The organism is Pseudomonas sp. P4795 (assembly GCF_048822895.1).
GTDB lineage: Bacteria > Pseudomonadota > Gammaproteobacteria > Pseudomonadales > Pseudomonadaceae > Aquipseudomonas.
On the sequence record NZ_JBMFBT010000003.1, the window covers coordinates 627,191 to 682,958 of the forward strand.

Sequence of the window (55,768 nt, forward strand, 5' to 3'; positions counted from 1 at the left end):
AAAGAGGGGTTGGTGGCTGTGGTTGAGCCAGAGGTTGCAGCGGTGACTGCTTGAGATCAAAAGATCGTCCGATCGCGGCCCGAGCCTTCGGCAGCTCCTACATTGACCGCGTGTAAACCCGATCGTGTAGGAGCTGCCGAAGGCTGCGATCTTTTGCTTTTGCTTCTGAAATAACAAAAAGGCCCGCATCGCTGCGGGCCTTTTTTTTTGTCGCGATGGAGCAGGGCGGTTTAGCCCGCCACCAACACCCGAATCGCTTCCAGTCGCAACGCCGCTTTATCCAGCATCGCCAGACCTTGCTCACGCTGGTTGCGCAGGGCAACCAGTTCACTGTCACGCACGGTCGGGTTGACCGCTTGCAACGCGGTCAGGCGCGCCAGTTCTTCGTCGGTGTCGGCCGCCAGACGACGGCGGGCCTCGGCCACGCGCTCGGCGTGACGCGGGGCGATCTTCTCTTCACCGGCATTGATCCGTGGCGTCAGCTGATCGCGCTGGGCCTGGATGAACTTGTTGGCGCTGGCACGCGGCACGCTTTCCAGCTGATCGTTGAGCGTTTCGAATGCCACTCGCGACGACAGGTCGTTGCCATTGGCATCGAGCAGGCAGCGTAGGGCGGCCGGTGGCAGGTAACGGCCCAGTTGCAGCGAGCGCGGAGCAACCACTTCGCTGACGTAGAGCAATTCCAGGAGCACGGTGCCCGGCTTGAGCGCCTTGTTCTTGATCAGCGCGACGGCGGTGTTGCCCATCGAACCGGACAGCACCAGATCCATGCCGCCCTGCACCATCGGGTGTTCCCAGGTGATGAACTGCATGTCTTCACGCGACAGCGCCTGGTTGCGGTCGTAAGTGATGGTCACGCCTTCGTCGTCGCCCAGCGGGAAACTGGAGTCGAGCATCTTCTCGCTCGGCTTGAGGATCAGGGCGTTTTCCGAATGGTCTTCGCTGTCGATGCCGAACGCGTCGAACAGGGTTTCCATGTAGATCGGCAGCGCGAACTGGTCGTCCTGCTCAAGAATGTCTTCGACCAGCGCATCACCTTCACCCGCGCCGCCGGAGTTGAGCTCCAGCAGACGGTCGCGGCCGGTGTGCAGCTCTTGCTCCAGACGCTCGCGCTCGGTGCGCGCTTCGTCGATCAGCGCTTGCCACTCGCTGTCGTCGGCTGCTTCGAGCAGCGGCAGCAGGCGCGGGCCGAACTGATGCTGCAAGGCGTTGCCGGTCGGGCAGGTATTGAGGAATGCGTTCAACGCTTCGTGATACCACTGGAACAGCCGCGCTTGCGGGCTGGTTTCCAGGTACGGCACGTGTACTTCGATGATGTGCTTCTGGCCGATCCGGTCGAGACGACCGATACGCTGTTCGAGCAAATCCGGGTGCGACGGCAGATCGAACAGCACCAAGTGATGGGCGAACTGGAAGTTGCGACCTTCACTGCCGATTTCCGAGCAGATCAGCACCTGCGCGCCAAACTCTTCATCAGCGAAGTAAGCGGCGGCGCGGTCACGCTCGAGGATGTTCATGCCTTCGTGGAACACCGTAGCCGGGATGCCGGAGCGCACGCGCAGCGCGTCTTCCAGGTCCATCGCGGTTTCGGCGTGGGCGCAGATCACCAGCACTTTGGTGCGCTTGAGCATTTTCAACTGATCGATCAGCCACTCGACGCGCGGGTCGAATTTCCACCAGCGCTCTTCTTCGCTGGCATCCGGCTGGGCCTGGAAGCTGACTTCCGGGTACAGCTCGGCGTGATCGCCCAGTGGCAGCTCGAGGTATTCGTCCGGGCACGGCAGCGGGTACGGATGCAGTTTGCGCTCGGGGAAACCCTGCACGGCGGCGCGGGTGTTACGGAACAGCACGCGGCCGGTGCCGTGACGGTCAAGCAGCTCACGCACGAGGCGTGCGCTGGCTTCGGCATCGCCATCGTTGACGGCGGTCAGCAAGGCTTCGCCTTCGTTGCCGAGGAAACCGTGAATGGTTTTGTGCGCGGCGGGCGACAGGCGACCTTTGTCCATAAGTTCCTGAACGGCTTCAGCCACCGGGCGATAGTTTTCGCTCTCGGCGCGGAATGCGGCCAGGTCATGGAAGCGGTTCGGGTCGAGCAGGCGCAGACGCGCGAAGTGGCTGTCCTGACCGAGCTGTTCCGGGGTCGCAGTGAGTAGCAGCACGCCCGGGATCGTTTCAGCAAGCTGCTCGACCAGGGTGTATTCCGGGCTGGCTTTCTCTTCGTGCCAGACCAGGTGATGCGCTTCGTCGACCACCAGCAAATCCCAACCGGCGGCGAACAGCGCGTCTTGCGCTTTCTCGTCGTCGACCAGCCACTCCAAGGCTACCAGGGCAAGCTGTGTATCTTCGAACGGGTTGGAGGCATCGCTTTCGATGAAGCGTTCTTCGTCGAACAGCGCCACTTGCAAGTTGAAGCGGCGGCGCATTTCCACCAGCCACTGGTGCTGGAGGTTTTCCGGAACCAGGATCAACACGCGGTTGGCGCGACCGGAGAGCAGTTGGCGATGGATCACCAGACCGGCTTCGATGGTTTTACCCAGACCCACTTCGTCAGCCAGCAATACGCGCGGCGCGATACGGTCAGCGACTTCACGGGCGATGTGCAACTGGTGCGCGATGGGCTGCGCGCGCACGCCACCCAGACCCCAGAGTGCCGATTGCAACTGGCGGCTGGTGTGTTCGAGGGTGTGGTAACGCAGGGAGAACCAGGCCAGCGGGTCAATCTGCCCGGCGAACAGGCGGTCGCTGGCCAGACGGAACTGGATGAAGTTCGACAGCTGGGTTTCCGGCAGGGTGACCACTTCGTTTTGCGCATTGAGGCCGTGGTAAACCAGCAGGCCATCGACGTCGTCGACTTCCTGAACCGTCAGCTTCCAGCCTTCGAAGTGAGTGATCGAGTCGCCCGGCGAGAATCGCACGCGGGTGAGGGGCGCATTCCGTAGCGCGTACTGGCGGGTTTCGCCAGTGGCCGGATAGAGCACGGTCAACAAGCGGCCGTCCTGTGCCAGAACGGTGCCTAAACCCAGCTCGGCTTCGCTGTCACTGATCCAGCGTTGCCCCGGTTGATACTGCTGCGCCATGCTGCCTGTCTCCCACCTTGAAAAAGCGGGCTATCTTAACGGAATGAGGGGCTCAGGGCCAAAGGATTAGGTGTTGCAACGTGCTTTAGCTGCGAGCTGCAAGCCTGAAGAAATACGGCCATCTGTCAGTTTTACGTGGGGGCAGGGCACCCGTGAGTGCCAACCCGGTCACAAGTTTGCGACCGATGGCTCAAGGCACCCCCGCCGCAGCCGATAGCCTGCCGACAGGAGAACCTTCTATATGCTGCCACCGATGCTCCCCCTGAGTGCCGTGCCGGTCACTTCCCAGCAGGATCCGGTTCGACCACGGCCGGAGATCCCGCCGGTGGTGCCGGTGCAGGAAAGCTCCAACGAAAGCACGATCGACCTGCAAAAACGCGACCCGGAAGAGGCGGGATTCCAGCTGCGCGAGGAACAGCGACGTCAGCAGGAACGGGAACGCCGGCGCCGCGAAGCTGACGACGATCCTGAAGAACATCTTGCCGTGCCTGGTGACGAGCTGAATGCCGATAATACCGTGCCGGTGGTGCCGCTGATGGAAGATCAACCGCGTCAGGGTTTGTGGGTCGATATTCAGATCTGAGTCCGCTCATTTACATGAATTGTTGTAGAGCGTTTATCTCGATGGCTGGTCAGCGCTTGCGTCAGGCGGCATGATTGGCGCAGTCCTGCCTGTGAAGCGGCAGTTGTGATTCTGACCTGTGATGTATCGAACGCCATGAGCCAAGACGACAAACTGATCGACCTCAATTCCGAACGTGCCAAGCGTGTGCACGACCTCAACGACAAGCGCCTGAATGAAGTGCGTCAGGCATTCGAGCAGGCGATGCCGTTGGGCAAAACCAAGAAAAAGTCGAAGAAACCGAAAAAGCGTTGATCCCCCTCCCTGCATCCCTTGATGCAGGTCAGTTGTATTCCCTCCTTCTTCCCTCGCTTATCGTCCGGCATTGATCCTGGTCAATTGCTGTGCCTGCGTGATTGGTTAACTTAGCTCCATCGCAGCAGAGCAGGGGCCAGGAGGCCAGTCATGTTTTTCGATAACGTGGTGTTTGCCGGGGTGCTGACAGTCGGCCTCATGGTTCTGTTTTTTGCAGGGTTTGGATTTTTTATCTGGAAGGATGCGAATAAGCGCAAGAAGTAGTTCTTCTGGATTTTATGAGCACGCAAGGCATTTTGGGGCGACTTCGGTTGCCCCTTTTTTTTGCCTTGGCGGCCTGTGGGCCGACCAGGCTTTGGGTGGTTTTTGTGCATATCCGTTGCTTCGGGTGTTGCTGCTGTCGGTTCCGCCCTGACGGTCGGGTCACTTTGGCAAACGCCCCAAAGTAACCAAAGGTCTGTGCCCTGACGTCCGGCCCGCTCGCTGGGGCTCGGGGTTCCTTCGCTTCGGGGTCCATCCGGGGCATCGCCTCCGGTTTGCTTCGCTGCACCTCCTCTCGATGCTTCCCCCGGATGAACCCCTCCACTCAGCCTGCCGACGGGCGCTTGAGATCAAGAGCTGTACTCGAGCTAGCGCTCATTGTGTTGAGTGGTGAGGGGCGGGTGTTCGGCTTTGGTTTTGTGGTGGATTTACCCCTTACCCCAGCCCTCTCCCCCAGGAGAGGGAGCCGATTTGTGGTCTTTTCATAGCCTGAGTTCGACTCGGTATTTCACGTCGGCGCACCTCTGCCAAACCACTCGGTCAGTTCCCTCTCCCTCTGGGAGAGGGCTAGGGTGAGGGGCTCTTGATCCGGCTTTTGATGTGGCTTTTGATCTCCAGCCCATCGGCAGGCCGAGCGTAGGCGCTCATCAGGGGTAGGCGCGCAGCGCCGTGCGGCGAAGCCGCATACATCGAGAGGAGGTGCAGCGAAGCAAACCGGAGGCGATGCCCCCTGATGGGCGCCGTAGCGAGGGAACACTGAGCCTAAGCGAAGTGCCGTACGTCAGGGAGAAGCCTTTTTGGTTACTTTTTCGGCGTCTGGAAAAAGTGACCCGCCGTCAGGGCGGAACCCTAAGAAGCCATCACCGCAGCAACGGATATGCCCCCAATCCCAGCCCCCCTCAAAAAAATCCCAACAAAAAAGGCGCGATCCTCTCGAATCACGCCTTCTTCAACACAACTATCTATCAGCTACCCAACGCCTTCGACGCCAGCCAGAACAACCCCGCCGACAGACCAACCGTAGCCGGCAGGGTCAGCACCCAAGCCAACAGGATGGTCTTCACCGTGCCACCTTGCAGGCCGCTTTTGTTCGCGACCATGGTGCCCGCCACGCCCGAGGACAGGACGTGGGTGGTGGATACCGGCAGGCTGAAGATGTTGGCCATGCCGATCAGAGTGGCTGTGGTGATCTGCGCGGACATGCCTTGGGAGTAGGTCATGCCTTGCTTGCCGATCTTCTCGCCGATGGTCAGCACCACGCGTTTCCAGCCAACCATGGTGCCCAGGCCCAAGGCCAGTGCCACTGCCAGAATCACCCAGAACGGGGCGTATTCGGTGGTGGTGGTCAGGTCTTTGCGCAGTTTGTCCAGGTCAGCCTTTTCACGGGCAGCCAGGCCAGGCAACTTGCTGACTTTCTTCGCGGTGTCGTCAAGGCAAAGCAGATAGCGACGCACTTCTATACGGCTTTCCGAGGACAGCGAGTGGTAATCCGCTACACCTTTAAGTGTATCGAGGAGGGCGGAGATAGTCGGTTCGGTCTGTTGCGGGTTGCAACGGAATTTCTCCGGCAGATCGCCTTCGACGCTTTTGCCCAGCGCGAGGAACTCACCCAGCGTGTCGCCGTTGCGCTTGTAGAACTGGCTCAGGTGCAGGGTCGCGTCGCGGGTGCGTTCGATCTGGTAAGTGGTGCTGCCGAGATCGAGTACGAATTGCGCCGGGACGATACCGATCAACACGAGCATGATCAGGCCGATGCCTTTCTGGCCATCGTTGGAGCCGTGCACGAAGCTCACGGCCATGGCCGATATCACCAGTACCAGACGATTCCAGAACGGTGGGTGCTTCTTGTCGTCGATCTTGCGGCGCTGTTCCGGGGTCTTGTGCATCTTGGACAGCGGACGCCACCATTTCAGACCGATCAGGATCAGTGCGGCAATCAGGAAACCGGCCATCGGCGAGAACACCAGCGAGGCGCCGATATCGATCGCTTTCTGCCAGTTGACCCCGTCAGCCAACGGAATGTCGTTGATCAGCGCGTTGGCCAGGCCGACGCCGAGGATCGAACCGATCAGCGTGTGCGAACTGGAAGCCGGGATACCGAAGTACCAGGTGCCCAGGTTCCAGGTGATCGCGGCGGCGAGCAACGAGAACACCATCGCCAGACCGTGGCCGGTGTTGACGTTGATCAGCAGTTCCACCGGCAGCAGGTGAACGATGGCATACGCCACGCCAACCCCGCCCAGCAGCACGCCGAGGAAATTGAAGACACCGGAGAAGAACACCGCCAGGTGGGGCGGCATCGCTTTGGTGTAGATAACAGTGGCTACCGCGTTAGCGGTGTCATGAAATCCATTGATGAACTCGAAGGCGAGGACAAACGCCAGGGCGAGCAAGAGGCTCACAAGCACCCAAGCATCCAGTCCGCTGAATAAATCGATCATGAAGGTTTTCTGACCCGGTCATAAGGGGGCGCGATTATGCCAGAAAAGACTGGAAATCGATGCCCTACCTGCTCATCGGTAACAATCTTCATCGAATTAATTTGTGGCAAAGCGTAACCCCCGAGTCTTTTACCCGGTTTTACAAGTCTTTGATTGGCTTGAAAAAATAGCCACGTCGCAAGCGCAACACCCCGTGCTGCGGGGGCTTGAACGCCTGTGCCAAAAATCTCGGAAACGGGTCACAACTCAGCGCCAGAAGCTCACGGCTCTTCTGGTTTGAGTTCCTCTTCCATTTTTTTCAGTTCCTGCTGGAAGACCTGATCCTGAACGGTAGGGCGTTTACGCCAGGCTTTGCGTTCAGGTTCTGGCTGGGCGGCGTAGGTGGTGACTTCCCCGCCGTAAACATCCTTGTAACGTTGTTCCTGGCGCTCAAGTTCCGCGCGCAGTTCGTCTTTCGTCACAGTGCTACCTGTTTGAGTTGAGTTGAAGGTCTGGTGAACACACTGCAACGAATCAATTGAACCGATTCACCGACACGACGCAACCTGAACAGGCAGCGGGGCAATCGGCAGGGTCAAGACTTCCATGTTGCAGGCGGCTACGGCACCAGATTAAAACTGACGCAGCATCAGCTTCCTGTTTCAGCGAGCGCGCTGGCGGTGCATGAATAATGAGCATCAGGCGCTGGCTGGGGCTGACAACAATGGACATCGCGTCAGCCGGCGGCACTCTCGGCAAGTAATTGCGCAGCGCCACTGAAGTGCATTATAGCGGCCGATTCGGGAATGACTATCTTTGCCAAGTTAAAAACGGTTCGGGATGTGTGATTGTTTTGTGACCCGCAACTTTTAGCGGTAGTTACATCGACGTTGTGAAGTGGTGTGTTTCTGGCGCCATTTAGTCGAACAACTTAAATAGCGCAGCTCAAGTTCAGATGCAGGCTCGGCGAGCGGCACCGGGCGGTTGCGATAATCGGTCGACGGTTCGATAATCGCCCAATCTTGGTGGCCCGATGCTTGTGCATTGCGCCGTGAGCAGCTTGTATAGCCGCAGATCCGCACAGGACAAAGGACCCGAAATGAACGATCAGATGCGCAACTCCTTCACCTCAGTGGCGCCGCCGATCGTGGCCTCGCCGGCCAAACGCATTCAGGCGCTGACCGGTGATCCTGATTTCATGACGTCGCTGGCCCGTGGTCTGGCGGTGGTGCAGGCGTTTCAGGAGCGCAAGCGCCACCTGACCATCGCGCAGATCAGCCACCGCACGGAAATTCCCCGCGCCGCCGTGCGCCGTTGTCTGCATACACTGATCAAACTCGGCTACGCCACCACCGACGGCCGCACTTACTCGCTGCTGCCGAAAGTCCTGACCCTCGGCCACGCCTATCTGTCTTCGACACCACTGGCCGTTTCCGCCCAGCCGTATCTCGACCGCATGAGCGAGCAACTCCACGAAGCCTGCAACATGGCCACGCTGGAAGGCGACGACATTCTGTATATCGCGCGTTCCGCTACCACCCAACGGCTGATCTCGGTCGATCTGTCGGTCGGTGGACGCCTGCCGGCCTATTGCACGTCGATGGGGCGGATTTTGCTGGCGGCGCTGGACGACACCTCGCTGCGCGAATACCTCGATCACGCCGAACTGGTGGCCAAGACCAGCCGCACCATTCACACCGCTGACACGTTGCTCGAATGTTTGCAGGAAGTTCGGCAGCAGGGCTGGTGCATCGTCGATCAGGAATTGGAGCAAGGCCTGCGCTCAATTGCCGTGCCGGTCTACGACGCGTCCGGCCAGGTGGTCGCGGCGCTCAACGTCAGCACCCACGCCGGGCGCGTCAGCCGCACCGAGCTGGAACAACGCTTCTTGCCCGGCTTGCTCAGCGCCAGCCGCGACCTCAGCGCGCAACTTTTCGCCTGAGGAAGCTGTTCGATAAACGCACAGAGTTGCGTTTATCGAATTGACGCTAAAACCTCCGGATCATTAATGTCGCGGCAGCGTCATCCGGTACATGCTCCTTTCGGCAACCGGATGCTGGCGCTCCAATAATAAAGACAAGAGGCAACTCCCGATGCGCACGTTCCCCTCTGGCCCGCCCAGCAACGCCTGATTTCAAACTTCTATTCTTGTGTCCGTGCCTGAATTGGGCCGGCCGCCGTTCGACTGCGTTTTTTGCGTGGAATAAAAATAATGAACCAGCCCCAGTCCGCTGTCGGTAACTGCCTCGACGTGCAGTCCTTCATCAATGCCCAACCGATCTCGCGCTATCAGTGGCGCGTGGTGATCCTGTGTTTTCTGATTGTCTTTCTCGACGGCCTCGACACCGCAGCCATGGGTTTCATCGCCCCGGCGCTGTCGCAGGACTGGGGGATCGACCGCGCCAGTCTCGGCCCGGTGATGAGCGCCGCACTGATCGGTATGGTTTTCGGCGCCCTCGGCTCCGGACCACTGGCTGACCGCTTCGGGCGCAAAGTCGTACTGGTCGGCGCGGTGTTTCTGTTCGGCGCTTTCAGCCTGGCCTCGGCTTACGCCACCAACGTAGACCAACTGTTGGTGCTGCGCTTCCTCACCGGATTAGGTCTCGGCGCCGGCATGCCCAACGCCACCACGCTGCTCTCGGAGTACACCCCGGAGCGCAAGAAGTCGCTGCTGGTAACCAGCATGTTCTGCGGTTTCAACCTCGGCATGGCCGGTGGCGGGTTTATCTCGGCCAAGTTGATTCCGGCGTTCGGCTGGCACAGCTTGCTGCTGATTGGCGGGGTTCTGCCGCTGATCCTCACCGTGGTGCTGCTGTTTTGGCTGCCGGAGTCGGCGCGCTACCTGGTAGTGCGTAACCGTGGCACCGACAAAGTGCGCAAGACTCTCGCACCGATTGAACCAAGCATCGTTGCCCAGGCCTCGAGCTTCAGCGTGCCGGAGCAGCAAACCGTCAAGGCGCGCAATGTGTTCGCGGTGATCTTCTCCGGCACCTACAGCACCGGCACGTTGTTGCTGTGGCTGACCTATTTCATGGGCCTGGTGATCGTTTACCTGCTGACCAGTTGGCTGCCGACCTTGATGCGAGACAGCGGCGCGAGCATGGAACAAGCGGCGTTCATCGGCGCGTTGTTCCAGTTTGGCGGGGTGTTGAGCGCGGTCGGCGTAGGCTGGGCGATGGACCGCTTCAATCCGCACAAAGTCATCGGCATTTTCTACCTGCTGGCCGGGGTGTTTGCCTACGCAGTCGGTCAGAGCCTGGGCAACATCACCTTGCTCGCCACGCTGGTTTTGGTCGCCGGCATGTGCGTCAACGGTGCGCAATCGGCCATGCCGTCGCTGGCGGCGCGGTTCTATCCGACTCAGGGCCGCGCGACCGGGGTGTCGTGGATGCTCGGGATTGGCCGCTTCGGCGCGATTCTCGGTGCGTGGATGGGGGCGACGTTGCTTGGCTTGGGCTGGAATTTCGAGCAAGTGCTGACCGCGTTGGTAATCCCGGCCGGATTGGCGGCAACGGCGGTGGTAATCAAGGGCTTGGTCAGTCACGCGGATGCGACCTGAGTAGGTCGATAGGCAGACAACAATCTGTTCGATAAACGAACACTCAGTCGATTATCGGATTGCTTGGCAAATTTCAGCGGCTTAATCTGCAGTGACTCCGGCGCTGAACCTCGCGCCTTTTTATCACTGGCGATTCATTACAAAAACGGGAGCCCGCTCCATGGCTGAGATCCTTTCGCTGCACGACGCGGTGAAGCAATTCGTCAACGACGGTGACACCGTTGCGCTCGAAGGCTTCACGCACCTGATCCCTACGGCGGCAGGTCATGAAATCATTCGGCAGGGCAAGAAAGATCTGACCCTGGTGCGGATGACGCCTGACCTGATCTACGACCAACTGATCGGTGCCGGTTGTGCACGCAAGCTGATTTTCTCTTGGGGCGGCAACCCTGGCGTGGGTTCGCTGCACCGTCTGCGTGATGCGGTCGAAAAGCAGTGGCCACAGCCACTGGAGATCGAAGAACACAGCCACGCCGACCTGGCGAATGCCTACGTCGCCGGCGCTTCCGGCCTACCGTTCGCGGTGCTGCGGGCCTACGCCGGTTCTGACTTGCCGAAGGTCAACCCGCTGATCAAAACCGTCACCTGTCCATTTACTGGTGAAGTGCTCGCGGCAGTGCCGTCGGTGCGTCCGGACGTGACCGTGATCCACGCGCAGAAGGCTGACCGCAAAGGCAACGTATTGCTGTGGGGCATTCTCGGCGTGCAGAAAGAAGCCGCGCTGGCCGCCAAACGCTGCATCGTCACCGTCGAGGAAATCGTCGATGACCTCAAAGCGCCGATGAACTCCTGCGTCCTGCCGACCTGGGCCTTGAGCGCGATCTGCCATGTGCCCGGCGGCGCGCATCCGTCCTACGCCCACGGTTACAACCAGCGCGACAACCGTTTCTACCAAGCGTGGGACGCGATCGCTCGCGACCGTCAGACGTTTACTGCGTGGATCGACGAATACATCCATTGCTGCGCTGATTTCAGCGAGTTTCAGGCCAAGCTGGCCGCTGCTTCGGAGGCCAAGTAATGACCTACACCACCAATGAAATGATGACCGTCGCCGCCGCCCGCCGTTTGCAAAACGGTTCGGTGTGCTTCGTCGGCATCGGCCTGCCCTCCAAAGCCGCCAACCTCGCGCGTCTGACCTCGTCGCCGGACGTGGTGCTGATCTACGAATCCGGCCCGATTGGCGCCAAGCCGAGCGTGTTGCCACTGTCGATTGGTGACGGCGAACTGGCGGAAACCGCTGACACTGTGGTGCCGACCGGTGAGATTTTTCGCTATTGGTTGCAGGGCGGGCGCATCGACGTCGGTTTTCTCGGTGCGGCGCAGGTTGATCGTTTCGGCAACATCAACACCACCGTGGTCGGCGATTACCACGCGCCGAAAGTGCGTCTGCCGGGTGCCGGTGGCGCGCCGGAGATTGCCGGTTCGGCGAAAAGCGTGTTGATCATCCTTAAACAGTCGGCACGTTCGTTTGTCGACAAGCTCGATTTCATCACTTCGGTCGGGCATGGCGAGGGCGGCGATTCACGCAAACGTCTGGGCCTGCCGGGGGCCGGTCCGGTCGGCATCATCACCGACTTGTGCATCATGGAACCGGAGGAGGGCACCCACGAATTCGTGGTCACCGCACTGCATCCGGGCGTGACTCGCGAGCAGGTGATTGCTGCCACCGGCTGGGCAGTGCGCTTTGCCGACAATGTTGAAAGCACTGCCGAGCCGACCGAGATCGAGCTGACTGCACTGCGCGACCTCGAAGCCCGCACCGCAGCCGCCCACGGCCAGGCACCGGGAGAAGCATGATGCGTGACGTGTATATCTGTGACGCGATTCGCACGCCGATTGGCCGTTTCGGCGGTGGACTCGCCAATGTGCGCGCCGACGATCTGGCCGCCGTGCCGATCAAGGCGCTCATGCAGCGCAACCCATCGGTGGACTGGACCGCAGTCGACGAAGTATTCCTCGGCTGCGCCAACCAGGCCGGCGAAGACAACCGCAACGTCGCGCGCATGGCGCTGTTGCTGGCCGGGCTGCCGGAAACGGTGCCGGGCGTAACCCTCAATCGCCTGTGCGCTTCCGGAATGGACGCCATCGGCACCGCGTTCCGGGCCATCGCCAGCGGCGAGATGGAGCTGGCGATTGCCGGCGGCGTCGAGTCGATGTCGCGCGCGCCATTCGTAATGGGCAAGGCCGACGCGGCGTTTTCGCGCAACATGAAACTCGAAGACACCACCATCGGCTGGCGTTTCATCAACCCGTTGATGAAGGCGCAGTACGGCGTTGATGCGATGCCGCAGACCGCCGACAACGTGGCCGACGACTACGAAATTTCCCGCGAGGATCAGGACGCTTTTGCTCTGCGCAGTCAGCAACGGACTGCCGCCGCGCAAGCCGCCGGCTACTTCGCTGAAGAAATCGTCGAAGTGCGCATCGCGCACAAGAAGGGCGAAACCGTGGTCAGTCAGGACGAACATCCGCGTGCCGACACCACGCTTGAAGCCTTGACCAAACTCAAGCCAGTCAACGGCCCGGACAAAACCGTCACCGCCGGCAATGCCTCGGGCGTTAACGACGGTGCCGCTGCGCTGATTCTGGCCTCGGCCGAAGCGGTGAAAAAACACGGTCTGACTGCCCGCGCCAAAGTGCTGGGCATGGCCAGCGCCGGTGTTGCGCCACGGGTGATGGGCATCGGCCCGGTGCCGGCAGTGCGCAAACTCATCGAGCGCCTCGGTGTGGCGATCAACGATTTCGATGTGATCGAACTCAATGAAGCGTTCGCCAGCCAGGGTTTGGCAGTGTTGCGCGAACTGGGTCTGGCCGACGACGCAGCGCAGGTCAATCCGAACGGCGGTGCGATTGCCTTGGGTCACCCATTGGGCATGAGCGGTGCACGGTTGGTGCTGACTGCGCTGCACCAGCTTGAAAAAATTCAAGGCAAGAAAGCGCTGGCGACCATGTGCGTCGGGGTCGGCCAGGGTCTGGCGCTGGCCATCGAACGCGTCTGACGCACCGCTGCGAATATAAGAACCGAGGAAAGCGAAATGACTGACAAGCCTGGTTACCGCCGCCCACAGGAAGGCACCCAACCGCCTTACCTGCACCCGAATTATCAATCGACCAATCTGCGCTCGCCGTCCAAGCCGTTGGTGTTTCTGCCGCATTCGCTGTCGGAAATCACCGGGCCGACCATCGGCGCCGAACGTGTGGCCGACACCGATAACGATTTGACTGCCCAGCACCCAGGCGAGCCTTTGGGTGAGCGGATCATCATCCACGGCCGTGTACTCGATGAAGACGGTTTGCCGGTGCCGGGGATTCTGGTGGAGATCTGGCAGGCCAACGCCGCCGGTCGCTACAACCATGCCCGCGACCTGCACGACGCGCCCCTCGACCCGAATTTCACTGGCACTGGCCGCACCGTCACCGATGCTGACGGCTGGTATCAGTTCCAGACGATCAAGCCCGGCGCTTATCCGTGGGGCAATCATCACAATGCCTGGCGCCCTGCGCACGTGCACTTTTCGCTGTTCGGTCCGAGCATCCTCACGCGCTTGGTCACGCAGATGTACTTCCCGGGTGATCCGCTGCTGCCGTACGACCCGATCTACAACTGCGTGCCGGACGCCTCGGCCAAGGAACGCCTGATCGCCGCGTTCGATCTGGAAAAAACCATTCCGTCCTACGCCCTCGCGTATCGCTGGGACATCGTGCTGCGCGGGCGTGAAGCCACGCCGATGGAGAAATAAGATGAGCCTGACCGCAACCACGTCCCACACCGTCGGGCCGTATTACCACATCGGCCTGACCTGGCTGAATCGCGAAAACCTCGCCAATGAACTGACCCTTGGCGAGCGCGTGGCGATCACCGGGCAGGTGATTGATGGCAACGGCGATGTCGTCAACGACGCGATGCTCGAAGTCTGGCAAGCGAATGCCGCCGGCAAGTACGACCATCCGGAAGATGAGCAAGCCAAACCGTTGGATCCGAACTTTGCAGGTTTTGGCCGGGTGCCGGTGGATGCTGAAGGGCGTTTCCGCTTTACCACGATCAAACCGGGTACGGTTGAAGGCTTGAAGGGGTCGACTCAAGCGCCGCATCTGGTGGTGTTGGTGTTTGCTCGTGGCTTGGTCAAGCACTTGCTGACGCGGATTTACTTCGAAGGCGATCCGGCCAACGTCGACGATCCATTGCTGGAATGCGTGCCGGCCGAGCGTCGCGCGACTTTGTTGGCGAAGCAGGATGCATCCGGTGTTTATCAGTGGAATGTGATCTTGCAGGGCACTGAAGCCGAGACGGTGTTCTTCGATTATTAAGATCAAAAGATCGTCCGATCGCGGCCCGAGCCTGCGGCAGCTTCTACATTAATCCCTCTGTAGGAGCTGCCGAAGGCTGCGATCTTTTGATGTTTCGCCTTGTGGAACGGGACTGTTACTAAGTGTGTCCAGACTCTCACTGTCCCCACAGAGTAAAAAACGATGACAACCCTGACCTCCCATTACACCGGTGAAGACCGCAGCAAGCGCATCTTCGCGATTGTCGGCGCCTCGTCCGGCAACCTGGTCGAATGGTTCGACTTCTACGTCTACGCCTTTTGCGCGATCTATTTCGCCCCGGCGTTTTTCCCCTCCGACAACCCCACGGTGCAGTTGGTCAACACGGCTGGCGTGTTCGCCGCCGGGTTCCTGATGCGGCCGATTGGCGGCTGGATTTTTGGCCGGGTGGCGGACAAGCACGGGCGCAAGAATTCGATGCTGATTTCGATTCTGATGATGTGCTTCGGCTCGTTGCTCATCGCCTGTCTGCCGACTTACAAGGACATTGGCGTCTGGGCGCCGGTATTGTTGCTGTTCGCGCGTCTGTTGCAAGGTTTGTCGGTGGGCGGCGAGTACGGCACCACCGCAACTTACATGAGCGAAGTTGCACTGAAAGGCCAGCGCGGCTTCTTCGCCTCTTTCCAGTACGTCACGTTAATTGGCGGGCAACTGCTGGCGGTGCTGCTGGTGGTGATTCTGCAGCAGTTTCTCAGTGAGGAAGAGTTGCGTGCCTACGGCTGGCGGATTCCGTTTGTGGTCGGCGCGGCTGCGGCGTTGATCTCACTGTTCCTGCGTCGCACGCTGAAAGAAACCACCAGCAAGGTAATGCGCGACAACAAGGACGCCGGCAGCATCCGCGCGCTGTTCCGCGATCACAAAGCAGCGTTCATCACCGTGCTCGGCTACACCGCTGGCGGCTCGCTGATTTTCTACACCTTTACTACGTATATGCAGAAATACCTGGTGAACACCGCCGGCATGCACGCCAAGACCGCCAGCTACATCATGACTGGCGCGCTGTTCTTATATATGTGCATGCAACCGTTGTTCGGCATGCTCGCCGACAAGATCGGCCGGTGTAATTCGATGTTGTGGTTCGGCGCACTGGGTACGCTGTTCACCGTGCCGATTTTGCTGACCCTGAAAAGCGTCAGCAGTCCGTTTCTGGCCTTGGTGCTGATCACCGTGGCGCTGGCGATTGTCAGTTTCTACACCTCGATCAGCGGCCTGGTGAAAGCCGAGATGTTCCCGCCGGAAGTCCGCGCGCTTGGCGTCGGTCTGGCCTATGCGGTGGCCAACGCGATCTTCGGTGGTTCGGCGGAATATGTAGCGTTGAGCCTGAAGGCCGGCGGCATGGAAAACTCGTTCTATTGGTACGTCACGGTGATGATGGCGGTGGCGTTCCTCTTTAGTCTGCGCCTGCCCAAACAAGCCAAGTATTTGCACCACGACCTTTAAACCGATGGGCGCGGGCCACCACGACCCGCGCCCGCAAGGACTTTTATGACTCAGCGACCGGGCAACCAGTTGTTCGATGCCTATTTCACTGCCCGCGATATGCGTGAGGTGTTCTGCGATCAGGGCCGCGTGCAAGCGATGCTCGATTTCGAAGCGGCGCTGGCTCGGGCGGAGGCGCGGGTTGGATTGATTCCGGCGTCTGCGGTCGCGCCGATTGCCGACGCTTGCCGCGCCGATCTGTACGATTTCGCAGCGTTGGGCGAAGCGATCGCCAGCGCTGGCAACTCGGCGATTCCGCTGGTCAAGGCGTTGGGCAAGCAGATCGCGGCGGCGGATGCCGAAGCCGAGCGCTATGTGCATTTGGGTGCGACCAGTCAGGACGTGATGGATTCCGGGCTGGTGCTGCAATTGCGTCAGGCGCTGGATCTGATCGAAAGCGAGTTGGCGCACTTGGCTAACTCACTGGCGACCCAGGCACAGCGATACGCCGCGACGCCGCTGGCCGGACGCACCTGGCTGCAACACGCGACGCCGGTGACGCTGGGTATGAAGATCGCCGGATGGCTCGGCGCCGTCACGCGTAGCCGTCAGCGTCTGCGCGAACTCAAGCCGCGTCTGCTGGTGCTGCAATTCGGCGGTGCCTCCGGGACGCTCGCGGCGCTGGGCGAACAGGCATTGCCGATTGCCGAAGCGTTGGCGGAAGAACTGCAACTGACCTTGCCCGAACAACCGTGGCACACCCAGCGTGACCGCATCGTCGAGTTCGGCGCGGTACTGGGTTTGATCGCCGGCAGCCTCGGCAAATTTGGCCGCGACATCAGCCTGTTGATGCAGACCGAAGCCGCCGAAGTCTTCGAACCTTCGGCGCCGGGCAAGGGCGGTTCTTCGACCATGCCGCACAAGCGCAATCCGGTCGGTGCGGCCGTATTGATTGGTGCTGCGACGCGAGTGCCGGGGCTGGTATCGACCCTGTTCAGCGCCATGCCGCAAGAACATGAACGCAGCCTCGGCTTGTGGCATGCGGAATGGGAAACCCTGCCGGAGATTTGCTGTTTGGTTTCGGGTGCCTTGCAGCAGGCGCGGCTGCTGGCTGATGGTCTTGAAGTCGACGCCGCACGCATGGCGCGCAATCTGCAATTGACCCAAGGTCTGGTGCTCGCCGAAGCGGTGAGCATCGTCCTTGCGCAACGGGTCGGGCGCGACACCGCCCATCATCTGCTCGAACAATGCTGCAAACGCGCGGTGGCCGAACAACGCTATTTACGTGCGGTACTTGGCGACGAGCCGCAAGTTACCGCCGAGCTGAGCGCTGCTGAACTGGATCATCTACTCGATCCCGCTCACTACCTTGGCCAGGCGCAAGTCTGGGTCGAGCGAGCGGTGGCCGAACACAACGCATTGTCTGACTGAAAGGAGAGGGCTGTGGCTTTCGTTCAACTCGCCGACGGCGAACTGCACTATGAAATAGACGGCCCGGCTGAAGCGCCGGTGCTGGTGCTGTCCAACTCGCTGGGCACCGACCTGCACATGTGGGACGCGCAGATGCCTGCATTCACCGAGCACTTTCGCGTGCTGCGTTTCGACACCCGTGGTCACGGTCAATCGCTGGTGACGTCGGGGCCTTACAGCATCGATCAACTGGGCCACGACGTGCTCGCGTTGCTGGATGCGCTGCACATCGAGCGCGCGCACTTTTGCGGGTTGTCGATGGGTGGCTTGATCGGTCAGTGGCTGGGGATCAATGCCGGGCAGCGGCTGCACAAGTTGATCGTGTGTAATACGGCGGCAAAGATCGGCGATCCGTCGGTGTGGAATCCGCGCATTGAAATGGTCCTGCGTGACGGCGCTGCGGCGATGGTTGCGTTGCGCGATGCATCGATTGCGCGTTGGTTTACCGCTGACTTTTCCGCTGCCAATCCGGCGGCGGCCAAGCAGATCACCGACATGCTCGTCGCTACTTCGCCTGAAGGTTACGCGGCCAATTGCGCGGCAGTGCGGGATGCGGATTTCCGTGAGCAGTTGTCTTCGATCAAGGCGCCGTTGCTGGTGATCGCTGGTAGCGAAGATGCGGTCACGCCACCCTCCGGCGGGCATTTCATTCAGGAACATGTACGCAGTGCCGAGTACGCCGAGTTCTATGCGGCGCATTTGTCCAACGTGCAGGCCGGCAGCGCGTTCAGCGACCGGGTGCTGACGTTCTTGCAGGCTGATTGAGAGGAAAGATTGTGGACGAGAAACAACGTTACGACGACGGTATGCAAGTGCGTCGCGCGGTACTCGGCGATGCGCATGTTGATCGCAGCCTGACTGCCCTGACCGAATTCAACTCGGAGTTTCAGGAGATGATCACCCGGCATGCCTGGGGCGATATCTGGACGCGTCCGGGCCTGCCGCGCCACACCCGCAGCCTGATCACCATCGCCATGCTGATCGGCATGAACCGCGAAGGTGAACTCAAATTGCACCTGCGTGCAGCGGCCAACAATGGCGTGAGCCGTGGGGAGATCAAGGAAGTGATCATGCAGAGCGCGATTTACTGCGGGATCCCGGCGGCCAATGCGACGTTCCATCTGGCGGAATCTGTTTGGGATGAATTGGGCGTCGAATCGCGGGAGTGATGGCGCCTGAACTGGCCCCATCGCTGGCAAGCCAGCTCCCACAGTGTTCTCGGGTGTACCCCAAATTTGTGAACAACGCAAAAACCTGTGGGAGCTGCGGTGCGACGATTCGACTTGCCAGCGATGGCGCCGCCGCGATCAATCATTTCTTGGCAACAATGAAAACCCGCTTGAACGGAAACAACGTACGCCCGTCACGCTGCTGCGGATACTCCGCCTGCACCCGCATCACAAAGTGATAAATGAATCGCGCCTGCTCGCCAGCATCCAGCCCCTGCATCACCTCACGCAGCGCTGACACCTTGATCCAGTCGTAAACCGGCGACTTGCCGTCCACCACTTGCATCTGCTCGGTCTCCCAGATGTCCACCGTCGCGCATAGCGGGGCGAGCAAATGGTAGTAATCGGCTAATGGCAACAACGGGCGTCTGCGCATTCTTTCGCGCAATTGCGGCGTGCCCAGTGGCTTGTCGTTCTGGCCACTGTCCTCAAGCGTATCGAGCATCAATTGGTACCAGCGCGCATCCCGCCAGTCGGGCATGTGCGCAGCCAGGCAGCCGCCCGGGTCGAGGTGCCCGAGCAATCCCGGAAGCAGATTCTGATGGTCATCGATGAAGTGCAGCACGGCGGCGGCGAACAGCAGGTCGGCGGGTTTTTCAGGCTTCCAGCCTTGCAGGTCGCAATGTTGCCACTGGGCTTTGATCGACAGACATTGCGCCTGCTCGAGCATTTGCCTTGAGCTGTCGACGCCTGTCAGTTGTGCGCGCGGCCAGCGTTTGGCCAGAGCTTGAGTGCCAATGCCGGTGCCGCAGCCCAGATCATAGATGAGGTTGGGATTTACCAAGTCGATACGTTCAAGCAATTCGCACACCGGACGTTGTCGCAGACGTGAGAATTGCTGGTACGCAGTGGCGTCCCAGTCAGGCACAGATTTGAGGCGAGCGATCATGAGGTGGTCCTCCATTGATCAGCAGTGTCTTCCGATGACAGCTTGGCTTGAGTCGCGGGGACCAACATCCACAGATAACGGAAGCGGGTAGGTGCAGCGCCTGAGTCCTTCAGGTTTTTCTTACTCTAATGGATGGCTGGCGCTATGCCAGCCATCCCGACGGATGGCCTATAGCAAGCTGATCGGATAGCTGACGATCAAGCGGTTCTCATCGAATTCGTTGTTGCTGAAGTCGCGGCGCATGGTCGAGTTGCGCCATCTGACGTTGAGATCCTTGAGCGTACCGCTCTGCACGGTGTAACCGAGTTCCGATTCGCGGCCCCACTCCTTGCCGTCGCTGGTGGTGGCGGTGTGTACGTTGTCGCCGCTGATGTAGCGGTTCATCAGGGTCAGGCCGGGGACGCCGAAGGCGACGAAGTTGTAGTCGTGGCGGATCTGCCAGGAGCGCTCTTGCGCGTTGTCGTAACTGGCGTTGTAGCTGTCGTTGGCCAGGGTACCGCCGCTGGTGCCGTTGACGCGCATCCACGCGCTGTCGCCGGTGAGTTTTTGCAGGCCGACGTAGAAAGTGTGGCCGGCGTAGCGCGCCGAGAGTATGCCCGACCAGGTCTTGTTGTCCAGCTCGCCGGCGCGGGCACTGCCGTCATCCTTGCCGTAGAAAAAACCGAGGTTGGCGCCGAGGGTCCAGTCGCCCAGCGGCTGGCTGTGGGTCAGGTTCAGGTATTGCTGGCTGTAGATGTCTTTCAGCTCGGCGTTCCACAAACCGATCTGCGTGCGTTTTTCGTTGAACACATATTCGCCGCCCTGAAAGTTGAAACGATCTGAGGTGAAGCCTGCTTTGCCGGTCATCGACATGTCGCTCATGCTGCTGTCGTCGCGCGGGCTGTTGGCGCGGAACTGCCCGCCGTAGAGCGTCAGGCCGTCGATTTCTTTCGAGGTGACCTGGCCGCCGCGAAAGGTTTGCGGCAGCGAGCGGCCGTCGTCAGAGCGCAGGATCGGCAGCACCGGCATCCATTCGCCGACCTTGACCTCGGTCTGCGAGAATCTGGCCTTGAACGCGACGTTAGTGCGGCCGAAGTTGTCCGCCGGGCGTCCGTCATGATCCAGCGGCAACAGCTGTGTGCCGCCAGTGCCTTTGCCGCCATCAAGCTTGAGCGAGTACAGGCCGAGGATGTCCATGCCGAAGCCCACGGTGCCCTGGGTGAAACCGGATTTGGCGTCGAGGATGAAGTTCTGCGTCCACTCTTCAGCCTTGCCCTGTGCCTTGGTCGGGTTGGTGAAGTTGCGGTTGATGTAGAAGTTGCGCAGGTTCAGGTTGACCTTGGCGCCCTCGACAAAGCCTGCTTCCTCGGCGGCTGCGGGGAGGGCGATGCCCACCAGGACCAGAGCGATCAAACCGGGGAATCCGTAATTGGAAGGCGTCATGACTTGGGTCTCTCTAGTTTTTATGGGGCAAAACGAATTTGTTGCCGCCACTTTCGGGGCAGACATGGGGTTGCAGATCTGGGGATGGAGCGGTGGCGATCAGCCTGACGGGGCAGGGCGTGGGAGCATGGTGGTGAACCTGTTGTTATTGGTTTTGTGGTTTGAATGGTGCGGGGCGCTGATGTCTGTGTTCAATCAGTAAAAGCGGGTTTCGGGCGATTATCGAACGCAAGATTGATCTTTGTTTTTGTAGTGGCTGTCAGGGCCTAATCGCTGGCAAGCCAGCTCCCACAGTATTCTCGGGTGTACCCAAAACTTGTGAACAACACAAAAACCTGTGGGAGCTGGCTTGCCAGCGATGGCTATCTGTGAGGCGATGGGGTTGTTTCTGGCTGGGTACATATCTGTTGCTGCGGTAACGGCTGCTTGGGGTTCCGCCCTGACGGCGGGTCACCTTTTCCAAACGCCGAAAAGGTAACCCAAAAGGCTTTACCCTGACGTTCGGCCCTCGCTTAGGCTCGGGTTCCTTCGCTCCGGGATTGTTCCGGGGGCATCGCCTCCGGTTTGCTGCGCTGCACCTCCTCTCGATGTGTTCGACTTCGTCGAACGGTCGCTGCGCTCCCACCCCCGGATCAATCCCTGCACTCAGCCTGCCGACGGGCGCTCTCGATCAAGAGCTGCACTCGAGCTAACGCTCATTGTGTTGAGTGGGGCGGCTGCGCCGCGGGGTTGTGTGCAAATTATTATTGTGGGCCAGTCTGCTGGCGATGGGGCCAGCCCAGACAACACCACTTTCTGGCAGACAACAAAAAGCCCACCAATTGGTGGGCTCCTTGTATTCAGCCGAGGATCAGAACAACTTCATCTTCGGTGCTTCTTCTTTCAGCGGCTCGTTCTGCGCGGTTTGCGCATTCCAGCCACCGCCGAGTGCTTTGTACAGGTTGACCGCACTGGTCAGCTGCGCGAGGCGGTCGGTGATCAGTGCTTGTTGCGCGCTGAACAGCTGACGCTGGGCATCGAGGAAGGTCAGGTTGCTGTCGACGCCAATGCGATAGCGACGCTCAGCCAGGCGGTAGTAGTCTTGGTTGGCCTGGACGAAATCACGCTGCGCCTGCAACTGCTCGGTGTAGGTCTGGCGCGCGGCCAGGCCGTCGGCGACTTCCTGGAAGGCCGTTTGAATGGACTTCTCGTAGTTCGCCACGCCGATGTCCTTCTGGATCTCGGCGGCATCGAGGCTGGCGCGCAGGCTGCCGGCGTTGAAGATCGGCAGGTTGATCTGCGGCTGGAACAACCACGTACCCGAACCACCTTTGAACAGGCCGGACAGATCCGGACTCAGGCTGCCCGCGTTGGCGGTCAGGCTGATGCTCGGGAAGAACGCTGCACGGGCCGCGCCGATGTTGGCGTTGGCCGCCTTCAGGTTGTATTCGGCTTGCAGGATGTCCGGGCGACGTTGCAGCAGATCTGATGGCAGACCCGGCGGCACATCGCTGAGCAGGTCGTCGGACAGCGGTTTGGCCGCTTGCAGGTTGGCCGGGATGCCAGTGCCGAGCAGCAGCGTCAGACCGTTTTCATCTTGCGCCACCTGGCGGGTGTAGCGCGCCAGTTGTGCACGGGCGTTTTCCACCGAGGTGCGCGACTGCGCCAGATCCAGCGCCGAGGCGACACCGACTTCGTTGCTGCGGCTGGTCAGCTTGTAGCTTTCTTCGAAGGCACCGAGGGTGTCTTGAGTCAGCTTGAGCAGTTCCTTGTCGGCCTGCCAGGTCAGGTAGGCGTTGGCCACGTTGGCCACCAGACTGATCTGCGTGCTGCGGCGTGCTTCTTCAGTGGCGAAGTATTGCTGCAGCGATTGCTCGCTCAGGCTGCGCACCCGACCGAACAGGTCGAGTTCATAGGCGCTGATGCCGACGGTGGCGGAGTACGAGCTGGTGATGCTCGACTCACCGGTCTGCGAAGCCCGGGCCGGGACTCGCTGACGGCTGCCGCTGCCGGTTGCCGAAACGGCCGGGAACAGATCGGCGCGCTGGATGCGGTATTGAGCCGCATAGGCGTCGATGTTCAGCGCCGCGACGCGCAGGTCGCGGTTGTTTTCCAGCGACACCTGAATCAGTTGCTGCAGGGCCGGGTCATGGAAAAACTGCTTCCAGCCCTGCTCGGCAGCGGCTTGCGCCGGTGCCTGGGCCGGCGAGTACGCCGGGCCCTGCGGGTACTGGCCCGCCACTGGTGCTTCGGGCTGCTGATAATCAGGGATCAGCGAGCAACCGCTCAGCACGAACGCGGCGACTGCAATGGAGAGTAGCGACTTGCTCATTGGCCAGCCTCTTTAGGAGTTTCTATGGCGTCATCCTTGCCGGCATTTTTACGCTGGCCAATGGACGACACAGTGACGAAGAACAGTGGCACCCAGAATATCGCGAGTACGGTGGCGGTGATCATACCGCCAATCACGCCGGTACCGATCGCATGCTGACTGCCCGAGCCAGCGCCCGTGGAGATCGCCAGTGGCACCACACCGAGAACGAATGCCAGCGAGGTCATGATGATCGGACGCAGACGCATGCGGCAGGCTTCGATCGCCGCATCGCGCAAGCTGCGCCCTTGCTCATGCAGTTCCTTGGCGAACTCGACGATCAGAATGGCGTTTTTAGCCGCCAGACCGATGGTCGTCAACAGCCCCACCTGGAAGTACACGTCGTTCGACAGACCGCGCAGGCTGGTGGCCATCAGCGCACCGATGATCCCCAGTGGCACCACGAGCATGACCGCAATCGGAATCGACCAGCTCTCATACAGTGCCGCCAGACACAGGAACACCATCAGCAGCGACAAGGCATACAGCGCCGGCGCCTGAGAGCCTGACAGACGTTCCTCGTAGGACAGACCGGTCCAGGACAGGCCCACACCCGCCGGCAGTTTGGCGGCAAGCGCTTCGACTTCGGCCATCGCTTCACCCGTCGAATAACCCGGAGCCGGAGCACCGAGGATTTCCACCGCTTCCACGCCGTTGTAACGCGAGAGCTTCGGCGAGCCGTAGGCCCATTCGCCCTTGGCGAACGCCGAGAACGGAACCATGGTGCCGCTGGCGTTGCGTACGAACCATTTCTTCAGGTCTTCGGGGCTCATGCGCGAGTCCGGCTGGCCCTGTACGTACACTTTTTTCACTCGACCACGGTCGATGAAGTCGTTGACGTAGCTACTGCCCAAGGCAATCGACAACGTGTTGTTGATGTCGCTGATGGTAATGCCCAAGGCACTGGCCTTCTCGTCATCGATTTCCAGCTGGAACTGCGGCTCGTCATTCAGGCCGTTCGGACGTACCTGCGACAGCACTTTGCTTTGCGCCGCCATGCCGAGGAACTGGTTACGCGCAGCCATCAACTTTTCGTGACCGATTCCAGCGCGATCTTGCAGGAACACGTCGAAACCGGTGGCGTTACCCAGTTCCAGAACCGCCGGCGGGGCGAAGGCGAACACCATCGCATCGCGGAAGGTAAAGAAGTGCTGCTGGGCACGGGCGGCGAGTTTGAACACGCTGTTGTCAGCGTTACGTTCGCCCCAAGGCTTGAGCATGATGAACGCCATACCCGAGCTCTGACCACGGCCGGCAAAGTTGAAGCCGGTCACGGTGAACACCGAAGCCACTGCGTCACCTTCACCGCCGTCCTTGGTCGGACGCAGCAGGAATTCGCGCATTTCATCCACCACTACCTGAGTGCGCTGGGCACTGGAGCCGGCAGGGGTTTGCACCTGAGCGAAGAGTACGCCCTGATCTTCTTCGGGCAGGAATGCGGTCGGAATGCGTGTGAACAGCCAGATCATTCCCACCACGATCAGCAGGTAGGCCAGCAAGTAAGGAATCTTGCGCTGAAGCATGCTGCCGACACCGCGCTCGTAGCTGCGAACGCCACGGTCGAAGTTGCGGTTGAACCAGCCGAAGAAACCTTTTTTCGGTGTGCCGTGCTCACCCTTCGGAATCGGCTTGAGCATGGTGGCGCAGAGCGCCGGGGTGAAGATCAGCGCTACCAGCACCGACAGGGCCATGGCCGAGACGATGGTGATGGAGAACTGCTTGTAGATCACCCCGGTGGAGCCGCTGAAAAACGCCATCGGCAGCAATACCGCCGAAAGAACCAGCGCAATACCGACCAGTGCGCCCTGGATCTGGCCCATGGATTTCTTGGTTGCTTCCTTCGGTGACAAGCCTTCTTCGCTCATCACCCGCTCGACGTTTTCCACCACGACGATGGCATCGTCCACCAGCAAGCCGATGGCCAGCACCATACCGAACATGGTCAGGGTGTTGATGCTGAAACCGAACGCCGCGAGGATGCCGAATGTACCGAGCAATACCACCGGCACGGTCATCGTGGTGATGACGGTGGCGCGGAAGTTCTGCAGGAACAGGAACATCACCAGGAACACCAGTACGATTGCCTCGACCAAGGTATGCACCACACCTTTGATCGACTCGGTCACCACCGGGGTGGTGTCGTACGGGAATACCACTTCCATCCCTTGCGGGAAGAATGGCTTGAGGCTGTCGATGGTCGTGCGCAGTGCCTTGGCGGTGTCGAGGGCGTTGGCGCCGTTGGCCAGTTTGACTGCCAGACCGGATGCCGGGCTGCCGTTGAACTGGGCACTGATCGCGTAGTTCTCGCCACCCAGGGCGACGTCGGCGACGTCCTTGAGGCGAACCTGCGAGCCATCCTTGTTGACCTTGAGCAGAATCTCTTTGAATTGCTCGGCGGTCTGCAGACGGGTCTTGCCGATGATCGTGGCGTTCAGTTGCTGGCCTTGTACGGCAGGCAAGCCACCGAGCTGACCGGACGACACCTGGACGTTCTGCGCGGCAATCGCGGTCTTGACGTCAACCGGGGTCAGGTTGAAGTTGTTCAACTTGGCCGGGTCGAGCCAGATACGCATCGCGTACTGGGCACCGAAGACCTGGAAGTCACCGACGCCGGCAGTCCGCGAAATCGGATCCTGCATGTTCGACACGATGTAGTTGGACAGGTCGTCCTTGCTCATGCTGCCGTCGCGCGACACCACGCCGATCACCAAGAGGAAGTTTTTCACTGCCTTGGTCACGCGGATACCCTGTTGCTGCACTTCCTGCGGCAACAGCGGAGTGGCCAGGTTCAGCTTGTTCTGAACCTGCACCTGCGCGGTGTCGGAGTTGGTGCCCTGCTCGAAGGTCGCGGTAATGGTCATGCTGCCGTCGGAGTTACTTTCCGAAGATACATAACGCAGGTTGTCGATACCGTTGAGCTGCTGCTCGATCACCTGAACCACGGTGTCCTGAACCGTTTGTGCCGAAGCACCCGGGTAGGTCACGGAGATCGCAATGGCCGGTGGCGCAATGCTCGGGTATTGGTTGATCGGCAATTTGAGGATCGAAAGTGCCCCGACCAGCATGATCACCAGGGCAATTACCCAGGCGAAAATCGGACGGTCGATGAAGAATTTTGACATGGATTACTCCCCTTTGCCGCCGGCGGCTTGATCAGCTGCCTGTGCGGGGGCCGGGTTCTTGTTGCCGACGTTGGTCGCTTCGGTGGCTTTGACTTCGACGCCTGGCTTGACGAATTGCAGACCTTCGGTGATCAGGCGATCGCCGGCCTTGAGGCCGTCTTCGATCAGCCATTGGCTGCCAACGGTGCGGCTGGCCTTGAGCTGACGCAGTTCAACCTTGTTGTCCGCGCCGACTACCAGTGCGGTCGGAGTGCCTTTAAGGTCACGGGTCACGCCTTGTTGCGGAGCGAGAATCGCGGCGCTGTTCACACCGGCCTGCAACTGCGCGTGCACAAACATGCCTGGCAGCAGGGTGTGATCCGGGTTCGGGAACACTGCGCGCAGCGTCACGGAGCCGGTGGTCTGATCGACCGACACTTCGGAGAATTCCAGCTTACCGTCGAGCTTGTACTGGCTGCCGTCTTCGAGGGTCAGCTTGACCGCAGCGGCGTTGTCGCCAGCCTTTTGCAGACGGCCGCTTTCAAGCTCGCGGCGCAGCTCCAGCAATTCCACCGAAGACTGCGTGACGTCCACGTAGATCGGGTCGAGCTGCTGAATCACCGCCATGGCGTCGGTCTGGCCATTGCTGACCAGTGCACCTTCGGTCACCGAAGAGCGGCCGATGCGGCCGGAGATCGGCGCGTAAACCTTGGTGTAACGCACGTTGATCTGCGCGCTCTGCAGGGTCGCTTCCGATTGCAGGCGGTTGGACAGGGCGGTGTCGTATTCCTGACGGCTCACGGCTTGCTCGTCAACGAGCTGCTTGTAGCGATCGGAGATCGACTTGGTCGAGCGCAAGTTGGCTTCAGCGCTTTTCAGGGTCGCTTCATAGACCGACGGATCGATCTGATACAGCTGCTGGCCGGCTTTGACATCGCCGCCTTCCTTGAACAGACGCTTGAGAATGATGCCGTTGACCTGCGGTCGAACTTCAGCGATGCGGAACGCGCTGGTGCGGCCCGGCAGTTCGGAAGTCAGGGTAAAGGCTTGTGGTTGCAGGGTGACGACGCCGACCTGAGGAGGCGGTGCGGCAGGTGCCGCTTCTTCCTTTTTACATCCGCTGAGCAGCGATGCCAGGGCGACGGCAGTGACCAGAGCGGTAACAGCTGGCTTGAATTGCATGAAGATCCTCGGGTCAGGCGCGCAAAAAGCGCACAAGAAATGTGTAAGGGTAAAAAACAGATACCGGGTGGATAAGTAGCTTGCTAAGGAATATACTTACATTCATGGCTGTTTGTAAACACCCTGGCGTCGTATCCAGCCTGTTACAAAAGTGGTTGCAAGGTTAGGAATTGTAGGCCCGGGAGATGATCCGCGAGAGATCCAGCCCTTTTTATTCAGCGAATATTCAGTCATCGCTGAAACATCCTGTTTGAGGTTTTACTGCCATGGTTCGTCGTACCAAAGAGGAAGCTCAGGAAACCCGAAGCCAAATCCTCGAAGCGGCCGAGAAAGCTTTCTATGAGCGCGGGGTCGCGCGCACCACGCTGGCGGACATCGCGACGATGGCCGGCGTGACGCGCGGCGCTATCTATTGGCATTTCAGCAACAAGGCCGATTTGCTGCAGGCTATGCTCGATACCTTGCATGAGCCGCTGGACGAACTGGCCAAGGCCAGCGAAAGCGAGGACGAACTGGACCCGCTGGGCTGCATGCGCAAGCTGCTGATTCATTTGTTTCATCAAGTTGCGCTGGATCCGAAAACCCGGCGCATCAACGAAATTCTGTTTCATAAGTGCGAGTTCACCGATGAAATGTGCGATCTGCGCCAGCAGCGCCGGACGGCCAGTCTCGATTGCAATCTGCGTATCGGCCTGACCCTGCGTAATGCGGTGAATCGTGGCCAGTTGCCGGAAGATCTCGACACTGCCCGCGCGGCCATCAGCATTCATGCCTATATCGACGGCCTCCTTTATGGCTGGCTACTCGCGCCGGACAGCTTCGAGCTGCATGCCGAAGCCGAGCGTTGGGTCGATACCGGGTTGGACATGCTGCGCTTGAGTCCCAGCCTGCGCAAATGAAACAAAATCCGGGATTGGATCGGGTTGTGTCAACCAGGGTGCACCGGAATAAATTCACGCGGCGAGTTTATACGTAGCGCGCTACGTCTTTTGTAGGGATTTTGTATTTTCACCGAAGGGAGATTTGGTCGTTGCGATTTGAGCGAAGGAGGCAAGCGCCCTCGTAAGGGCGTTTGCTCATGACCGGCAATTACGAGCATTAATACTCGATTTGAATTTTAAGGGCGTAGCTATAAGGCGTGGCGCTCTGGTTTTGTTCCAGTGCGTATTGGCATCGGATTTCGCGCTGGCCGAGCGAGCGAATACTGTGTTGTCGCGAGACTTTCGACTTTGCGTCAAAAGCAAACGGCTCATAGCCGCGATTTGTTAGTGTCATTGCTGTTGCGAAGCCGAATGCGTAGTCACCGCTACTATATGTAAATGTATGACTGATCAGTGAACTTTGAAATGCTTGCTTGCCACTGCTGGTACGTCGTAGCAGGGTGTTTGGTAATAGCAGTGAATAGCAATTGCCTGGTGGTATCTCAAAATCCTCTGGCTCACCGTCCCAGGTCGAACTGATCAAAGAAAATGTTTCGTGAGTATGATTGTAAATGTGGATCAGGATGTTGGTCTTTGAGGCTGTTTTGCGAATCGCCTCCCATTCAACAGGCTGCTGCTGGCGAGCCAGTTTATAGTTTGCTTCATATTTTCTACCAAGTAAGAAGTTTGCCTTTTCGCTTTCGAACTTTTCTTTGCTTAGGCCGGATAAATATATTCTTGTGCTGTCAATATACTCTTGGTCACGTTCGCCTTCCAAGTATGAAAGTAGCTCTTCAATTTCGTCCATGATTCAGTCTCTCGCTGTTTGCTTGTGTTGTGGTTGTGGTGGGTGAAGATAACAGCGCCGCTGAGAGTGTGCTTGTAAGGTGTGTAATGGTTTATGTCTTTAATTGCCTATTTGCGAGAACTAAAAAAGCCCCGGCTCTTTCGAGTTGGGGCTTTTTTAGTTGCAACTAACTAACGCTTACAGTGTTGGATAGTCAATGTAACCCACCGGGCCTTTACCATAGAAAGTTTCCGGGTGCGGCTGGTTCAGCGGTGCATCGGCTTTCAAGCGTGCCGGCAGATCCGGGTTGGCAATGAACGGCACACCAAACGCCACGGCGTCAGCTTTGCCGCTGGCCAGCCATTCGTTGGCGCTGTCCTTGGTGAAGCGCTCGTTGGCGATGTACGCGCCGCCGAAGGCTTCTTTCAATTGCGGGCCGAGGCTGTCAGCGCCTTCTTTCTCACGCGAGCAGATGAACGCGATACCACGCTTGCTCAATTCACGAGCGACGTAGGTGAAGGTCTCGGCGAGGTTGTCGTCGCCCATGTCGTGAGAGTCGGCACGCGGTGCCAAGTGCACGCCGACACGGCCAGCGCCCCAGACATCGATCGCAGCGTCAGTCACTTCCAGCAGCAGGCGCGCACGGTTTTCCAGCGAGCCGCCATAGTTGTCAGTGCGCTGGTTGGTGCTGCTTTGCAGGAACTGGTCGAGCAGGTAACCGTTGGCGCCGTGGATTTCCACGCCGTCAAACCCGGCGGCTTTGGCGTTCTCGGCGCCAACGCGGTAGGCGTCGACGATGTCGGCGATTTCAGCGGTTTCCAGTGCGCGCGGGGTGACGTAGTCGGACAGCGGACGCACCAGGCTGACATGGCCTGCCGGCTGGATCGCGCTTGGCGCCACCGGGGTTTCACCGTTCAGGTACGACGGGTGCGAGACGCGGCCGACGTGCCACAGTTGCAGGACGATCTTGCCGCCGGCAGCGTGGATGGCTTTGGTCACGTTGGTCCAGCCGCGCACTTGATCGTTGGACCAGATGCCCGGGGTGTCCGGGTAGCCGACGCCCATCGGGGTTACCGAAGTGGCTTCGCTGAGGATCAGCCCGGCAGAAGCGCGTTGTACGTAGTACTCGGCCATCAGCGCGTTGGGTACGCGGCCTTCGTCGGCGCGGCAGCGGGTCAGCGGCGCCATGATGATGCGGTTGGACAGCTCGAGGTCGCCCAGCTTGATCGGATCGAAAATAGTTGCCATGAGATACAACCCTCGTGAGGTGATTAAGTGAATCAGTGGGTAGCAGGTGCCAGCTCGGGATTACCGCTCTGACGGAAAGTGATCAGCGTCACCAGCAGCGCGAGCACTGCCAGGACAGCCGCTGCGAGCGGCACGCTGGTGAGGCCGAAGCCGTGGGCGATGACGCTGCCGCCAACCCAGGCGCCGAGCGCATTGCCGATGTTGAAGGCGCCGATGTTCAGCGTTGAGACCAGGTTCGGTGCAGCCTTGCCGAAGGTCACCACGTTGACTTGCAACGCCGGTACGGCGGCGAACGATGCGGTGGCCCAGAGGAACAGGGTGATTTCGGTCGGGATCAGCGCGACGCTGGTCCAGCTCAGTACGGTGGAAATCACCGCCATCGCCACGAACACCCCGATCAGCGTGGCGCCGAGGCGCTTGTCCGCCAGCTTGCCGCCGATGATGTTGCCGACGGTCAGGCCGAGCCCGATCAGCAGCAGGGTCCAGGTCACGCCTTTTGGCGAGACGCCGGTGACTTCGCCGAGCAGCGGCGCGACGTAGGTGAACAGGGTGAACATCGATGCGGCGAACAGTGCGGTCATGCTCAGCGACAGCCAGATCCCGGCGCCTTTAAGGGCGGCCAGTTCGGCGCGCATGTCGAGTTTTTCCTCGTCACGCTTGGCCGGCAGGAAGCGGATCAGGCCGATCAACGCAATCACACCGATCACGGTCACTGCCCAGAAAGTCGAACGCCAGCCGGCTTCCTGACCCAGTGCGGTGCCCAGTGGCACGCCAAGCACGTTGGCCAAGGTCAGACCGGTGAACATCAAAGCCACGGCCGAAGCGCGTTTGTTCGGCGCCACCAGACCTGCCGCGACCACCGAACCGATGCCGAAGAACGCACCGTGGCACAGCGCGGTCACCACTCGGGCGAACATCAATACTTGATAGTCACTGGCGACTGCACAGAGCAGGTTGCCGACGATGAAAATCCCCATCAACGCTACCAGCGCAGCCTTGCGCGGCAATTTCGCGGTGGCCAGTGCCATGAACGGCGCACCGATGGCCACGCCCAGGGCGTAACCGGTCACCAGCCAGCCGGCGCCGGGAATCGACACACCGAGGTCAGCCGCCACATCGGGCAGCAGGCCCATGATGACGAACTCGGTGGTGCCGATGGCGAAGGCGCTCAAGGCGAGAATGAGTAGCGAGAGGGGCATCGTTGATTCCTTTTGGGCTGGCTGACGTTAAGGGTCAGAGCTCTTTACTGAGGGTGCTGAGAAACGCCTGGATCACGTCCTCGTTGCGTTTGAAAAAGTGCCATTGACCGGCCTTCTGGCTGCTGATCAGGCCGGCCCGTTGCAAGGTCGCCAAGTGTGCCGAGACCGTCGATTGCGACAGGCCGCAACGCTGATCGATCTGCCCGGCGCAAATGCCGTACTCGTGGTTGTGCAATTGTTCCGGGAACTGGACTTTCGGGTCTTTCAGCCAGTTGAGGATGTCTCGCCGTACTGGGTGCGCCAGGGCTTTTATTATTTCGTCGAGGTCAAGGTTCATGGCAGGGTGCTCGGTGTGTAAAACGCTATATCGCGATGAGGCGAACTTTAAATCGGTATTTCGCGATATACCAATATGATTTTGATCTGATGACCGCATAAATCGGTATATCGGGTTATAACGATACGTTGAGTGTAAAAACCAAAGGACGCAGTGCTAAGCTGCGCCCATGAACTATCTCGCACATTTACACCTCGGTGGCCAGCGCCCCGGGCAATTGCTCGGCAGTCTGTATGGCGATTTCGTCAAAGGGCGGCTGCAAGGGCAGTTTGATCCGGAGGTCGAAGCGGCGATTGCGCTGCATCGGCGGATCGACGTATTTACCGATCGCCATCCATTGGTCGACGTTTCACTGGGACGCTTTTCCACCACTCGCCGGCGTTATGCGGGGATCGTCCTCGATGTGTTTTTCGACCACTGCCTGGCGCGCGACTGGTCGCGGTATGCCGACCGACCGCTGGCGCAATTCACTTCAAATGTTTATCGCGTGCTGTCCGGCGAGCGGCAGTTGCCTGAACGTCTGGCGCAGATTGCACCGCACATGATGGCCAACGACTGGTTGGGTTCGTATCAGGAGTTTGAAGTGCTGGAGCAGGTGTTGCGCGGGATTTCCCGGCGCTTGAGCCGACCGGAAGAACTGGCAGGAGCGATGGAGGAATTGCGGCGGCTGTATGAACCATTGAGTGAGGATTTCGCGTTGTTTTATCCACAACTGCAGGATTTTGCGGCGCATAGCGGGTAGCCAGGATCAAAGGATCGCAGCCTTCGGCAGCTCCTACAGGGGATTAGTGTAGGAGGGGCCGCAGGCTGCTATCTTTTGATTTTCAGGCAGCGATGAGTTCGCCGGCTCGGCGCGGTTCGGCAGGTTTGACGATCTCGCCAAACAACGCCTTCTGCACCGCCTGCTGCGCCTCAAACGCCAATGCCGCACGCTCGCGCCCCTCGCAGGCAATCGGCTTGAGCAGATGAATCTCCACATCACCCCGATCATTGGCAAACAAGCGCATCAGATGCGAGAGCAGATCATCGTCGCCAATGAACGGCGCCAGCGTATCGACCTGACCGTCGCGCAGATAACGAATGGCTACCGGTTGCAGCATCACCTCTGAATCAATCGCCGCCGACAGCAAGCGACCGTGAAACGTACGCAGCGAGCGGCCATCGGTGGTGGTGCCTTCCGGGAACATCAGCAACGGGTGAGCCTGTTGCAGGTGGCGGGTCATCTGTTTGCGGATCAACTGGCTGTCGCCCGAACCACGACGGATGAACAGGCTGCCAGCCTTGGCCGCGAGCCAACCGGCCACCGGCCAGGTGCGCACTTCAGCCTTGGACAGAAACGACAGCGGCGTGAGCATGCCCAGTAGCGGAATGTCGGTCCATGACACATGGTTGCTGACCCACAGCATCGGCTGTTTCGGCAGCTCGCCATGCACGGTCACGCGAAAGGGCAGGGCATTGCTCAGGCGCGCCATGAAAAAACGCGACCAGCGCTGCCGGCGCACCATCGAATGCGCCAGCCCGGCGCGCTCGAACATCCCGAACACACTGGCCATGGTCAAACCGAGCGTCACCACCAGCAGCACTCGCGCAATCCGCGCGTACACCCGCAACCGGCTCATCACATGGCCGCCTTGAAGTGTTTGGCGTAGCGCGGGCAGAGTTCGTCGCGCTTGAGCAGGATGAACACGTCGGCGACCTGGAAATCTTCGTCCCAGCACGGTTCGCCGCAGATCTTCGCGCCGAGGCGCATGTAGGCCTTGAGCAGCGGCGGCATTTCGGCGATCACGTTCGATGGAATATCCAGCGTCGGCAGCGGCTTTTTCGGCTCGGCACGCAGGTGTTCGGTGCACAGATAACGTTCGCGCAGACGCTGCATGATCGCGTGGGCCTGGATGCCTCCGTCCTGCATCGGGATGCTCGCGCAACCCATCAGATAGCTGTAACCGCCCTGATTCAATACTTCGGCCAATTCGCCCCAGAGCACAGCGATGGTGCCACCGTTGCGATAGGCCGGGTCGACGCAGGTGCGACCGATTTCGAGAATCGGGCCTTGCAGATGTGCGAGGCCGTGCAGGCTGAATTCTTCTTCGCTGTAAAACTTGCCCAGCGTGCTGGCGGCGGCGTGATCGAGCAAACGTGTGGTCGCCACCAGACGGCCGGTGTTCAAGTCACGCACGCCGATGTGGCTGCAGTGAACATCATAGTCATCCATGTCCAGACCCAGCTCCGCGCCGTTCAACTTGGCGTTGAACTCGCCGCTGAACACGTTGAAGCGCAAGGCCTGGGCTTGCTGCAACGCTTCGGCGCCGATCAGGCGTTCGGCTTGCAGGCGGCGTTCATTGCCGGTGTCGCTGATGCGGGCGATCTGAGTCATGCGAATCTCCGTACGGGCCATTAACCCGTCGTGGGTTACAGCCATCGACTTTCTTTATGCAGCCGTGTTGTGCAAAGTCAGGCTATGTAGCCCCGGTGTCATCGCCATGAATGTTTGGTGATGCTTATATGACAGCCCACGAGGAGCCTCGGATGAACTGGTCGAACTTGCTTGAAAGCCGCGAACGTTTACCCGCCGTCGCCGACCTGGCGGAAGGGTTCGCCTCGCTGTTGCAGCAACTGGGCAGCGTCAACCCGTTTGAACTGGCGGTGGCTGGCGGGCGGCGCATGGCGACGCCTGGGCTGGCGTTTCTGGTGGGCTATCAAGCGGCATTGCGCATGCTTTGGCCGAGTGCGCCGTTGAGCCTTGGCGCGTTGTGTGCGACCGAGCAGCGCAGCCTGCGGCCGGCAGACATGCAGACCCGACTCAAGGGCTTACGCCTGAACGGACGCAAGGATTTCGTCACTGCTGGCGACGCCGCCGACTGGCTGCTGATCGCTGCGCGCAGTGAACAACCCGACGAATCACCACGTTTGAGTCTGGCGGTGGTGTATCCCGGAGAACCCGGCGTACGCGTGGAAAAACTCCCCGCGCTGCCGTTGATGCCGGACATCAGTCACGGTCGGTTGCATCTCGACGGTGCGCTGTGCGAGTTGCTGGCCGGGGACGGTTGGGATGCTTACGTAAAACCGTTTCGCACCCTTGAAGATGTTTATGTGCTCTGCGCAATGACCGCATGGTTGTACGGCGTCGGCCAGGACAGCGATTGGCCGCAGGCCTTGCAGTTGCGCTTGCTGGCGCTGTTGGCTGGTTGTTCGGAGGCGAGCCGGCAACCGCCGAACAGTCCGGCCGGGCATGTACTGCTGGGCGGTTTGTTTGCGCAGTTCGATGCGCTGAAGGTAGAACTGGATCAGGCATTGGCTGACGGCAATCCGGAGTGGGCGGCGATGTGGCAGCGTGATCAATCGGTGATGCAATTGGCGGCGGGTGCGCGGGCCAAGCGGTTGGCCAAGGCGTTGGCGGATCGTTGAATCCTGTGGGATTGTCATTTTTGTGGGCTAGCCTTGGCAGGTCTGTTTGCCGAGGCTTGACCATGTTCAAAGGCTTGTCCCTGATTCTGCTGCTGCTCAGCTTCACCGTTCAGGCCGAACAATGGCCCGGCGAGCAGTGGTCGAGCGGGCCGAAGATCTCCGGCCCGGCCGTCGAAGCGCTGGAAACCTATGCCTTCCCCAATCGCGACGACGATACCCGCCAAGGCATTCGCACCGATGCCTTGCTGGTGATCCGCGACGGGCAGCTCATCTACGAACGCTACGCCGCGCCAACGACTGCCGTTACACCGCACCTGACCTGGTCGATCAGCAAAAGCCTGATGGCCACGGTGCTCGGCGTGGCTTACGGCGAGGGCCTGTTCAAACTCGAAGATCCGGCCGCGAAGTTTTATCCGGCACTGACCAGACACCCGGCCATCACCCTCGCCGATTTGCTGCACTGGGCCTCGGGTCTCGACTGGCAGGAAGACTACGAATACGCCCCGCTGAAATCCTCGGTGGTAGCGATGCTCTATACCCGTGGTCATCGTGACATGGCGGCGTTCACCGCCGATCACGACACTTACGCGCAACCCGGACAAGCGTTCCGCTATTCCAGCGGCGACAGCAATCTGTTGGCAGCCGCGCTGAAAACCATCGTCGGCGCGCAACGCTATGCGGACTATCCGTGGACGGCACTGTTCGAACCGCTGGGCATTCGCAACGCCGTGTGGGAAACCGATGCGACCGGCACGTTTGTCGCATCTTCCTACGCTTATCTGACCGCAAGAGATCTGGCGCGCATCGGCCTGCTGATGGCGCGCGATGGCCGCTGGAATGATCGACAATTGCTGCCCCGGGACTGGGTCGCGTTCAACCGCCAACCGTTCGCTGGCTACAAGGCGAATCAGGACGAAGCGGTGCCCGGCGGCCACTGGTGGCTCAATCGCCCGGCAGACGGTGCGGCCTCACCCTGGCCGGATGCGCCCGCCGACACCTTTGCCGCCCTCGGTCACTGGGGGCAGGCGCTGTACGTGATCCCCAGTGAAAAGCTGGTGATCGTGCGCTACGCCGATGACCGCGATGGCAGTTACCGCCACAACGAATTGCTCAGAATGGCGCTCAAGGCATTCGCCGGGACGGTGCAGCCATGAAGTGGGTCGGACGCTTTTTGTTGTTGCTGTTGATAGTGCTGCTCGGCTGGATCTGGCATGAGCGCGTGGCTTTGTGGGCGTTTCCGGACATCATCAGCGCCTACACCGCCAAGGAATATTGTTCGTGCCGTTACGTGATGAACAACGATGCCGAGTACTGTCGCGGCTACGTAAAACAGTGGCTACCGACGAGCAGCTTCAGCGATGACGCCGCCAGCAAAACCATCACCGTCAGCGGCATGGGCCGCAGCAACAGCGCGCAATGGCTGGGTCAACGCCAGGGCTGTCGCCTGCAACCGTGATCTTCGGTTTGCAATAACCGCGCAGGCAGTTAAGGTTCGTGCACGTTTATCGGCCCCACGAGTCTTCAATGTTCAAACGCTCCCTGTGCAACCTCGCTGCCGGCCTATTGCTGGCGGCTGCCGCTTTGCCGGCTCAGGCCAACTGGTATCTGGACGGCGAGTCGTCGCGGATTTCTTTCGTCAGTACGAAAAACGCCAACGTTTCCGAAGTGCAGCGCTTTCTGGTGTTGCACGGCAAGGTCGATCCGAGTGGTCGCGCCGAGGTCGAAGTCGAGATGGACTCGATCAACAGCGGGATCCCGCTGCGTGACGAACGCATGCGCAAGGAGCTGTTCCAGATCGAGCAATTCCCCGAAGCGACCATCACCACGCAAATCGACCTGCGCCCGATCAACGATCTGGCGCCCGGTGCGCAGCTGGAATTGCGCTTGCCGCTGACCGTCAATCTGCACGGCAAGCAACACGAATATCCTGCCGAACTGCTGGCGACGCGTCTGGATGATCGACGCTTTCAGGTTGTCACGCTGGAGCCGCTGGTGATCAGCGCCGAGGATTTCGATCTGGCGCCGGGGCTGGAAAGTCTGCGCAAGATGGCCGGTCTGTCGGCCATCAGTCTGTCGGTGCCGGTGGGTGCGGTGCTGATCTTCACGGCACGCTGACGTGCGTGGTGCGGTATTCCCGTGGCGCGACGGTAATCGCTTCGAATTGCTGATCGATGGTCCGCAGTTCTTCCCAAGGATGCTGGAGGAAATCGCCAACGCCCAGGAGCAGATCGAACTTGAGTTGTATCTGGTCGAGGCGGGCGCCTGCGCTGAAACCATGGTCCAGGCGCTGGTGCTGGCAGCCGAACGCGGTGTGCGCGTGCGTTGCCTGTTCGATGATTACGGCAGCCTCGCGTTCACGCTCAATCTGCGTAAACGCCTGACGGGTGCTGGCGTTGAACTGCGCTTCTACAATCGCCTGAACTGGCGACGCTGGGTGCGCAACTTCTACCGCGATCACCGCAAGCTGTTGCTGGTCGATCAGCGTCTGGCAGTGGTCGGCGGCACGGGCGTGACCGACGAGTTCTGGACGCCGGGCCACGACAGCAGTGAATGGCATGAAGTGATGGTGCACATCACCGGGCCGCTGGTGCTCGATTGGCAATTGCTGTTCGACCGCCAGTGGATCGCCAATAGCTATCGCCGCGCATGGAAGCCGACTGCGCATTTCGGCCTGCCGCGTTTGCCCAAAGTACCTGCCAGCGGCGCGGGCATGGGCCGCGTGGCCTACGCCGATGCCCGCCAGCATCGCGACATTCTGCAATCATTGATCCGCGCGCTGAACAGCGGCCAGCGCCGGATCTGGCTGGCAACGCCGTACTTCCTGCCGACCTGGCAAATCCGCCGCTCCCTGCGCAAGGCCGCCGCGCGTGGCATCGACGTACGGCTGTTGCTGACCGGGCCGCACACCGATCATCCCTCGGTGCGTTATGCCGGGCATCGCTACTACCCGCGTCTGCTCAAGGCCGGGGTGAAAATCTTCGAATACCAGCCGTGTTTCCTGCACCTGAAAATGGTGCTGGTGGACGACTGGGTGAGCATCGGTTCGTGTAATTTCGACCACTGGAATCTGCGCTTCAATCTTGAGGCGAATCTGGAAGCACTGGACCCGCAATTGACGGCGGCAGTGGTGGCGAGTTTCGAGAAAGACTTCAGCCTGAGTCAGCAGGTGAGTCTGGAGGAATGGCAGCGCCGGCCGTTGTGGCGACGGGTCAAGCAGAGGATTTGGGGATGGGTGGATCGGGTGGTGGTCAATCTGCTGGATAGACGCGGCTAAAGCAGAAGCAAGATCAAAAGATCGCAGCCTGCGGCAGCTCCTACAGGATTGGTGTACACCATCCAATTGTAGGAGCTGCCGAAGGCTCGGGCCGCGATCGGACGATCTTTTGCTTTTAAGGGTTACAGCAACTCAAAGCTCTGCTGCGTCACGTCCTGGGAATCCAGGCCGATCTGCACGTTGAACTTGCCTGGCTCTGCCGCGTACTTGAGCTGAGCGTTGTAGAACTTCAGGTCATCCTCGGTGATGGTGAAGTGCACGACTTTCTGTTCGCCAGCCTTGAGCATGATCTTCTGGAAGTTTTTCAGTTCTTTCACCGGGCGGATCATCGAGCCGGTGACGTCCTGAATGTACAGCTGCACCACGGTTTCGCCGTCACGTTTGCCGGTGTTTTTCACCATCACACTGGCGTCGAGCTTGCCGGTGGTGTTCAGCGTGGTCGACGACAGCGCCATGTCGCTCAGGCTGAAATCGGTGTAGCTCAAGCCGAAACCGAACGGGAACAGCGGCCCCGTAGTGTCATCGAAATACTGCGAGGTGTAGTTGCCCGGTTTGCCCGGCGTGAACGGCCGGCCAATGCTCAGATGGTTGTAGTAGGTCGGAATCTGGCCTACCGAGCGTGGGAACGTCACCGGCAGTTTGCCCGACGGGTTGTAGTCGCCGAACAGCACGTCAGCGATGGCGTTACCGCCTTCGGTGCCGCTGAACCAGGTTTCCAGAATCGCATCAGCCGATTCTTTTTCTTCAAGAATCGTCAGCGGACGGCCGTTCATCAGCACCAGCACCAACGGCTTGCCGGTGGCTTTCAGGGCGCGGATCAGATCGCGCTGGCTTTGCGGGATGTTCAGGTCGGTGCGGCTCGACGACTCGTGGGACATGCCACGCGATTCACCGACCGCTGCAACCACCACGTCAGCCGACTGCGCCGCTTTGACCGCTTCGTCGATCAACACGTTGGCCGGGCGCGGGTCATCGACCACTTCCGGTGCATCGAAGTTGAGGAAGTTCAGGTAATCGAGGACTTTCTTGTCGCCGGTGATGTTGGCGCCACGGGCGTAGATCAGGTTCGATTTATCGCCAATCACGTTGCTCATGCCGTCGAACAGGGTCACCGATTGCGCCGGCCGTCCCGCTGCAGCCCAACTGCCCATCATGTCGATTGGTGCCTTGGCCAGCGGGCCGACCAGGGCGATCTTCGCGGTTTTCTTCAGCGGCAGGGTTTCATTCTGATTCTTCAGCAATACCTGACTGCGACGCGCAACTTCACGCGCTTCGGCGCGGTGCAGGCGGCTTTCGGCGTAGGTGTCGGCCGGATCATCTTCAGCCTTGCCGATGCGCAGGTACGGGTCCTTGAACAGGCCCATGTCGTACTTGGCCGCGAGCACTTCGCGTACGGCGTTATCGATGTGTTTCTGTTCGATTTCACCGGACTTGAGCAGGCCCGGCAGCTCTTTGCCGTACAGGGTGTCGTTCATGCTCATGTCGATGCCGGCCTTGATCGCCAGCTTCGCCGCTTCGCGACCGTCACGCGCAACGCCGTGCTTGATCAGCTCGAAGATTGCACCGTGGTCGCTGACTGCCAGTCCTTTGAAGCCCCAGTCGCGGCGCAGCAGATCGTTCATCAGCCAGGTATCGGCAGTGGCCGGTATGCCGTTGATCGAGTTCAACGCCACCATCACGCCACCGGCACCCGCATCAATCGCGGCGCGGTACGGTGGCAGGTAATCCTGGTACATCTTCACCGGGCTCATGTCGACGGTGTTGTAATCGCGACCGCCCTCGACCGCGCCATACAAAGCGAAGTGCTTGACGCTGGCCATGATGCTATCGGCGGCGCTCGGGGTCGCACCCTGATAAGCCTTGACCATCACCGTGGCGATGCGCGAAGTCAGGTAGGTGTCTTCACCAAAACCTTCGGAGCTACGGCCCCAGCGCGGATCACGGGAGATGTCGACCATCGGCGCGAAGGTGATATCGAGGCTGTCGGCGGCGGCTTCTCTGGCCGCGACGCGCCCGGACTGGCCGATGGCGTCCATGTCCCAGCTCGACGCCAGGGCTAGCGGAATCGGGAAAATCGTACGGTGACCGTGGATCACGTCGTACGCGAAAAACATCGGAATCTTCAACCGGCTGCGCATTGCCGCGTCCTGCATCGGACGGTTTTCCGCACGGGTGATAGAGTTGAACGTGCCGCCAATGTTGCCCGCGGCGATTTCCTTGCGGATCAGTTCGCGGGGCATTTCCGGGCCGATGCTGATCAGGCGCAATTGGCCGATCTTCTCGTCGAGAGTCATTTGCTTCATCAGGTCGGTGATGAAGGCGTCCTTGTTTTCCAGGGGCACCGGGGTCGCCGCGGCCAATACTTGATGACTGGCCAGACTGACGAACAGGCCCAGCAAACACAGCTTCTTCATGAATAGTTTTCTCAAGGGCACACACGGCGTTGCAATGCCGGCCAGCCAAAATTTAGGGAACGACTATTGTTGTTCGGGTACTGATGCAAATGCGGCGGCGTAATGCGCGTTGCCGAATTTCACAGCATGATCGCGCTGGGCCTCTTTTTAGCCCATCGGCCCGTAGCAATCCAGTGGCGCGGGCGATTATGCCCCAACAGCCGGCCGAGAATGTTTCGCGGTCAATTTTTCTGAAAATGTGCAAGGGAGCACCCATCCGATGAATCTCAGTCCTGTCTATCGCTCGCGCTTGCAGGTGGCCACGTTATTGGTGATGGCCACGCTGCTGACCGCGTGCGGCATCAACAACATTCCGACCCTCGACGAACAGGCCAAAGCGGCGTGGGGCCAGGTGCAGAACCAGTATCAGCGCCGTGCGGATCTGATCCCGAATCTGGTGGAAACCGTCAAAGGCTACGCCGCCCATGAAAAGGAAACCCTGACGGCGGTGATCGAGGCGCGCGCCAAGGCGACTTCGATTCAAGTGGATGCCAGCACCCTCGACAACCCGGAAAAGCTCAAGCAGTTCCAGCAGGCTCAGGATCAACTGACCGGCGCCTTGAGTCGCTTGATGGTGGTGTCCGAGCGTTATCCGGATTTGAAAGCCAACCAGAACTTCCTCGCCCTGCAATCGCAACTTGAGGGCACGGAAAACCGCATCGCCGTGGCCCGCCGCGATTTCATTCTGGCCGTGCAGAAATACAACACCGAAATCCGCACCTTCCCCGGTCGCTTGTGGCACAGCGTGATGTACAGCGATCTGCCGGCCCGTGAAACCTTCGAAGCCACTACCCCCGGTGCGGACAAGGCGCCGGAAGTGAAGTTCTGATCCGGTGATGTCCATGCGTGTTTTGAAGATAGGCCTGGTGCTGATGCTGTGGCTGTTCGCCGTCAGCGCCCGGGCCGAGTTGAAGTTCCCGGCGCTGAGCGGACGGGTGGTGGACGCAGCTCAGATGCTTGAGCCGACAGTGCGCGCGCAACTGAGCCAGCAATTGCAGGCTCACGAGCAGGCGACCGGCGAGCAATTGGTGGTGGTCACCCTGCCGGATTTGCAGGGCACCACGATCGAGGACTACGGCGTCCAGCTCGGTCGCCACTGGGGCATTGGTCAGAAGGACAAGAACAACGGGGCGCTGCTGATCGTTGCCCGTGACGAGCGCAAGTTGCGCATCGAAGTCGGCTACGGGCTGGAAGACCGGCTGACCGATGCGCAGAGTTCGGTGATCATCCATCAGGTCATCACCCCCGCGTTCAAGTCCGGCAACTTCAGCAAGGGCATCAGCGACGGCGTCGCGGCGATGCTCGTGGTGCTGGGTGGCAATCCGCTGGATGAGCCGTCGACGGTGTATGAATCGACCGGCGATCCGTCGGACGATTTCATCTCGCGCCATCCTGCGCTGTTCGTGTTCCTGCTGATGTTGTTCATCCTTGCGGTGTTCGTCTTCCAGATGCTCGGTATCCTGCCCGCTGGCCGGGGTGGCTCCGGAGGCGGGGGCGGTTTTGGCGGGGGCGGCTTCGGAGGTGGCGGCGGAGGCGGTGGAGGCTTCAGCGGCGGCGGTGGCAGTTTCGGCGGCGGTGGTTCGTCCGGCGGCTGGTAATGACAATAATGAGAACAGGCACTGCATGACATGGCATTACTGAATGAACACGAACAACGCAAAGTCGCCGAGGCAATCGCCCGGGTCGAGCGCGACACTGACGCCGAACTGGTAACGGTACTGGCGGCACGCGCCGACGACTACGCCTACATCCCGCTGCTGTGGGCCAGTCTGCTGGCGCTGGTGCTGCCGGGGATCGTGCATTACCTGACCGGGTGGCTGACCTTGCACAGTCTGTTGCTGGTGCAATGGGGCCTGTTCATCGTGTTGTGCCTGCTGTTCAGGCTGCCGAAGATCACCACGCACCTGGTGCCGCGCCGAGTACGGCACTGGCGGGCGTCGAACCTGGCGCGTCGGCAGTTTCTCGAGCAGAACCTGCATCACACGGTGGGCAGTACCGGGATGCTGATTTTTGTCTGCGAGGCCGAGCGCTACGTGGAGATTCTGGTGGACGAAGGGATTTCCAAACGACTGGACAACAAGAGTTGGGACGCGATTGTCGCGGCGTTTACCGAGCAGGTAAGGCGCGGGCAGACGTTGCAGGGTTTCGTGACGTGCATCGAGGCGTGTGGCGAGTTGCTCAAGGTGCATGTGCCGGTGACGCAGGTGAGGAATGAGTTGCCGAATCGGTTGATCGTACTGGGCTGAGGATTTTGTGTTCGCTTCAAGATCGTAGCCCCTCACCCCAGCCCTCTCCCGAGGGAGAGGGAGCCGATTTGCGGTGCTTCTAAAGCCTGAGTTCGACCGGACATTTCAGGTCGACGTAACCCCGAAAAACACCTCGGTTGGCCCCCTCTCCCTCCGGGAGAGGGCTGGGGTGAGGGTGCTTTTAGCAACCGCTGGGTAAATAAGCGCGTGTCCCAAACCGCCATCGCCCCTAAAATACCCGCCATTCCCGATTCGCCCCGCCCCGAGGCCACCATGTCTGTCACCGCCCAATCCGCCCCGTCTACCCAATCGGCGCCGGATCACCACGCCCAGTTCATCGAGCTGCTGCAAACCAGCCTCGAACAGAACGGCTTCATCAAACTGGTGCTGGCCAAGTACGTCGGCGACGAAGCGGAGTTGCAGCGGATCATCATCAAACCAGTGACGGTCAAAGCCCAGCCTTGCCTGTCGTTCGTGTATCGCTACAAGACCCGCGACATCACCAAGAATCTGCCGCTCACCGAAGGCGTCGCTGCGATTGCTGCTCTGCTGCCAGCCTCATTCAAAAACGCGCATTTGCTGTCGCTGAACGATGAAGCCCAGCTGGAATACAGCAAAAAGGGCAAATCTTCGCTGTTCATGAGCAAACCCCAGCAATTGCGCGAGGTGCCGTCTGTCGAGCACAACCGCGAGAAAAACCGCTTCCTTGAAGTGAATCGGCCGTTCCTCAAGGATCTGGGCGTGACCAACGCCAAATCCGAGCTGATCCCGGCGATGTCGCGCAAGTGGAAGCAGATCAACAAGTTCATCGAAGTCTTCAGCCACGCCCTGACCACCTCGCCGCTGGCGCTGGACAAACCAGTGCGCGTGGCGGATTTCGGGTCGGGCAAGGGTTACCTGACGTTCGCCATTCACGACTATCTGCGCAATACGCTCAAGGCTGAAGGCGAAGTCACTGGCGTCGAGCTGCGCGAAGAAATGGTCGAGCTGTGCAACAACGCGGCGGCCAAACTTGATCACCCGGGCTTGGTATTCAAGTGCGGCGATGTACGCAGTGTGGCGCCGAGCGAGCTGGACGTGATGATCGCCCTGCATGCCTGCGACATTGCCACCGACTACGCGATCCACACCGGCATCCGTTCGGGCGCCGCGATCATCATGTGCTCGCCGTGCTGCCACAAGCAGATCCGCCTGCAAATCCAGAGCCCGGCGCTGCTCAAACCGATGCTGCAATACGGGTTGCACCTCGGTCAGCAAGCGGAAATGGTCACCGACAGTCTGCGTGCATTGTTCCTTGAGGCCTGCGGTTACGAGACCAAGGTGTTCGAGTTCATCTCGCTTGACCACACCAACAAGAACAAGATGATTCTGGCAGTGAAACGCGCCGAGGCGGTCGATCCGGCGCAGTTGCTGGTGAAGATTCAAGAGCTGAAGGCGTTCTACAACATCAGCGAGCATTGCCTGGAAACCTTGCTGCGCGCTGATGGTTATTTGAGCTGACCTATGTGGTTTAAACGGGGACTGTAAGGGGCGGGACGACAGCGGCGTAGTAGCCGGTTGTTACCCACCCCGTCAGATACGGACTACCTTGAAGACTCCTGCGTATTTTCCAGAGGAGTTCTCCCCATGGCCGCGAAAAAAATTCTGATGCTGGTTGGCGACTACGTCGAAGACTACGAAGTGATGGTGCCGTTTTAGGCCCTGCAAATGGTCGGCCACACCGTCCACGCCGTGTGCCCGGACAAGGCTGCGGGCCAGACGGTGCGCACCGCGATCCATGACTTCGAAGGCGACCAGACTTACAGCGAAAAACCCGGTCACCTGTTTGCGCTGAACTTCGACTTTGCCAAAGTCGATGCCAAGGATTACGACGCACTGCTGGTGCCCGGCGGTCGTGCGCCGGAATACCTGCGCCTGAACGAAAAAGTCCTCGACCTGGTAAGAGCCTTCGACAAGGCCGGCAAGCCAATCGCCGCCGTCTGCCACGGCGCGCAACTGCTGGCAGCCGCGGGCATTCTCGAAGGTCGCGAGTGCAGCGCTTATCCAGCCTGTGCGCCGGAAGTGCGACTGGCGGGTGGTACGTACATCGACATCGCCGTGACCGAAGGCCACGTTCAGGGCAATCTGGCCACTGCGCCAGCCTGGCCGGCGCATCCGAATTGGCTGGCCGGTTTCCTCGGTCTGCTGGGCACCAAAATCACTCTGTAACGAGGTTGCGCGCATGTGCGAGCTGTACGTCAAAGCCGATCCGATTCTTTACGAATCACGCTCGCGCTCGCTGCGCATCTGCGGCGTGGTGACCACGGTGCGCCTGGAAAACCAGTTCTGGGACATCCTCAGCGAAATCGCCGAGGTCGACGGCATGAGCACCAATCAACTGGTGGCCAAGCTGTATGAAGAGGTGATGGATTATCGCGGTGAGGTGGTGAATTTCGCTTCGTTTCTACGGGTGAGCTGCACGCGCTATCTGAGTCAGCGGCGCGTGGCTGCGCCGGAGTTGTCGGTGGTGCGTGCAGTGGTGAAGTAGCGCTGCGCAGGCGACAGAAGCCCGGCGCTGGTCTTTACTCTCTGGCGCCAATCCCTTCAATCGCCAAGGAGCAACGAGCATGTCCGGATGGTACGAAGTGAGCAAAAGCAGCAGTGGTCAATTCAGGTTTGTACTGAAAGCCGCGAATGCCGAAACCATTCTGACCAGTGAGCTGTACACCACCCGCAGCGCCGCCGACAAAGGCATCGCCTCGGTACAGACCAACAGCCCGCTGGATGAACGCTACGAGAAGAAAACCACCAAGGACGGTCATCCGTATTTCAATCTCAAGGCTGGCAACCATGAAGTCATCGGCAGCAGTGAGGCGTATTCCTCTGATGCCGCTTGTGACAAGGGCATTGCCAGTGTCAAGGTGAATGGGCCGAGCAAAGTGATCAAGGACAAAACCCTGCCGGTACTCTGAAGTCGCTGAAAATCCAAATGTGGGAGCCAGCAGGCTGGCTCCCACATGGTTTTGTGTGTTGCCTGGGATCAACGCAGGGTTTTGAGGATTGCTTGCAGTTGATTGCGCCCAGTCTCGCTCAGCGGGAATACCGGCAAACGCGGCTCCCCCACTTCCAGCCCGGTATCACGCAGCCCGGCCTTGATCGTCGCTGGCAAGCCTCCTTTCAAGATGAAGTCCAGCAGCGGCAACTGGCGGTAGAACAGTTCGCGCGCCTTGCCCAGATCGTTGGCCTGCGCAGCAGCGTACAGATCCAGATTCAGTTGCGGGATCAGGTTCGGCGCCGCTGTGCACCAGCCCTTGGCCCCGGCGGCGAACGCTTCCAGCGCCAGCGGATTGCAGCCGTTGTAGAACGGCACCTGACCTTCACCGAGCAGTTGCAGCTTGTGCATGCGCTGAATGTCGCCGGTGCTCTCCTTGACCATGGTCACGTTTTCCACGGCGTTGACGATGCGCAGAATCAGCTCGACCGACATGTCGGTGCCGCTGGTAGCCGGGTTGTTGTAGAGCATGATCGGCACGCCGATGCTCTCGCCGATGGCGCGGTAGTGGGCGAGGATTTCTGCTTCGGTGAGTTTCCAGTACGAGGCTGGCAGCACCATCACCACATCGGCGCCATGAGCTTCGGCGAAACGTGCACGGCGGACCGCTTTGGCGGTGGTCAGATCGGAGACGCTGACCACGGTCGGCACACGTTTGGCGACGTGCTTGATGCTGAACTCGGCGACTTGATCCCACTCCGCATCGCTCAGGTACGCGCCTTCGCCGGTGCTGCCCAATGGCGCAATGGCATGCACGCCGCCGTCAATCAGGCGGTCGATGGAGCGGCCCAGCGCCGGCAGGTCGAGGTCTTCGCCATTGGCGCTGAACGGGGTGATGGTGTAGCCGATGATGCCGTGAATGTTGGACATGTTGGGTGCTCCGCAAGGATGAGGTTTCAGTTCAGGCAATCGGCGTGTTGGCGCAGGTTCTGCCGGGCGTAGTAGTTGAACGCGGCGGCGTGGCGTTTCGGTTTCGACACCCAGTCATGCGCCTCGCGGCCCAACTCGGGGCTGATCGGCTTGATCGTGCCGGCAGCCATCGCCAGCAACTGCAACTTGGCGGCGCGCTCGATCAATTGCGCGATGACACAGGCTTCTTCAATCGTCGCCCCGGAAGACAGCTGACCGTGGTGCGAAAGCAGAATCGCCCGTTTATCGCCCAGCGCACCGGCAATCAGTTCGCCTTCTTCATTGCCCACCGGCACCCCCGGCCAGCCTTCGAGAAACGCGCAATCGTCGTACAACGGGCACAGATCCATGTGCGAAATCTGCAGCGGCACTTCGAGCATCGACAGCGCGGCAACGTGGGTCGGATGCGTGTGAATGATGCAGTTCACGTCCGGTCGGGCACGGTACACCCAGCTGTGGAAACGGTTGGCCGGGTTGGCCATGCCGTGACCTTCGAGCACTTCCAGGTCTTCGTTGACCAGCAGCAGATTGCTCGCGGTGATCTCATCGAAACCCAGGCCCAGTTGCTGAGTGTAATAGGTGCCGGGCTGCGGGCCACGCGCGGTGATTTGCCCGGCGAGGCCGGAGTCGTGGCCGCTCTCGAACAAGATCCGGCAGGTCAGGGCCAGCTTTTGCCGGTCAGTCCACGTATTATCCGCCAGGTGATTTTGCATCTGCGTCAGGGCTTGCTTGACCAGTTGCTCTTTGGGTAGTGCTAATGTCTTGGCCATATCGGGTGTCCTCGGGTGTGTTCATGCAAATGACACCAAAGAGGCTATATGACACAAAGTGTCATTGGCAAGGACAAATCGTCATTCCTTTGCTGGATTAATCGTTTTTCATGTCTATCCGTTTGAAATTATTAAGAAAAAAACTTGGCGTGACGCTTGAGGTGCTGGCCGAAAAATCCGGCATGACCAAGAGCTATCTGTCAAAAGTCGAGCGCGGCTTGAACACGCCGTCGATTGCGGCGGCGTTGAAACTGGCCAAGGCGTTGAACGTGAAGGTCGAGGAGTTGTTCTCCGAAGACAACGTCAGCCTCGACAGTTACAGCCTGGTGCGCAGCCACGAGCGCCAGCCGCTCGGCGCCGATCAGCACAGCCCAGGTTACGCGGTGCTGGCACATCAGGTCAGCGAGCGCAATCTGCTGCCGTTCATCATTTACCCGCCGAACGAATTCACCGACAAAACCTTCAAGGAGCACTTGGGCGAGGAGTTTCTGTTCGTCCACGAAGGCCGGGTGGAAGTCGACTTCATGAGCGAGCGCGTGCTGCTGGAACGCGGCGATGCGCTGCACTTCAATGCGCAGAAGCCGCATCGAATTCGGTCAGTCGGGGATGTGCAGGCGCAGTTGCTGGTGGTGGTGCATAGCGCTGAAGATTAGGAAATCAAAAGATCGCAGCGTACCGCAGCTCCTACACCGATCTCTGTAGGAGCTGCCGAAGGCTGCGATCTTTTGATCTTGCTCTAACGCTCAAGCGGCACTCTGAGTTTCGGACTGCCCAGCGCATGACTCTTCGAATCAAAAAACCGCAGCTCAACGCCCGTGCCCTCAAACACCTGCGCGTAATGCCGCTTCTGATGCTGAATAAACGCAGTGCTGCGTGGATGGATCGAGATCGCCACGGTCTTCGGTCTGGCCTGGCGCAAGGCATCAACGATGTGGCTGTCCTGCTCGCCCAAGGCATGGCCGAAGATGCACAAGCCGTCGCCATGCCCAAGCAATTGTTCATAACAGAACGACAGATAATCCGAACTGCGAATGCTCTTGAGCTTGTCCGCACTCGGCCCTTCGTTGACGAACAGCGGCACGTCATCAAGGGTTTTGATCGTGTTGTTGATCGCGAAATTACCCAGCAGCGTGCCTTCGGAGACGGTCATTTTGCGTGCGCTGCCGTCCTGATTGCGCACCAGGTGCAGAGCGCCGTGCAGGTACAGCAGGCGCGGTTTTTCGCTGGTGCTTTGGCTCAGGTCGAAACTGGCGTTGGCGCCGTTGAACAAGTCGTCGAGGGCATCGCTCTGGTGCTGCGCGGCCCAGCAATTGAGCAAGTCGTAATTGCTGCTGAACACCGTGCGATAGCTGGCCAGTTCCTGATTCAGCATCGCCAGCGTCGAGGCCTTGACCAGTCGCCACGGCAGGTGCACGGCGTGCACGCTGTTGATCAGCGCTTCCTTAATCGCGTAGTAGCGATTGCGCGGCGCCGCCGAGCTGACGGCCAGCGCCTTGTTCACGCGGCTGGTGGTTTTCAGCGCGCCAAGCACCTGCTCGAAACTGCGCGTCTGCATCGCCTCGAACACGCTCAGTTCCGACTGGCTCAGCGGCTTGTCCGGCAGCGTGCGCGCGTTTTCGAACAGCGAGTCATAGCCGAAATCGTCCCACAGCGCGCGGCTCGCGCCATTGCCCAGCAGCAGGCCGCGCAAGTCTGTGCTGGCGCGCACGGCGCTCCAGTCTTCGAGCGTGGCGTCGACATCGAGAAAATCGGTCATTGCAGGGCAGGTCTCAAAACGAAGGGCAGATGGACGGCGACTTTATCACGAGCGGGCATTGAGCCAGATCAACATCGCCGGTGACCGATCGGTCGATGCTGTGCGTATCCGCCGGATAGCAGGTGTCGATTCGGCCTCAGTCAGGAGACGCGCATGAGCAGTACCTTTTTCATTCCGGCGGTGAACATCATGGGCAACGGCTGCCTCGACGAAGCCATGGTCGCGATCCGCAACTACGGTTTTCGCAAGGCGCTCATTGTCACCGACGTCGGTCTGGCCAAGGCTGGCGTGGCTTCGATGATTGCCGAGAAACTGGCAATGCAGGACATCGACTCGGCGATCTTCGACGGCGCCAAACCGAATCCGAGCATCGCCAACGTCGAATCCGGGCTGGGCCTGCTCAAGGAAAGTCAGTGTGATTTCGTCGTGTCGCTGGGCGGTGGTTCACCGCACGATTGCGCCAAAGGCATCGCGTTGTGCGCGACCAACGGCGGGCAGATCCGCGACTACGAAGGCGTCGACCAATCGAGCAAGCCGCAACTGCCGCTGATCGCCATCAACACCACTGCCGGCACCGCCAGCGAGATGACCCGCTTCTGCATCATCACTGACGAATCGCGCCACGTGAAAATGGCCATCGTTGACCGCAACGTCACGCCGCTGATGTCGGTCAACGACCCGGCGCTGATGGTCGCGATGCCGAAAAGCCTGACCGCCGCCACTGGCATGGACGCTCTGACCCACGCCATCGAAGCGTACGTCTCGACCGCTGCCAACCCGATCACCGACGCCTGCGCGCTGAAGGCCATGACCCTGATCAGCAACAACCTGCGTCTGGCGGTGCGCGACGGCAGCGATCTGGCCGCCCGCGAGAACATGGCGTATGCGCAGTTTCTCGCCGGCATGGCGTTCAATAACGCGTCGCTGGGATATGTGCACGCGATGGCGCATCAGTTGGGCGGTTTCTACGATCTGCCGCATGGCGTGTGCAACGCGGTGCTGCTGCCGCATGTGCAGGCGTTCAACGCGTTGGTTTGCGCGGATCGGCTGACCGATGTCGCGCACGCGATGGGTGCGGACATTCGCGGTTTCAGCGCAGAGGAGGGCGCGCAAGCGGCGATCACGGCGATCCGTTGTCTGGCCAAGGACGTGGAGATCCCCAGCGGTTTGCGCGACCTCGGCGCGAAATGCACCGACATCCCGATACTGGCCGCCAATGCACTGAAAGACGCCTGCGGGCTGACCAACCCACGCGCGGCGGATCAGCGGCAGATCGAAGAGATCTTCCGCAGCGCGTTTTAAGCGCGCGGACGATCCGGCGCGAACCGCACGCAAAGCACCGCGCCGAGTGCCAATACGCAGCACAGCAACGACAGTGGCCACGCGTGCGGGCCGGCCATCAGGCTGGCCAGTCCGCCGATCACTGCCGCGAGCAATTGGTGAATGAAGCCGCTCAGCGCCATGGCGTAGGCACCGGCAATCGGTGCGCCGTCGTTGGCGCGGGACAGGCTGATCGGGTAGTTCAGCGACTGGCCGAACACCGCCACGCAGTAGGGCAACCACAGCAGCCAGGCAAGCGAACTTGCCGCCAGACTGCCGAACAACATCACGCCGCTGCCGGCCAGCACCAGGCCCACGCCCAGGGCCATCAAGCGCAGCTGACCGGTGCGCAGCACAAAGCGATTGACCGCCACTGCGCCAAGAAAATACGCCGCGCTGATTGGCCATCCGAGCAGTCCGTAATCGGCCGCTGACCAATTCAACGGCCCTTGCAGAATCAACGGCGCCGCAGTGTTGAAGGCGATGATCACGCCGTATCCCAGACCGCCCGCGAGTGCCGGCAGGAGGAACGCGCAATGGCTCAGAATCTGCCGATAGACCGTCCATGGTGAAACCGTTGAGGGTGTTTCTGCGAGCACGGGAAAGCTCAAGCGCGAGATAATCCCGGCCATCAACAGGCTGACGGCGCCGAGCAGATAAAAAATCGCCTGCCAGCCCAGCGTCACCTGAATGATCGAGCCGACGTACTGACCAATCCCCAGCGCCACCACGAACGAAATCGAAATCCACGACAGTGCCTTGGCCAGCAGATCGCCCTTGAAACTGTCGCGAATCAACACCCGCGCCATCACCGAAATACCGCTGGCGCCGATCCCCTGCAAAAATCGCAGCAACAAGAACGACTCCAGCGTCGCGCCCAGTGGCAACGCCAGATTCGCCAGCCCATAAATTCCGAGTGCCGCCAGCAACACCGGTTTGCGCCCGATGCGCTGGGCGAGGCTGCCCCAGAACAGCATCGGCAACGCCATGCCGATCAGGTACAGCGCCAACCCCCAGGCGACCTGCGAGGCATCGACCTGCAAATATCCGGCGATCTGCGGCAATGCGGGCAAATAGATGCTCATGCCCAGTTGGGCGAGGAATACGGTGCAGCAGGTGATGAGCAGGATCAGGCTGGGGTTCATGCGTCGTCCGTGGCGTTAGTGATTGCGACTGTGAGTCAATAAAAGTTCGGTGATCAGCTCGCAGAAATGCTGGATCAAAGCCGGCGGCATATCGGCGCGCAGAGTAATGCGGATTGCGGCTTTGCCTTGAGCGACCACCGGAAAGAATACCGCGCTGGTGAAGAAACCTTGATCGGCCAATTCCATGGCAATACGGTTGGCCAGCGCGGCTTCGCCACAATTGATCAGGCGAATGGCCATGGGGCTGCTGTGTTGTTCGGTGCCGATCAGGCTGTCGAACAGGCGGATATTAGCCTGAAGCTGGCCCTGCAGAACGCGAAATTCTGCGCTGCGGTGCAATCGAATCGACGCGCGTCCGGCACCGATGGCCGCGCAGTTGAGGCTTTGCGACCAGTTGCTTGGTCCGCCGTAGCGCTGGATCAGCGTCTTCTGCCGCTGGTTGCCGAGCATCACCAGACCACCGCTGGCGCCGAAGGATTTGGCCAGCGAGGCGACGATCAGACAATCGTCCTCCAGCGCACTGATTCTCGGGCGCACCAGGCCTGCGCCGTTGCGGCCCACGGCGGACAGCGCGTGGGAATCGTCCAGGTAGAGGAACAAGCCGTAGCGTTCCTTGAGATACAGCAGGCTGTCCAGATTGGCCACGCCGCCCATGCTGTAGGCACCGTCGGCGATGTACGCGACGCTGGTGTGGCGCTGGCACACGCTTTCGAGAAAATCCATGTCGTTGTGTGGGCCGGTCAAGACTTGGGTTTCGTCGGCGCAGTTGGCTTTGAGGTGATTCATCGAGTAGTGCGCGAGGCGATCGAAGACCATCACGGGCGGACGGTTTTGGGTGAACACGCCGCTGGCCAGCAGCGGCAGAATTCCTGCGCTGGCGGCGCTGCATGACAGGGTGCTCAGGCACACGGCGCCAAACAGTTCCGAGAGTTCGTTTTCGTATTGGTCGAGGATTGCCAGTTTGCAGCGGTTCTTCGAGTTGGCGACGCGCAGGGTGCCGGTTTCGCGCAGGGCTGCGATGGCGCCTTCGAGCAGGGCGGGGTGATGATCAAGGCCCAGGTAGGAGGTGGTGCAGAAGTGGTGGAAGTGGCGGCCGTGTTGATCTTGCAGGTGGTTGGGGCCTTTGACTTGCACGTTCAGTGCGGCGATTTTTCCGCTTTCAGCGGTTTCCCAATCGTGGTCGGCGCGGGCGATGACTTTGCGGTAGTTGGTGAAGAGGTTGGGGGTGTTGGGCTGGTGATTCAACGGGGGCTCTCCTTGAGCTTGGCGATCCTTGGGGGTGTTGCAATTTGTGTGTGTTGCGAGACTTTACAGACAGGGCTGTACCGCTTGAATCGGCTATGTCTGATAGGGCTGAGCGGTGTTGGAGTTTTGTTTGTAGGGCGGTGGGGTTGGGGGTGTAGGGGATTGGTGGTTGGGTGTATATCCGTTGCTGCGGGTGCTTCTGGTTAGGGTTCCGCCCTTACGGCGGGTCACTTTTTCCAGACGCCGAAAAAGTAACCAAAAAGGCTTTACCCTGACGTTCGGCCCTCGCTGTGGCTCGGGTTCCTTCGCTCCGGGATTGATCCGGGGGCATCGCCTCCGGTTTGCTGCGCTGCACCTCCTCTCGATGTGTTTGGCTGCGCCAAACGTCGCTTCGCTCCCACCCCGGATCAATCCCTCCACTCAGCCTGCCGACGGGCGCTTGCGATCAAGAGCGGTACTCGAGCTAACGCTCATTGTGTTGAGTGGTGAGAGGCGAAGTGCGGTTCTCGGGTGGATATGAAACTGTGGGAGCTGGCCTGCCGGCGATGGCGGTGGTTCAGTCGCCGCCGTTCTGAAGTTTTGCGTCAACCTGCTGCTGCCACGCTCTTCTCTAACGCCCCGCCGAACTGAATCAACACCACTCCGGCAATCAGCAACAGTGCTCCGGATATGCGTGGCAAGGTCAGGTGTTTTTCCGCCAATCCAAACAGTCCGAAGTGATCCAGCATCATCGATGCAATCACTTGTCCGGCCAGTGCCAGTGCGACGAATCCTGATGCGCCGAGCTTGGGCAAGAGCATCACCGCCAGCGCCACGAAACACACACCGAATGCGCCACCGGCCCACATCCAGATCGGCGCTTTGCTGATGAAAGTCAGTGATGGCAATGGTAAGCGCAGGGCGATGATCACCGGCAATAACACCAGCACGCTGACCAGCAGCGAGGCCAGCGTCGCCCACAACGGATGTCCCAATCCGCGCGCCAGATTGGTGTTGATTGCGCTTTGGAATGGCACCACCGCCCCGGCGAATGCGGCCAACAGCAACAGACCGGCCCAATGCAACGTACTCATGATGGTTCTCCAGCAAGGTTTTGCTGGACTCTAAGGTATTCGTCGCGCAGATTTAAATTCCGTTTTGTCATCCGGAACATGCATCAGATGAATGATTTGCGGCGTATCGATCTCAACCTGTTAGTGATCCTCGACGCTTTGCTCAGCGAGCAACACGTGACCCGCGCCGCCGAGCGTCTGCACCTGAGTCAACCGGCGGTCAGTCATGCTTTGGCGCGGTTGCGGGATTTGCTTGGTGATCCGTTGCTGGTGCGCGCCGGCGCAACGTTGGCGCCGACTGCACGAGCGCTGGAGTTGGTCGCGCCGTTGGCTGAGGCTTTGGCTCAGGTGCAATCGCTATTGGTGCCGAACAGCTTCGATCCGGCCAGCGCACGTCGGAGCTTTCGTGTGGCGATGTCGGATTATGGTGCGGCGATTATTTTGCCGGGGCTGATCCGCACTTTGCGCCGCGAAGCGCCGGGCATCGATCTGCAAATCAGCCATGCCAGTCGCGAAGGCATGCTTGATGGTGTGCTCACTGGCGATATTGATCTGGCCGCCGGGGTGTTTCCCGAACTGCCCAATGAACTGCGTAGCACGCCGTTGTTCGAGGAGCACTACGTGTGTTTGCTGGATCGTCAGAGTTTGCCGGCCGATGGCCAACTCGACCTGCCGACCTACTTGTCACGCCCGCATGTTCTGCTGGAAATGCGCGGCAGTGGCACGCCGGAAATCGAACGCGCGCTGACCGCGTTGCGTGAACGCCGCCGCGTGGCCATCAGCCTGCCGCACTGGAGCGTCGCGCCGCAGTTCATCAGTGGCACCGATCTGATTCTCACGGTGGCTTCGCGTGCGTTGAATGACATAGATAGAGAGTCGCTGATCGTCGTGCCGCCTCCGTTCGAGATCGCGCCGTTCACGTTCGTACTGGCGTGGCACAAGCGCCGGGGTGGGGATCAGGCGTTGAACTGGTTGAATCAGCGGATTGAGGAGGGGATAGTGCGCGGCTGAAATGTATGAGGAGCGGGATGTGACAGTGAAGTCTGGGGTGGTTGGGTGTGTGGTGTTTTTTGCAACGTTGGTGGCGGC

Annotated in this window: 54 protein-coding genes and 1 pseudogene (2 of these 55 cut by a window edge); 34 read left to right on the top strand and 21 right to left on the bottom strand. The window is 60.1% G+C overall.

Annotated elements, in window-relative coordinates; translation table 11 throughout:
- On the top strand, positions 1–54 hold the 3' end of the coding sequence (locus tag ACOI8A_RS11515) for a spinster family MFS transporter (RefSeq protein WP_420648193.1). It extends 1,296 nt beyond the left edge of the window; the window shows 54 of its 1,350 coding nt (coding positions 1,297–1,350); its start codon lies off the left edge, out of view; the stop codon is at positions 52–54.
- Positions 55–230: 176 nt separating this feature from the next.
- Here ACOI8A_RS11515 and rapA read toward each other — a convergent pair whose 3' ends face one another.
- Complete coding sequence (gene rapA, locus ACOI8A_RS11520; protein WP_420648192.1) at positions 231–3,077, bottom strand: RNA polymerase-associated protein RapA; 2,847 nt, start codon at positions 3,075–3,077, stop codon at positions 231–233.
- Positions 3,078–3,318: 241 nt separating this feature from the next.
- Between rapA and ACOI8A_RS11525 the strand changes: the two genes are divergently transcribed.
- From ACOI8A_RS11525 to ccoM, 3 genes are all read left to right on the top strand, one after another.
- The gene (locus ACOI8A_RS11525; protein ID WP_420648191.1) at positions 3,319–3,660 is read left to right on the top strand and encodes an aspartate-semialdehyde dehydrogenase; all 342 of its coding nucleotides are present in this window, start codon (positions 3,319–3,321) and stop codon (positions 3,658–3,660) included.
- 135 nt (positions 3,661–3,795) lie between these two features.
- On the top strand, positions 3,796–3,954 hold the full coding sequence (locus ACOI8A_RS11530) for a hypothetical protein (protein WP_420648190.1): 159 nt from the start codon (positions 3,796–3,798) through the stop codon (positions 3,952–3,954).
- Positions 3,955–4,104: 150 nt separating this feature from the next.
- Positions 4,105–4,218 carry a cytochrome c oxidase subunit CcoM gene (gene ccoM / locus ACOI8A_RS11535; protein ID WP_003222396.1) on the top strand — a complete coding sequence of 38 codons (114 nt, stop codon included), beginning with the start codon at positions 4,105–4,107 and terminating at the stop codon, positions 4,216–4,218.
- 962 nt (positions 4,219–5,180) lie between these two features.
- On the opposite strand, the gene ACOI8A_RS11540 is transcribed toward ccoM, so the two are convergent.
- Together ACOI8A_RS11540 and ACOI8A_RS11545 are read right to left on the bottom strand one after the other, a co-directional pair.
- A complete protein-coding gene (locus ACOI8A_RS11540) occupies positions 5,181–6,656 on the bottom strand; it encodes an inorganic phosphate transporter (protein ID WP_420648189.1) in 1,476 nt (491 codons plus the stop codon).
- 260 nt (positions 6,657–6,916) lie between these two features.
- The gene (locus ACOI8A_RS11545) at positions 6,917–7,117 is read right to left on the bottom strand and encodes a hypothetical protein (protein ID WP_420648188.1); all 201 of its coding nucleotides are present in this window, start codon (positions 7,115–7,117) and stop codon (positions 6,917–6,919) included.
- Positions 7,118–7,734: 617 nt separating this feature from the next.
- On the opposite strand from ACOI8A_RS11545, the gene pcaR reads away from it, so the two are divergent.
- The 11 genes from pcaR (at position 7,735) to pcaC (ending at position 18,578) form a co-directional block, all read left to right on the top strand.
- Entirely contained in the window at positions 7,735–8,577 is an 843-nt protein-coding gene (pcaR, locus tag ACOI8A_RS11550; RefSeq protein ID WP_420648187.1) for a pca regulon transcriptional regulator PcaR, read from the top strand.
- Between the two features lie 270 nt (positions 8,578–8,847).
- On the top strand, positions 8,848–10,194 hold the full coding sequence (locus ACOI8A_RS11555; protein WP_420648186.1) for an MFS transporter: 1,347 nt from the start codon (positions 8,848–8,850) through the stop codon (positions 10,192–10,194).
- Between the two features lie 160 nt (positions 10,195–10,354).
- Positions 10,355–11,212: a CoA transferase subunit A gene (locus ACOI8A_RS11560; protein WP_420651347.1), complete on the top strand. Its 858-nt coding sequence runs from the start codon at positions 10,355–10,357 to the stop codon at positions 11,210–11,212.
- The gene (locus ACOI8A_RS11565; protein ID WP_420648184.1) at positions 11,212–11,991 is read left to right on the top strand and encodes a CoA-transferase subunit beta; all 780 of its coding nucleotides are present in this window, start codon (positions 11,212–11,214) and stop codon (positions 11,989–11,991) included. Before ACOI8A_RS11560 ends, ACOI8A_RS11565 begins: the two co-directional genes overlap by 1 nt.
- Complete coding sequence (gene pcaF, locus ACOI8A_RS11570) at positions 11,988–13,193, top strand: 3-oxoadipyl-CoA thiolase (protein ID WP_420648183.1); 1,206 nt, start codon at positions 11,988–11,990, stop codon at positions 13,191–13,193. The genes ACOI8A_RS11565 and pcaF overlap by 4 nt, the downstream gene beginning before the upstream one ends.
- Before the next feature lie 36 nt (positions 13,194–13,229).
- A complete protein-coding gene (gene pcaH, locus ACOI8A_RS11575; RefSeq protein WP_420648182.1) occupies positions 13,230–13,934 on the top strand; it encodes a protocatechuate 3,4-dioxygenase subunit beta in 705 nt (234 codons plus the stop codon).
- Between the two features lies 1 nt (position 13,935).
- Positions 13,936–14,502 carry a protocatechuate 3,4-dioxygenase subunit alpha gene (pcaG, locus tag ACOI8A_RS11580; RefSeq protein ID WP_420648181.1) on the top strand — a complete coding sequence of 189 codons (567 nt, stop codon included), beginning with the start codon at positions 13,936–13,938 and terminating at the stop codon, positions 14,500–14,502.
- 162 nt (positions 14,503–14,664) lie between these two features.
- Complete coding sequence (locus ACOI8A_RS11585; protein ID WP_420648180.1) at positions 14,665–15,960, top strand: MFS family transporter; 1,296 nt, start codon at positions 14,665–14,667, stop codon at positions 15,958–15,960.
- 45 nt (positions 15,961–16,005) lie between these two features.
- Entirely contained in the window at positions 16,006–17,370 is a 1,365-nt protein-coding gene (locus tag ACOI8A_RS11590; RefSeq protein ID WP_420648179.1) for a 3-carboxy-cis,cis-muconate cycloisomerase, read from the top strand.
- 12 nt (positions 17,371–17,382) lie between these two features.
- On the top strand, positions 17,383–18,174 hold the full coding sequence (gene pcaD, locus ACOI8A_RS11595) for a 3-oxoadipate enol-lactonase (RefSeq protein WP_420648178.1): 792 nt from the start codon (positions 17,383–17,385) through the stop codon (positions 18,172–18,174).
- A gap of 11 nt (positions 18,175–18,185) precedes the next feature.
- The gene (pcaC, locus tag ACOI8A_RS11600) at positions 18,186–18,578 is read left to right on the top strand and encodes a 4-carboxymuconolactone decarboxylase (protein WP_420648177.1); all 393 of its coding nucleotides are present in this window, start codon (positions 18,186–18,188) and stop codon (positions 18,576–18,578) included.
- 142 nt (positions 18,579–18,720) lie between these two features.
- On the opposite strand, the gene ACOI8A_RS11605 is transcribed toward pcaC, so the two are convergent.
- Both ACOI8A_RS11605 and ACOI8A_RS11610 read right to left on the bottom strand, forming a co-directional pair.
- Complete coding sequence (locus ACOI8A_RS11605; protein ID WP_420648176.1) at positions 18,721–19,527, bottom strand: methyltransferase domain-containing protein; 807 nt, start codon at positions 19,525–19,527, stop codon at positions 18,721–18,723.
- Positions 19,528–19,695: 168 nt separating this feature from the next.
- A complete protein-coding gene (locus tag ACOI8A_RS11610) occupies positions 19,696–20,949 on the bottom strand; it encodes an OprD family porin (RefSeq protein WP_420648175.1) in 1,254 nt (417 codons plus the stop codon).
- Here ACOI8A_RS11610 and ACOI8A_RS11615 point away from each other — a divergent pair.
- On the top strand, positions 20,948–21,151 hold the full coding sequence (locus ACOI8A_RS11615; protein ID WP_420648174.1) for a hypothetical protein: 204 nt from the start codon (positions 20,948–20,950) through the stop codon (positions 21,149–21,151). The two genes, ACOI8A_RS11610 and ACOI8A_RS11615, sit on opposite strands and share 2 nt — an antisense overlap.
- 648 nt (positions 21,152–21,799) lie before the next feature.
- Here the strand turns inward: ACOI8A_RS11615 and emhC are convergent.
- Genes emhC through emhA form a run of 3 tightly spaced genes read right to left on the bottom strand, consistent with a single transcriptional unit; the run spans position 21,800 to position 27,582 of the window.
- On the bottom strand, positions 21,800–23,260 hold the full coding sequence (gene emhC / locus ACOI8A_RS11620; protein WP_420648173.1) for an efflux RND transporter outer membrane subunit EmhC: 1,461 nt from the start codon (positions 23,258–23,260) through the stop codon (positions 21,800–21,802).
- Positions 23,257–26,421, bottom strand: coding sequence for an efflux RND transporter permease subunit EmhB (gene emhB / locus ACOI8A_RS11625; protein WP_420648172.1), 3,165 nt, complete (start codon positions 26,419–26,421; stop codon positions 23,257–23,259). The genes emhC and emhB overlap by 4 nt, the downstream gene beginning before the upstream one ends.
- Before the next feature lie 3 nt (positions 26,422–26,424).
- Positions 26,425–27,582, bottom strand: coding sequence for an efflux RND transporter periplasmic adaptor subunit EmhA (gene emhA, locus ACOI8A_RS11630; protein ID WP_420648171.1), 1,158 nt, complete (start codon positions 27,580–27,582; stop codon positions 26,425–26,427).
- 266 nt (positions 27,583–27,848) lie between these two features.
- Between emhA and emhR the strand changes: the two genes are divergently transcribed.
- On the top strand, positions 27,849–28,481 hold the full coding sequence (gene emhR, locus ACOI8A_RS11635; RefSeq protein WP_420648170.1) for an efflux system transcriptional repressor EmhR: 633 nt from the start codon (positions 27,849–27,851) through the stop codon (positions 28,479–28,481).
- Between the two features lie 199 nt (positions 28,482–28,680).
- Here emhR and ACOI8A_RS11640 read toward each other — a convergent pair whose 3' ends face one another.
- The 4 genes from ACOI8A_RS11640 to ACOI8A_RS11655 form a co-directional block, all read right to left on the bottom strand.
- A complete protein-coding gene (locus ACOI8A_RS11640; RefSeq protein WP_420648169.1) occupies positions 28,681–29,310 on the bottom strand; it encodes a hypothetical protein in 630 nt (209 codons plus the stop codon).
- A gap of 177 nt (positions 29,311–29,487) precedes the next feature.
- Positions 29,488–30,537, bottom strand: a complete 1,050-nt coding sequence (locus ACOI8A_RS11645; RefSeq protein ID WP_420648168.1) for an alkene reductase — start codon at positions 30,535–30,537, stop codon at positions 29,488–29,490.
- 32 nt (positions 30,538–30,569) lie between these two features.
- Positions 30,570–31,736, bottom strand: coding sequence for an MFS transporter (locus ACOI8A_RS11650; RefSeq protein ID WP_420648167.1), 1,167 nt, complete (start codon positions 31,734–31,736; stop codon positions 30,570–30,572).
- 34 nt (positions 31,737–31,770) lie between these two features.
- Positions 31,771–32,073, bottom strand: a complete 303-nt coding sequence (locus ACOI8A_RS11655; RefSeq protein ID WP_420648166.1) for an ArsR/SmtB family transcription factor — start codon at positions 32,071–32,073, stop codon at positions 31,771–31,773.
- A 169-nt stretch (positions 32,074–32,242) separates the two neighbouring features.
- Between ACOI8A_RS11655 and ACOI8A_RS11660 the strand changes: the two genes are divergently transcribed.
- On the top strand, positions 32,243–32,815 hold the full coding sequence (locus tag ACOI8A_RS11660) for an ACP phosphodiesterase (protein WP_420648165.1): 573 nt from the start codon (positions 32,243–32,245) through the stop codon (positions 32,813–32,815).
- A gap of 82 nt (positions 32,816–32,897) precedes the next feature.
- On the opposite strand, the gene ACOI8A_RS11665 is transcribed toward ACOI8A_RS11660, so the two are convergent.
- Together ACOI8A_RS11665 and olsB are read right to left on the bottom strand one after the other, a co-directional pair.
- On the bottom strand, positions 32,898–33,692 hold the full coding sequence (locus ACOI8A_RS11665) for a lysophospholipid acyltransferase family protein (RefSeq protein ID WP_420648164.1): 795 nt from the start codon (positions 33,690–33,692) through the stop codon (positions 32,898–32,900).
- The gene (gene olsB, locus ACOI8A_RS11670; protein ID WP_420648163.1) at positions 33,692–34,447 is read right to left on the bottom strand and encodes an L-ornithine N(alpha)-acyltransferase; all 756 of its coding nucleotides are present in this window, start codon (positions 34,445–34,447) and stop codon (positions 33,692–33,694) included. Before olsB ends, ACOI8A_RS11665 begins: the two co-directional genes overlap by 1 nt.
- A 152-nt stretch (positions 34,448–34,599) precedes the next feature.
- Here olsB and ACOI8A_RS11675 point away from each other — a divergent pair, with 152 nt between their 5' ends.
- From ACOI8A_RS11675 to ACOI8A_RS11695, 5 genes are all read left to right on the top strand, one after another.
- Positions 34,600–35,478: an acyl-CoA dehydrogenase family protein gene (locus ACOI8A_RS11675; protein WP_420648162.1), complete on the top strand. Its 879-nt coding sequence runs from the start codon at positions 34,600–34,602 to the stop codon at positions 35,476–35,478.
- A 62-nt stretch (positions 35,479–35,540) separates the two neighbouring features.
- Positions 35,541–36,632, top strand: coding sequence for a serine hydrolase domain-containing protein (locus ACOI8A_RS11680; protein ID WP_420648161.1), 1,092 nt, complete (start codon positions 35,541–35,543; stop codon positions 36,630–36,632).
- A complete protein-coding gene (locus ACOI8A_RS11685; protein WP_420648160.1) occupies positions 36,629–36,934 on the top strand; it encodes an amidase in 306 nt (101 codons plus the stop codon). Before ACOI8A_RS11680 ends, ACOI8A_RS11685 begins: the two co-directional genes overlap by 4 nt.
- A gap of 68 nt (positions 36,935–37,002) precedes the next feature.
- The gene (locus tag ACOI8A_RS11690) at positions 37,003–37,593 is read left to right on the top strand and encodes a YceI family protein (RefSeq protein WP_420648159.1); all 591 of its coding nucleotides are present in this window, start codon (positions 37,003–37,005) and stop codon (positions 37,591–37,593) included.
- Between the two features lies 1 nt (position 37,594).
- A complete protein-coding gene (locus ACOI8A_RS11695; RefSeq protein ID WP_420648158.1) occupies positions 37,595–38,752 on the top strand; it encodes a phospholipase D-like domain-containing protein in 1,158 nt (385 codons plus the stop codon).
- A gap of 122 nt (positions 38,753–38,874) precedes the next feature.
- Here ACOI8A_RS11695 and bglX read toward each other — a convergent pair whose 3' ends face one another.
- Complete coding sequence (gene bglX / locus ACOI8A_RS11700; RefSeq protein ID WP_420648157.1) at positions 38,875–41,166, bottom strand: beta-glucosidase BglX; 2,292 nt, start codon at positions 41,164–41,166, stop codon at positions 38,875–38,877.
- 259 nt (positions 41,167–41,425) lie between these two features.
- Here bglX and ACOI8A_RS11705 point away from each other — a divergent pair, with 259 nt between their 5' ends.
- From ACOI8A_RS11705 to ACOI8A_RS11735, 7 genes and pseudogenes are all read left to right on the top strand, one after another.
- On the top strand, positions 41,426–42,034 hold the full coding sequence (locus ACOI8A_RS11705; protein ID WP_420648156.1) for a LemA family protein: 609 nt from the start codon (positions 41,426–41,428) through the stop codon (positions 42,032–42,034).
- A 13-nt stretch (positions 42,035–42,047) separates the two neighbouring features.
- Positions 42,048–42,803, top strand: coding sequence for a TPM domain-containing protein (locus tag ACOI8A_RS11710; protein WP_420648155.1), 756 nt, complete (start codon positions 42,048–42,050; stop codon positions 42,801–42,803).
- A gap of 30 nt (positions 42,804–42,833) precedes the next feature.
- Positions 42,834–43,451: a TPM domain-containing protein gene (locus ACOI8A_RS11715; RefSeq protein WP_420648154.1), complete on the top strand. Its 618-nt coding sequence runs from the start codon at positions 42,834–42,836 to the stop codon at positions 43,449–43,451.
- Between the two features lie 273 nt (positions 43,452–43,724).
- The gene (locus ACOI8A_RS11720) at positions 43,725–44,951 is read left to right on the top strand and encodes a class I SAM-dependent methyltransferase (protein ID WP_420648153.1); all 1,227 of its coding nucleotides are present in this window, start codon (positions 43,725–43,727) and stop codon (positions 44,949–44,951) included.
- A gap of 126 nt (positions 44,952–45,077) precedes the next feature.
- A pseudogene (locus ACOI8A_RS11725) lies at positions 45,078–45,659 on the top strand (DJ-1/PfpI family protein).
- Between the two features lie 13 nt (positions 45,660–45,672).
- On the top strand, positions 45,673–45,978 hold the full coding sequence (locus tag ACOI8A_RS11730; RefSeq protein WP_420648152.1) for a ribbon-helix-helix domain-containing protein: 306 nt from the start codon (positions 45,673–45,675) through the stop codon (positions 45,976–45,978).
- A 79-nt stretch (positions 45,979–46,057) separates the two neighbouring features.
- Positions 46,058–46,402, top strand: a complete 345-nt coding sequence (locus tag ACOI8A_RS11735; protein ID WP_420648151.1) for a YegP family protein — start codon at positions 46,058–46,060, stop codon at positions 46,400–46,402.
- A gap of 68 nt (positions 46,403–46,470) precedes the next feature.
- Here ACOI8A_RS11735 and ACOI8A_RS11740 read toward each other — a convergent pair whose 3' ends face one another.
- Positions 46,471–47,352, bottom strand: a complete 882-nt coding sequence (locus tag ACOI8A_RS11740) for a dihydrodipicolinate synthase family protein (protein ID WP_420648150.1) — start codon at positions 47,350–47,352, stop codon at positions 46,471–46,473.
- Positions 47,353–47,378: 26 nt separating this feature from the next.
- Positions 47,379–48,161 carry an aldolase gene (locus tag ACOI8A_RS11745; RefSeq protein ID WP_420648149.1) on the bottom strand — a complete coding sequence of 261 codons (783 nt, stop codon included), beginning with the start codon at positions 48,159–48,161 and terminating at the stop codon, positions 47,379–47,381.
- 110 nt (positions 48,162–48,271) lie between these two features.
- On the opposite strand from ACOI8A_RS11745, the gene ACOI8A_RS11750 reads away from it, so the two are divergent.
- Complete coding sequence (locus ACOI8A_RS11750; RefSeq protein WP_420648148.1) at positions 48,272–48,814, top strand: helix-turn-helix domain-containing protein; 543 nt, start codon at positions 48,272–48,274, stop codon at positions 48,812–48,814.
- Positions 48,815–48,897: 83 nt separating this feature from the next.
- Here ACOI8A_RS11750 and ACOI8A_RS11755 read toward each other — a convergent pair whose 3' ends face one another.
- On the bottom strand, positions 48,898–49,917 hold the full coding sequence (locus ACOI8A_RS11755) for a DUF4917 family protein (RefSeq protein ID WP_420648147.1): 1,020 nt from the start codon (positions 49,915–49,917) through the stop codon (positions 48,898–48,900).
- Between the two features lie 153 nt (positions 49,918–50,070).
- On the opposite strand from ACOI8A_RS11755, the gene yiaY reads away from it, so the two are divergent.
- On the top strand, positions 50,071–51,219 hold the full coding sequence (yiaY, locus tag ACOI8A_RS11760; protein ID WP_420648146.1) for an L-threonine dehydrogenase: 1,149 nt from the start codon (positions 50,071–50,073) through the stop codon (positions 51,217–51,219).
- Here the strand turns inward: yiaY and ACOI8A_RS11765 are convergent.
- The 3 genes from ACOI8A_RS11765 to ACOI8A_RS11775 form a co-directional block, all read right to left on the bottom strand.
- Positions 51,216–52,382 carry an MFS transporter gene (locus ACOI8A_RS11765; RefSeq protein WP_420648145.1) on the bottom strand — a complete coding sequence of 389 codons (1,167 nt, stop codon included), beginning with the start codon at positions 52,380–52,382 and terminating at the stop codon, positions 51,216–51,218. The two genes, yiaY and ACOI8A_RS11765, sit on opposite strands and share 4 nt — an antisense overlap.
- Positions 52,383–52,397: 15 nt before the next feature.
- Positions 52,398–53,627, bottom strand: coding sequence for an aminotransferase class I/II-fold pyridoxal phosphate-dependent enzyme (locus ACOI8A_RS11770; protein WP_420648144.1), 1,230 nt, complete (start codon positions 53,625–53,627; stop codon positions 52,398–52,400).
- Positions 53,628–54,211: 584 nt separating this feature from the next.
- Positions 54,212–54,700 (bottom strand): DMT family transporter, encoded by a 489-nt coding sequence (locus ACOI8A_RS11775; RefSeq protein ID WP_420648143.1) that lies wholly within the window; start codon positions 54,698–54,700, stop codon positions 54,212–54,214.
- A gap of 78 nt (positions 54,701–54,778) precedes the next feature.
- Between ACOI8A_RS11775 and ACOI8A_RS11780 the strand changes: the two genes are divergently transcribed.
- Positions 54,779–55,690, top strand: coding sequence for a LysR family transcriptional regulator (locus ACOI8A_RS11780; RefSeq protein WP_420648142.1), 912 nt, complete (start codon positions 54,779–54,781; stop codon positions 55,688–55,690).
- A 19-nt stretch (positions 55,691–55,709) separates the two neighbouring features.
- On the top strand, positions 55,710–55,768 hold the 5' portion of the coding sequence (locus tag ACOI8A_RS11785) for a hypothetical protein (protein WP_420648141.1). 676 nt of this gene lie beyond the right edge of the window; the window shows 59 of its 735 coding nt (coding positions 1–59); it begins with the start codon at positions 55,710–55,712; the stop codon falls past the right edge of the window.

What these genes read in the sequence shown, in the direction of transcription:
- ACOI8A_RS11540 (WP_420648189.1), bottom strand. Translation starts at nt 6,656, where the DNA reads ATGATCGATTTATTCAGCGGACTGGATGCTTGGGTGCTTGTGAGCCTC.
- ACOI8A_RS11615 (WP_420648174.1), top strand. Translation starts at nt 20,948, where the DNA reads ATGACTTGGGTCTCTCTAGTTTTTATGGGGCAAAACGAATTTGTTGCC.
- ACOI8A_RS11610 (WP_420648175.1), bottom strand. Translation starts at nt 20,949, where the DNA reads ATGACGCCTTCCAATTACGGATTCCCCGGTTTGATCGCTCTGGTCCTG.
- emhC (WP_420648173.1), bottom strand. Translation starts at nt 23,260, where the DNA reads ATGAGCAAGTCGCTACTCTCCATTGCAGTCGCCGCGTTCGTGCTGAGC.
- ACOI8A_RS11650 (WP_420648167.1), bottom strand. Translation starts at nt 31,736, where the DNA reads ATGCCCCTCTCGCTACTCATTCTCGCCTTGAGCGCCTTCGCCATCGGC.
- ACOI8A_RS11685 (WP_420648160.1), top strand. Translation starts at nt 36,629, where the DNA reads ATGAAGTGGGTCGGACGCTTTTTGTTGTTGCTGTTGATAGTGCTGCTC.
- ACOI8A_RS11675 (WP_420648162.1), top strand. Translation starts at nt 34,600, where the DNA reads ATGAACTGGTCGAACTTGCTTGAAAGCCGCGAACGTTTACCCGCCGTC.
- ACOI8A_RS11525 (WP_420648191.1), top strand. Translation starts at nt 3,319, where the DNA reads ATGCTGCCACCGATGCTCCCCCTGAGTGCCGTGCCGGTCACTTCCCAG.
- ccoM (WP_003222396.1), top strand. Translation starts at nt 4,105, where the DNA reads ATGTTTTTCGATAACGTGGTGTTTGCCGGGGTGCTGACAGTCGGCCTC.
- ACOI8A_RS11590 (WP_420648179.1), top strand. Translation starts at nt 16,006, where the DNA reads ATGACTCAGCGACCGGGCAACCAGTTGTTCGATGCCTATTTCACTGCC.
- rapA (WP_420648192.1), bottom strand. Translation starts at nt 3,077, where the DNA reads ATGGCGCAGCAGTATCAACCGGGGCAACGCTGGATCAGTGACAGCGAA.
- emhB (WP_420648172.1), bottom strand. Translation starts at nt 26,421, where the DNA reads ATGTCAAAATTCTTCATCGACCGTCCGATTTTCGCCTGGGTAATTGCC.
- ACOI8A_RS11780 (WP_420648142.1), top strand. Translation starts at nt 54,779, where the DNA reads ATGCATCAGATGAATGATTTGCGGCGTATCGATCTCAACCTGTTAGTG.
- olsB (WP_420648163.1), bottom strand. Translation starts at nt 34,447, where the DNA reads ATGACTCAGATCGCCCGCATCAGCGACACCGGCAATGAACGCCGCCTG.
- ACOI8A_RS11735 (WP_420648151.1), top strand. Translation starts at nt 46,058, where the DNA reads ATGTCCGGATGGTACGAAGTGAGCAAAAGCAGCAGTGGTCAATTCAGG.
- pcaF (WP_420648183.1), top strand. Translation starts at nt 11,988, where the DNA reads ATGATGCGTGACGTGTATATCTGTGACGCGATTCGCACGCCGATTGGC.
- ACOI8A_RS11730 (WP_420648152.1), top strand. Translation starts at nt 45,673, where the DNA reads ATGTGCGAGCTGTACGTCAAAGCCGATCCGATTCTTTACGAATCACGC.
- ACOI8A_RS11585 (WP_420648180.1), top strand. Translation starts at nt 14,665, where the DNA reads ATGACAACCCTGACCTCCCATTACACCGGTGAAGACCGCAGCAAGCGC.
- ACOI8A_RS11530 (WP_420648190.1), top strand. Translation starts at nt 3,796, where the DNA reads ATGAGCCAAGACGACAAACTGATCGACCTCAATTCCGAACGTGCCAAG.
- ACOI8A_RS11740 (WP_420648150.1), bottom strand. Translation starts at nt 47,352, where the DNA reads ATGTCCAACATTCACGGCATCATCGGCTACACCATCACCCCGTTCAGC.
- ACOI8A_RS11690 (WP_420648159.1), top strand. Translation starts at nt 37,003, where the DNA reads ATGTTCAAACGCTCCCTGTGCAACCTCGCTGCCGGCCTATTGCTGGCG.
- pcaH (WP_420648182.1), top strand. Translation starts at nt 13,230, where the DNA reads ATGACTGACAAGCCTGGTTACCGCCGCCCACAGGAAGGCACCCAACCG.
- pcaG (WP_420648181.1), top strand. Translation starts at nt 13,936, where the DNA reads ATGAGCCTGACCGCAACCACGTCCCACACCGTCGGGCCGTATTACCAC.
- ACOI8A_RS11765 (WP_420648145.1), bottom strand. Translation starts at nt 52,382, where the DNA reads ATGAACCCCAGCCTGATCCTGCTCATCACCTGCTGCACCGTATTCCTC.
- ACOI8A_RS11660 (WP_420648165.1), top strand. Translation starts at nt 32,243, where the DNA reads ATGAACTATCTCGCACATTTACACCTCGGTGGCCAGCGCCCCGGGCAA.
- ACOI8A_RS11750 (WP_420648148.1), top strand. Translation starts at nt 48,272, where the DNA reads ATGTCTATCCGTTTGAAATTATTAAGAAAAAAACTTGGCGTGACGCTT.
- yiaY (WP_420648146.1), top strand. Translation starts at nt 50,071, where the DNA reads ATGAGCAGTACCTTTTTCATTCCGGCGGTGAACATCATGGGCAACGGC.
- ACOI8A_RS11560 (WP_420651347.1), top strand. Translation starts at nt 10,355, where the DNA reads ATGGCTGAGATCCTTTCGCTGCACGACGCGGTGAAGCAATTCGTCAAC.
- ACOI8A_RS11665 (WP_420648164.1), bottom strand. Translation starts at nt 33,692, where the DNA reads ATGAGCCGGTTGCGGGTGTACGCGCGGATTGCGCGAGTGCTGCTGGTG.
- emhR (WP_420648170.1), top strand. Translation starts at nt 27,849, where the DNA reads ATGGTTCGTCGTACCAAAGAGGAAGCTCAGGAAACCCGAAGCCAAATC.
- ACOI8A_RS11555 (WP_420648186.1), top strand. Translation starts at nt 8,848, where the DNA reads ATGAACCAGCCCCAGTCCGCTGTCGGTAACTGCCTCGACGTGCAGTCC.
- ACOI8A_RS11640 (WP_420648169.1), bottom strand. Translation starts at nt 29,310, where the DNA reads ATGGACGAAATTGAAGAGCTACTTTCATACTTGGAAGGCGAACGTGAC.
- ACOI8A_RS11565 (WP_420648184.1), top strand. Translation starts at nt 11,212, where the DNA reads ATGACCTACACCACCAATGAAATGATGACCGTCGCCGCCGCCCGCCGT.
- ACOI8A_RS11680 (WP_420648161.1), top strand. Translation starts at nt 35,541, where the DNA reads ATGTTCAAAGGCTTGTCCCTGATTCTGCTGCTGCTCAGCTTCACCGTT.
- ACOI8A_RS11645 (WP_420648168.1), bottom strand. Translation starts at nt 30,537, where the DNA reads ATGGCAACTATTTTCGATCCGATCAAGCTGGGCGACCTCGAGCTGTCC.
- ACOI8A_RS11715 (WP_420648154.1), top strand. Translation starts at nt 42,834, where the DNA reads ATGGCATTACTGAATGAACACGAACAACGCAAAGTCGCCGAGGCAATC.
- ACOI8A_RS11655 (WP_420648166.1), bottom strand. Translation starts at nt 32,073, where the DNA reads ATGAACCTTGACCTCGACGAAATAATAAAAGCCCTGGCGCACCCAGTA.
- ACOI8A_RS11745 (WP_420648149.1), bottom strand. Translation starts at nt 48,161, where the DNA reads ATGGCCAAGACATTAGCACTACCCAAAGAGCAACTGGTCAAGCAAGCC.
- ACOI8A_RS11705 (WP_420648156.1), top strand. Translation starts at nt 41,426, where the DNA reads ATGAATCTCAGTCCTGTCTATCGCTCGCGCTTGCAGGTGGCCACGTTA.
- ACOI8A_RS11720 (WP_420648153.1), top strand. Translation starts at nt 43,725, where the DNA reads ATGTCTGTCACCGCCCAATCCGCCCCGTCTACCCAATCGGCGCCGGAT.
- ACOI8A_RS11755 (WP_420648147.1), bottom strand. Translation starts at nt 49,917, where the DNA reads ATGACCGATTTTCTCGATGTCGACGCCACGCTCGAAGACTGGAGCGCC.
- ACOI8A_RS11710 (WP_420648155.1), top strand. Translation starts at nt 42,048, where the DNA reads ATGCGTGTTTTGAAGATAGGCCTGGTGCTGATGCTGTGGCTGTTCGCC.
- emhA (WP_420648171.1), bottom strand. Translation starts at nt 27,582, where the DNA reads ATGCAATTCAAGCCAGCTGTTACCGCTCTGGTCACTGCCGTCGCCCTG.
- ACOI8A_RS11775 (WP_420648143.1), bottom strand. Translation starts at nt 54,700, where the DNA reads ATGAGTACGTTGCATTGGGCCGGTCTGTTGCTGTTGGCCGCATTCGCC.
- pcaR (WP_420648187.1), top strand. Translation starts at nt 7,735, where the DNA reads ATGAACGATCAGATGCGCAACTCCTTCACCTCAGTGGCGCCGCCGATC.
- ACOI8A_RS11605 (WP_420648176.1), bottom strand. Translation starts at nt 19,527, where the DNA reads ATGATCGCTCGCCTCAAATCTGTGCCTGACTGGGACGCCACTGCGTAC.
- bglX (WP_420648157.1), bottom strand. Translation starts at nt 41,166, where the DNA reads ATGAAGAAGCTGTGTTTGCTGGGCCTGTTCGTCAGTCTGGCCAGTCAT.